Consider the following 42,725-nt stretch of genomic DNA (forward strand, 5'->3'; position numbering starts at 1 on the left):
TATTTAGGAAACAAGGCCGTTGAAATGCGTTGATTTTATAAAAGTTACATTTATTTAAGTTGGAAATTATTATTAGTTTAAGTTTTTGTTTTTGATTGTTGCGATTTATTTTTGTGGTTTTTATTAAATTAATCTTGAAAGCCCCTTTCTTTGTAAATGTTGTAATATTAATGTTTTAATTAAATGTGTTCTTTGTGGTTTTTATTGTTTTTTAGGTTTTTTTTTGTGCTAATTTAAGTTTGGAAATTAACCAATAAGGATAGAAGTATGAAATTGAAAATAAAAAAGAACAACCTAAAAGCACTTTCTAAAAATCAACAGTCACTTAATGCAAAGCAGACTAAAGAGATTAATGGTGGTGTGTTTGGTGTTGAAACTTGGAAATATGCGACACATGTGGATGTTTGTAAAACGAATTGGGCACGTTGTGAGCCATAAATGTTAATTTTGGATAATAATTAAATAATTAAGGAAAGAACAATGAAATTGAAAATAAAAAAGAACAACTTAAAAGCACTTTCTAAATCTCAAAAGTCACTTAATGCAAAACAGACCAAAGAGATTAATGGTGGTTTCGTCGTAGAAACATGGAAGATTATGACGCACCCTGAAGTTTGTAAAACTGCTTGGCAATTCTGCGAGCCATAAATACAGGCTTATAGATTAAAGGGGGCGCGCCCCCTTTAATAAGTGTTGGGTGTTATTTTAGAGCTTTTTGTTTTTTAAGAGTGGCTTTAATCGTTGTGCTTGGCTTTCAAAGTTTTATAGTTAATTTTATAATAATATTTTAAATTTATTGTTTAATATTTTTGTGTTTTTATAATGATTAATAAGGGGGTTGAAATTAAAATAATAAATGAAAAAGCTGTGTAATAACAATATGAAGCTTAATGGAAAGGCTACAAAAGATGTGAATGGCGGATGGGGAGGAAGCTCATGGAGTTGTCTAGTCATATCTCGGTGAATTCTGTCTTACAAACTCAGCTCAGTGTGCGCCATAAATATTAATATATAGAAAAGGGGCTGCCCGATCCTAATTTTCAGCTATTTAATACGCTATAGAGCTATATATTTCCTATGTAATAAATCCTCCTTAAAATCGTCATACATAAAAATAAAAACCTTCATTTAATCAACAATTTTTTGAAATCAGATAGACATTTTCAAAGCTTAACCTCTTTGTACCGAAATTTATTACGACGCATTGCGTCTTGTAAGTGCGCTAATACGCGAGTTTCTCAGAGAAACACGCAAAAATAATGAAGTACTGGAGAAAAAATGAAGGTTAAACTAACCCTATTTTGCGTTTTGATATTGTTGAGCACACAGAGTATGGCTCAATCGCTTAAAGTGATGGCATACAATATTATGCAGTTAAACGTTCAAGATTGGGACCAAAGTAACAGAGCTGAGCGACTGCCGGCGGTGATTAAATCACTGAGTGACAGTCCAGATGTTATTCTTGTCAATGAGGTATTTAATGGTGACGCAGAGCAAGCATTATCTGCCTTGTCAGATATTTATCCTTATCAAACGCCTAATGTGGGACAAGATTGCAGCGGTAGCGGATGGGATAGCTTAACAGGGAACTGTTCAAATAGCCCATTTGTTATTCGTGGTGGTGTTGTGATTATTTCTAAGTACCCAATCGTTTCACAAAAAGCACATGTTTTTAAAAATAGCTTAAGCGGAAGCTGGGATTATTTAGCGAACAAAGGTTTCGCTTACGTTGAAATCGAAAAAAATGGTCAACGCTACCATTTAGTTGGCACGCATTTGCAAGCAACACATGATGGTAATACAGAGCAAGAGCATCGCGTTCGAATGGGGCAGTTAGGCGAAATTCAAACATTTATCAAAGCCGAAAAAATTCCTGCCAGTGAGCCTGTGATTATCGGTGGTGATATGAATGTTGAGTGGAGTAAGCAACATGAAATTGCAGATATGCTGACGACTTCTCGTAGTAAGTTAAACTTTGAAACACCTGAAGTAGGCTCTTTTTCAGCAAAACATAATTGGTTTACCAAAGCCAATGCATACTATTTTGATTACAGCCTAGAGTACAACGATACTTTAGATTATGTATTTTGGCATAAAGATTATAAACAACCTAAAAACAATCCGAGCATGTCAGTTCGTTACCCTAAAGCAGAGCGTAACTTTTATTGGAGCTATTTAAAGGGCAATTGGAACCTAAGTTCAGGGCGCTATTATCATAATGGATATTATAATGAACTATCTGATCATTACCCTGTGCAAGTAAACTTTGAATTCTGATATTTGAAAAAAAGGTGTGCGCCATGGAATTAAACCCCTGGCCACTACTTGAATTACCTCTAATTTTCCTATCGGTAAAAATGCCTACAACATATACACCTCACAACTTTGATAAGTCACTTAACTATTGCTTTTTATGAAATTAAAGCATCCAATAAAACACTCCATAAAACATGCCTGATATATATTTTTAATATTTATTTACATCAAAGGTATGATATGCAATATTTATTTGTGCAAATATTAACCGGTTTTTTGACCTGTATTAAGCATAGATGTTTAGCAGATGTTACGAGCATACTAATTCATATGATCTTGTCAGGTATGACTGAATTGTAATGTCGATAGTAAAAAGTGGTTTTTGTATCTAAGGTGAGTATCGAATTTAGTTTTAACAAATAAGGAAAATATAATGTTAAATAAACTCCTAATCGCTACTGTTATAGTGGTTGCTTCATCAACTCCCATCTCTGTAAATGCTTATGGCGGATTTATGGTATCTTGTTACAAAGAAGGGACTCTTGAATGGGTTGAGACCGTTGAGTCGCATTATGAAGCAAGGTTTTTGGAAAGGATATGTAGAAGAAACGGCGGCACACCATTTGTTGATTAATGTTATGTAACTGCTAGTTTTACCGAGTGAAATGGGGGGATTTACTTTCCTTTTCACTTAGTGAAAATTTAAATTTGAGCTTGTTAATTTAAATTTCAGTCTTAAAGAATAATTATTTTAGATAAATATTTTCACAGTTTCCGTTGATAAAAATTAAAAAGGTATTTATGGGTATTTCATTGCCTATTTTAATACATTTGTTTGCTGTAATTCCTGCTATTGGATTGGGGTTTCTTAATCTAGCGATGAAAAAAGGCACTTCACTACATAAGCTTTTTGGTCGAGTATGGGTAGCATTGATGATTATAGCGTCTTTAATTTCTTTTCTAATTCAGCCCACAGGTAGTCTAACTTGGCTACATCTTTTCGCAATTTTAGTGATAGTGTCGGTGAGCATTGGAACTTATGCTATTTATAAACAAAACCAAAAGCTTCATCTGCACTGTATGAGTGGAGCATATATTGGTACAGTCATCTCAGCCATTGTGGCAGCAAGTGTACCAGGGCGACTATTGCATCAACTGTTATTCTAATAGAGACTTGAGGCTGGAAATTAATCCAGCGAAGCTGTCAAAGAGCAGAGAAGTATTATGTACATAGGTGAAGTAGCGAAAAAAACAGGACTTTCTATAAAAGCGATACGCTTATACGAAGAGCGAGGGTTAATTACTTTACCACCTCGAAAGGGACGGTATCGATATTATAATGCTTCACACGTCGAAATTTTGAATCTGATAAAAGAGGCAAAATCTTTGGGCTCAACGCTATCTCAATTAGAGGCGGTGATAGTGTATGACAATGGAGAAGTCGATTGGCCAAAAATTGAGAGTTTTTTGATAAAACTGAAGTGTCAATTAACCCAGCAAACAGAGATATTGAAAGAGCGAATAGGAAAAGTGGATGCCTGTCTATCGGCAATAAACTCTTGCCCAACAATGCTTGACTCTGCCCCTAAGGGGAGAGAGTAGAATCGTTATCGACCTCTTAAAATTGGAAATGAGTAAGATGACGAAGAAAATACTAATTCTTAATGGAAACCCAAAATCCACGAGTTTTTGCCAACAATTAGCCAATATATACACTGTTGAGGCCAGAGAGTACTATGAAGTAAAGCACTTCAATTTATCTGAAATGGCTTTTAACCCGATCTTAGACTCGGGTTACGATGCAGATCAAGATTTGGAGCCAGATTTACAAGACTTTCAAAAGTGGATCTTACGGGCTGAGCATATTGTGATCTTCTCACCAATTTGGTGGGGCGGGTTACCGGCAAAGTTAAAAGGGCTTTTTGATAGGTCTTTTTTACCTCATTTCGCTTTTAAGTATGAGCAGGATAATCCACAACCAACACCACTATTAATTGGTAAAACAGCCCGCATTGTACTCACGATGGATATGCCCGAGCCTTTTCTTGAAGAGCAGGCTAGGCCTGTTTTGGAGCAGTTAGACAAGTATACCTTGCAGTTTAGTGGGATTGAAAAAGCGGCAACGAATTTATTTGGATCTATGGTATCTGCAACGCAAGAAGAAAAGCAGAATTGGGAAAAGCTGGTTAAGTCCCTTGGTAGCCAAGGGATCTAATTTAATTGCGCTTTTAGCAGTAAATTACTTGATAAGATACGCCGTTTACTGCTTTAAGAATATATCTGAGTCTGTGTAAAACTGCCCATTAAATGTATCAATTGCGGTATAAACAACAGAATATTGGCCTTGAGGGAACCAAGGTTTAACTTCAACGCCAAAGCCTTGGCTTATTTTTTGTTGCTGAGGTTGAATTTTATAAAGTTGCGGTGTGTCTAAGGTACGTATTTGACCATTTGGGAATACTAAATGTACAAACATTTCATAGGTTGCCGCTGTCCCCCCCAGGTTTTGTAGTGACTTATCGAAGTTTACCAAGCCTCCTTCTGAAGGAATCGCAATATCTGGTGTAAGGTTGTCTATATTAATTAAGGCATTACGTGCAGGAGAGGCTACCTCAAATGATACGATGATCTTGTCTCCGGCAGAAAAGCCCCCTGAGATGTCTATATATATATTATCTTGGTCAAACGTCACATGTGTAGTCTGGATATCACTTCTAATCAGGTTTGCCTGAGTAACTGGAAAGCTAAACCCTCTAAAAATATAGCCGTCAAATGTACGTCCATCTGCTCCGCCAAACCCGCTTGAATTTTTGTAATCGATCGTAATGGTACCACTATTAATGTTGATTAAAGCATGAGATTGAACCATTACAGCATCAGACGAGTCATCTGTAACAACAGTGGAGACTGGAGATACAAAATTCGTGTAAATATCTGGGTATGCCCTGTGTATGGTCGCAGTGTCGCCAATAACAGAAGCCAGAGAGTTGAATGTCATTAAAGACATCGTTAATAGGAATAAACTAACTATTTTTTTCATTACCAATCCTTTTTAGAAAAATAAAAGCATACACACTGTATGCTTGGTGACCAGGAAATATCAAATCACAGTGGGCTTTTAAAAATCAATCAAACATGATTTTTTGCTCGTTTTTTATAAGTTTCATTGACCTAAAACATGCGTTTACGGGTTTTCTAACAAGTGTTTAAGTTGAGTAAGCCCTACCTCTGCTCTAGGCGCAAGGTTTTCGCGCAATCTCGTGATAATTGGCGATTGCTCGTTAAGCGCAGGCTCTCTACTGTGATAGCTTAATTCAAGCTGGCAGCCAAGTTCATTTTCCCAGAAGCAGACAGTCATTTGCGGTAAAATGCCAACTAAATCCCCTTGGGTGACAAAAGTGGTATTTTTTACACATTCTACAACCTTTATGGTGAGCGTCTGATCGCAGCCTGCAATAGCTAAGGTTTCAATATAGGTTTTTCCAACGCTTGCATGTGGTCGAGTGTCATTGGCTTGTATTGCAATGACATCGGGAAACCAAAACTTGTAGTTTTCCATGTTGATAACATGCTCAAATACGCGCTCTATTGGGGCTAATATCGTTATTGTTTTTTTAGTCAGTTCAATCATATAAATCCCTTAAATTTTATTCAGTCCAATGACTATAAGAGAAAATAGACTTGACTTAAATTGAAGATAAATAGAGCCTAGATTAACTAAATGGAAACCATGTTTTTCAAGGAACAGCGAATGTCAAAGTTAAGTCAGTATCAAGCCTTTGTGACTGTGGTGGAACAAGGCAGTATTACGCAAGCATCTGCGAGTTTGAACTTATCCGTGCCTGCCGTCAGTAAGCAGCTGTCCATGCTAGAAAGTCGCTTAGAGGCGCAGTTGTTTTTTCGCACTCATAAAAAATTAGAGGTGACTGAGGCTGGCCTGAGATTTTATGCTAGATGCAAAGACATATTGCGTTCGATAGAGCAAGCTGAAGAAGTACTGAAATCCGAGCAAGGTGCGCTTGCAGGTAAGCTAACAGTTTCAATGTCGAAATCCTTGTGTCGCTCAGTTGTGATGGAGGCATTGAGTGAATTTGCTAAAGCACACCCAAAGATACGCCTAGATATTCAATTGAGTGATGTCGTTGTAGACCTTTATACAGAGGATATTGATTTTGCGTTTCGCTTAGGTAATGTAAGCGACAGTCCACAGATGATAACCTCCTCATTGCTCAACACGCAGTTAATTGCATGTGCAGCGCCTGAATATGCCAAAAGATTACAAGCAATAAAAAGCCTTACCGACTTGAAAGAATACAAGTTTATCCTGCCTTCCAGCCTTAACCCTCATGGCATGCTAAAGGCGTTTTTGAGTGAACATAGCTTCGACTTCAATAACGGCGTTGCACATACCACCAATGATATAGAAGCCGTATATCAATTAACCAGAGCGGGGCTGGGAATTGGTTTAATGCTTGATGTGTCAATTCGTGATGAACTTAAAAAAGGCATATTAGTGCCCGTTATCGCTGAGCTCAAGTGGCCAACAAAGCCTTTGTATTTGCTCTCAAAAAAGAAAGAGTGGGAGACTAAAAAGCATCAGGCTTTTCGATTTTTTATAGAGGCTTACTGCAATAACAGCCAGTTTAAAATAGAGTACTCAAATTAAACTGGCCGTGACAATCAAACTTAAAAAGCTTTAAGTTTTTCTTTAATACTTGTTGCTTGAAACTGTTTGTTTATGCGCATTGGCATGCCATTGTGGTTAGAGAGTGTGGATCTGGCATTGATGTTTTGTGGGTCTATTTGCTCATCTAAAAACTCTATTCTTGTCTGCTTTAAATACGTGACTAGAACACTCAGCATTTCCTGCATCGCAAAATGTTGTCCTATACAGTTTCTGTGGCCCGCACCGAAGGGGATATAACTGCCTTTTTTATGTCGGGTTCATTTTCCCAGCGGCTAGGGTTAAAGTGTTCGGCTTTATTAAAATTACTTTTTAATCTGTGTACAACAAATGGAGAGATAAATACTTTATCTCCTTTATTTATTTTAAATCCATCGATGTCCGTATTCTCGGTTGCGCGTCTCGCGCCAATTAACCAGACCGGTGGGAATAGTCTTAAAACCTCTTTTATAAATGCCAGAGTTGCTGGAAATTTATCAAAGGATAACGGCTCCCCATTTTTATGATGGATAACTTCTTTATATACTTTATTGGCCTCAGCATCATATTTTGCCAAACAATACCAGCACCACATTAAGCTATTCGAGGTTGTCTCATGGCCGACGATAAAGTAAGACACCAAATGGTCCTTTATATTTTTATTGGTGAGTGAATTGCCTGTTTCATCCGTGGCTTCAAGTAAGGATGACAATAAGTCACCATGGTCTTGAAACGGCTCGTTCCTTCTTTTGAGAAGAATTTCATCAATAATTTGATCTATAATTTTACGTGCTCTTTTTACTCTGACATTAAGCAGCGAGGTGAACCAAGCAGGAAAGTTGACTACAGCTTCAAAGTTTTTACTGAGCAAATGATGTAATTCATTCATCGCTTCTGATACTGCACTGGCTTTTTTCAATTCGGATTTACACAAACCAAACAGCGTTTTGCACGTAATTTGTAGCGATAATCTTTCCATCTCTACCGCCATATCGACAGTGTTGCCATGGTTTAGATCAGAAACTGATTCTAAAGCATATTGCTCAAATACACCTTGGTAGCTTTGCAGGCGACGATGCATGAAGGCGGGCTGGGCGATTTTACGCAGTGGTTTATGTGTTTGCTGATCTGCGGTGACAATACCTTGGCCGATGGCTTTGCTGAGAATGTTCGTATCTCGGGTCGATTTAGGAAATTGCTTCACTTTCCCAATCAGCACTTCTTGGATCATGCTGGGGTTAGAGATCAAAGTGACTTTAAATGGTCCAAGTTTAAATTGCAGTACATCTCCAAATTTATCTGCAAGTGTCATCAGAAATCCAGCAGGGTCATCCATAAATTTGATGCCCAATGCGCTGATCTCCTTGTTAGTTACTTTTGGTATTTGCTTCATTTTTTGTCAGTTACTAGCGATGTTTTTAATGGCGTCAAAGAGAGACCGGATATGTTTAACCACTTGTTCCTCATTTAGGTTATGTGGGTTGTATTCGATTAAAAAGTCTACCTGTTCTACGCCATGGAAGTTAATCACATTCAGCTGTAGCGGTAAGCTGTGATGCTGATGCGACTCATAGCTGAATGATCTCGGCATACCCGGTGTATCGCTGAGCTTTTCCAGTTCCATATAGCCAAACCTGAACTCACTGAGTGGTATATGTGGCGGCAATTTAAGCTCTTCGTACAACAGTTCTGGAGGGAGCTTTTTATGTCTGTAGGTATGTTTTAATTGTGTGGAGACTTGCTGGGCTTGTGCTGCCAAATCGAGTTCATCAGATAATGAAAATTCATGAACCAACATATTCGCCATAAATGCAAATAAATTACTTTCACTTTTTTTACGACCATGGACAGGTAAACCAATACGTAATTTATCCGAGTTAGATAGGGGGAAATCTTGGTTTAATTGACGTATCCAAAGGGTCAGCATCAATGTGGATAAACTCAGTGCATGTTGATTTGCAAACTCAACGATTGGTGTGAGTTGCGACCGAGGTAAAGAAAGGTGTATCGCTTTACTTTTTAATGGGTTTGTTGGTGAGAAGAGCCTAAATTCAATCGGCGCGGCTAAGTGATTTAGCCAAAATGCTTTGTCCTTTTGATACTGATTTGATGTCAGGTACTGTGCTTGTCGGTTGGCAAGCTGTACTGGTTCAAATTGAGTATTTGTCGGGGTATGTCCTTTATCATAATAGTCTACAACTTGCTTTAAGTAAGCAAATGCACTGTATCCATCACAGATTAAATGATTGGCTAAAAAGGCTAGCCAAACTTGATTGTTCGGCAGTATGAAAATTTCATTTCTGTGTAGCGGGTACTCAAATGCAGAAATAGGAGTCGTAAAAAGTGTTTCTATTTTGTCTCGGGCTACTTGCTCTGCATGTTCAAAAGGCAGCGCGGATAAATCGGTAATTGGATAAGAGTGCTCGCAACGTGCATGTTGACGTTGCTCAATGCCATTGGGCGTTTGCTGAAAATAAAAATCAAAACTCGCGTGACAGGCCATCACGGCTTGTTGTGCCTCGACGAGTTTATCGGCATCAACATGGTCAAATTTGATGACGCCCCCAGCATTGGCAATGGGCAAATGAGGGGCAGAGCTGCAAAAGGCCAGCATCATATTTTGTAATAATGTAATTGGGAGTGTATTCATAGTGCTGTTATCTAGTTTAATGAAAGGCCGCCATCAACCTTAATGACACTGCCAGTTGTCCACGGCTGAAATAATAAGGTGGTAATGATTTGCGCTACCTCGTGTGCTTTACCGAGTCCGAGTGGGTGCAGATCAGCAAGTGCTTTTAATCGTGTTTGCTGTTCTAAGTTATCGTCTCTATGTTGGCTTAACATGGGCGTATCGACACAGCCAAGTGCTACAGCATTGACGCTGATCTGCTTGGCTGCCCCAGCGATTGCCGACGCCTTCATTACTTGTTCGAGTCCTGCTTTTGAGGCGCTATACATCGCACTGGTAGCAATGGGCTTTTCAGCCAGTGTTGAGCTCAGCAATATGATGGTGCTTTGTTTTGGCATATGTGCAATGGCTTGCTCACAAAGCAAAAAAGCAGAAATAAGGTTAACGTTAAGCTGTTCAGTGATGGAGTTAATTTTAGTTTGGCCAAACTGCTCGTGGTAACAAACGCCCGCTGCGTATATTAAGGCATCAATTGGGCCGATGTTATCAATCAAAGACTGAAACAAGTCGCCAGCTTGAGTTATATCCGATAAGTCGCATTGCCACGGGATAAATTGCTCAAATTCATTAAGCGGGTGGCTTTTATCTATGGTCCTGCTTAAACCGATCACACGCCCGCCCTTAGTGAGTAGATCTTTACATATTTGGTAGCCTATGCCTGAACTGGCACCTGTGACTAAAACTGTTTTGCTCATGTTACTGAGATACCTTGATAGTAATTGATGTTGGCAGGTGCCACTGATTCTAAAGGGTTAGTATGGTTGACAATAATTTCGTCCTCTGGAATAAACTTAGGACGGTCTATGCACAAGATGGTAGCAGGTAATGCACTTAGGTTGTCATAACCATGTACCATGCCTTTTGGCCAATCGAAGCTACTGCCGGGCTCTATATTTTCTCCGTTAAACATTAAGCCTTCATCTAAAACGAGCTCGTGTTCTTCCATCTGCAGGTGCATGTGTGTGGGGATTGACTCACCAGCTTTGATGTTAAGCAAGTAAATACCAAACTTTTCGTTCTCAAATAAAATATCGACAGTACCAAATGGCTGCGTCTCGTATTCAATAATACTTCTTTGACAGATAATGTTGTGGTTATATTCAAGCAAGAGAGGTTTCACAGTAATATCAATACTATCAAGCCACTTGAAACGGCAAAAAAGTAAATTAGGAATAATTCTTAAAAATTCTGTTGCGCTGATTTCACATATTCTGTCATACAAAAATTGCACTTGTGCTTGTATTTTTTGTAACTGAGTTGAGTTTAATTTATTTGTTAAGCTGAGCTTGAGTTCAATTTGCAGATCTGAGGCTAGATTGATCTCGAGATATTGCTCATACAGTGGCATGGCGTACCTCCTCCCAGTGCGGTTGGTTCAGTGTGATTGCCGGTTTGCAAAACATATGTTCTTTTAGCAGCTTAAATGCACTGGCTCTGGGGTGAAGCGCATTTCGTTTATCAGGGGGGAGTGATGCAAGTGTTGAGTTGTGCCCATCAGGGATAAATATTGGTTCAAAGCCAATACGGTTTCGCCCTGATGCGCGCCAGCTAATCGTACCCTGTAATTCGCCAACAAAAGAGCAAATATCACCATTAGGGTAAGCAAGGCTTAATGCACACACCATTTTGGCTTGTCTTTTTTGTGTTAAGGCCATACGGGTCAACACATGGTCAATAGCACCATCAAATCCGCCCGCCTGTTTGGCCCATCTTGCAGTGTACAGCCCTGGTAAACCATTTAGTGCATCTATGCACAATCCGCTATCGTCAGCAATTGCTACTTGGCCACTTTGCTTGGCAATATTGAGTGCTTTTAATTGCGCATTTTGACAAAAGCTAGTGCCAGTCTCTTCTATTTCATCTAATCCCAATGCGTGAGCGGAACGAATTTTGTGGCAATAGGGTGTTATTAACGCGCTGATCTCACGCGTTTTACCAAGGTTGTGGCTCGCTATGACAATTTCATCAAATGTAGCATGCTCAATCATACAATTCTTCAGGTGGCTTGGATGTATCCCATGCAGCCAGCTTAATTCGCAAATGTGGATGAAATGTGTAATTTTTTTGTTAATTCAGAATAGATATGTCTGACAAGACAATTATTTGTTTCCGTTATTTATAAATTAGCTTCTAAATTATAAATAGCTCTATCAAAGTATCTATTGGTTTTGTTTTAATTTGAAGTAAAGTTTTGTAAATTTATTATTTACACTGGTTTTTTGTTTATATATATTTTCAATTAGAAATTAAACAAGGAGTTTTATAAATGAAAATTAAATCAATGTTGTTTGGCTGTATTACTGCAGGCACTTTAGCTTTAAGTAACCAAGTTTCTGCATCAATAGGCAGTAATACTATGGTTATTACCTGCGTAGATCGTTCTGAATTCATAGAGTTATGGTCTGTTACTGCCTATACCCCTAGAGAGCAAAACTATTTTCTTTCACGTTGCTTTAACGAAGGTGGTTTTCCAGATATAAAGCTTATTTAGTTTAAGTTCTCAAGTACGCCTGCCTAGTAGGCGTACTTTTTGATATTACTGGAATATAGCTTTTTTACTTTCTTATCTCTTTTTTTTGTCATATTAATATCATGTTTATTCTTGATGAGTCATGAATTTTATAAACCTTCAACCGCACTAAGGTAAAGTTTTGTAAAGTTAACTTTCTGTATTTACACCTTTTTAAATTATTTATATATTTTCTCCGATTTTTAAATAGTGATTAAACAAGGGAGTTAATAAAAATGAAATTAAAATCAATGTTATTTGGTGGTGTAGCAGCTGTGGCGATGACACTCGGTGTACAATCAACGGCTCATGCATACATGACTATTTTGGTAACTTGTATAGATAAAAATAACTATAATTATTTATGGTCATCCAAGTCTATCTTCAGGGCTCAGTTTCAAGCTGACTTAGATCGTTGTCGTCGTGATGGCGGTTTAGCAGAGGTGGACTATCTATAGGTCTTGAATGGAATATGCACTTTTTATAAGTGCATATTTTTAACTTAGATAAGGCATTTTTTATATTTTAATCCCGACCAATACGCAGTATTAGTCAATTAATGAACTCTGCAAAATATAGTTTGGCCCAGCTGGACTACCTAAATACTTCTTGCCAGTGTCTGTAAATCCAGCTTTTTTATAACATTCATAAGCTAACGAATTGCGGCAGTTGACAGTTAAGCAAATTTGATTAAATTGTGGGTAAAATGCTTTTACATAAGAGAAGAGTGCGGCAACAGCCTGCTTGCCATAACCTTTTCCTTGTTGGCCTTTATCGATGACAAATGCGCGGATCCCAACGCCATCTTCTGGGCAAAAATCGTACTTTTTCGCATAGGCGAGATCAAGCTTAAAATAACCAATCACCTCTTCTTGATGTTTTATGACATGCAAATGCGTGGTGTCGCATATTTCTTCTAAAAACTCTGACGCAGTGCCTGCAAATTCAATTTGATCCTGCTCGATTTGGACGCGTTTTACCTGCTCAAGGTACCTATCACAGAGCTTTGTTATCGTTATCATAGGATGCTCTTAATTGTTATAAAGTAACAAAATCATAAATGATAACGGCGAAAATTACCATAACGGGAACAGCTTGGTTTTACAGTGACATCAATTCAGCTCTGGCTTGCTTATCTAGTTTCTCAAGTGCGTATCGAAATGCCACACGTGGCATCTCTTTGTGATGTGTTTTGAGATAGTCAATGACTTCATTAGGTGAGGTTTTAGAGAGCACTTTGAGTAACCAGCCATAGCCTTTTTGCACTAAATCATGCTCATCATTGAACAAGAGAGCGGCAGCGTTTAAAGGCGCGCTTTGGAGGTATTTCCCTTTATTTAACGGGTAGATTAAGATCACGGCAACGGCTCTTCTAACAGCAAAGTTGTCATGTCTAGCCCATGCATGGGTTTTATCTATTAACTGTGGGTACTGCACGATTAACTCACCAAAAGCATGCGTGCAAAAATCGTCACAGTCATACCAGTCGGTTACGTATTCGAGTAGCCATCGCTCAAACACCTCAAATGTGTTTGGGGTATATTGTTTTTTAACTCTAAATGCCCAGTCAAAGGCGATTAAACTGAGCATCCACTCTCTTGACTCAAGTAGCTGTTCACAGAGTTCAAATACTGAATCGATATGATGATCAGGCAATGCGCGATACAAGGTTGCTGATATTTGTCGAGCTTGTGCCGTTTTGATTTTTTGTTCAGGGTAGCCAAGCTCTGCAAGCGCTTGGTGTGCGGCGTCTTTGATATGCATAGCGTATTTCAGTAAGTAGTTTTAAAACACGGTAGCTGAATTATAGGAAAAGCTCAAAGCCGCACAAATAAGCTGGCGACTTTGAGCTTTTATGTTAATGAGAGGGGAGTTCAGCCTCTTGCCAAATAACTTGATAGTGCGAGTCTTCTCGCCACTGTTTAAAGTAGGTGTTAAACAGCGCCTCCCAGTCATCTAATCCAACTTGGTATTGATCTACCAGCGCTAAATAATTGTCTTTATCGTACGGTGCCATGGGCATTAGGTACGCTTCAAACAAATATTCATCATATCCTGGGCGCTGCGTGAGTAAGCCATCCATAATGACTTGGGTATTACCCTCCGTTGCGTGTTCGGTATAGTGTTTGCATGATTCAATAAACGCATGCTTTTCACCTTGCTCAAAGCGCAAGCCTTGGCTTTTTGCCATGTCGTAAAACTGCGTGACAGGCAATGGTGTTTTGTTTGCCACATGAAAGACCGTATTGCGTTTTTGCTCATCATTCATGCCAAGTACGATGGCGGCAGCGGCTTTATCCACCGGAATAATATCCAGTAAATACGGAACCTCTGCGGGCTGTACAGGCGTTCGCATCATCATTTTTAAAATTCGATGGAAAATATCATCGGTGTTGCCAATGCCAGTTTGTGACGACCCTGAAATTTGCGCAAAGCGATAAATGGTGTAGGGCACACCGCATTCTGAAGCTTGGCGGATATTCTCCTCTTGCACCCATTTAGATTGACCGTAGCCACTGCAAATGAGCTCAGCATCAGTGACGTCGATAAAGTCTTCGACGGGGTTCACTGAAAAGTGCGAATTTTTGACTTGTGTACTGGCGGTCGTGCTCGAGACAAAGTGCATCATTTTGAGCGATTTTGTCGTGGCTATTTGTAACAGCTGATTGGTACCCGCCACTGACTTTTTAAATGCAAAGTAAGGTTGAATATGATTCACGTAAGAAGCCGTGTGAACTATGTGCTGCACATGTTCGCACAAGCTTTGCCAATCTTTATCGGACAAACCAAGCTGTGGCTTTTCCATATCTCCAAGCATGGGCTCGATGCGACTCATATTAGGTAAAAGCTGATAGTTTTTGGCTGAGTGCGCAATACGTTGCTTGGCCTCAATTAATGAACTTGCTCTGACAATGCAGTAGATAGTTGCATCTGTCTCATCTAATAATTGCTGAAGAATATGGCTGCCTAAAAAGCCCGTTGCGCCAGTGAGTAGCACTGATTTCACGTCGCCTTCATACGCCTTTGATAACTCAGAGGTTTGACTGATAGGGGTGAAGCCCGCATCTAAAATAAAGTCAGGCTTTTGCTGGCTCACTTCACTTTGGCTATCTGCTTGCTGTGCACAATAGAGCTTTTCAATGTCTTCGATGAATGCCGCTATGGTATTCATGTTTTTAAACGCATCTGCCTGTAGCTCTATATTAAGCTGCTCTTTTAATTGCTGAAAGGTTTTCAGTAAAGAAATTGAGTCAAAGCCATATTCGTATAGGTCGCAATCTAGATCTAATTCATCTGCTGAAATGCCAATCACATTACTGACGATTTGGATCACAGCACCTCGTATATCAGCGCTGTTCACAACTTCAATCTGTGTATCTGATAAGTGTGAGACAGTATCTGCGGGCGCAACCTCGCGGCTCAATATGCGCGCGGTATTTTGATAGATTTTATCAGGCGATGTGCTCAGTAAAGCGCCCATATTAGTGACTTCGCTGTTCAACAAGTGTTGCATTAAGCTAAACGCCTCAGGCATGGTGATAAGCTGATAGCCTTTTTTCTCTGCAAAGCCATTTTCAATGCTTTTTACAGGGTCGTCCGAATGCCAGTATCCCCAATTAATGGCCAATGTTTTACCATGCCTTTCACCTGCCAGTACTTGTTGTTGACGGGCGTGGGCAAATGCGTTTTGAAAGCCATTGCCGTATGAGTAGGATAGGTGATTTAAACTGCCAAATACCGCCATCGATGAGAACATCACAAACAAATCAAGGTTGGTATGTGCAAACACCTTGTCCAGATTGATTGAGCCTTGCACTTTGACTTGCATTGCTTGTTCAAAGTCAGTCCAGTTGTTTTCATCTTCTTTAAAGGCGGTACCTAAATGCAGTATGCCATTTAGCTGCAAGTTGTATTCATCCATGTACTTGTGAACCTCTCGAAGGCTTTGCTCGCAAGCGACATCTGCACTCAAGTAATGGACTTGACCTTGTTGAGATATTTTTAGTTGATTGAGTGAGTCAATACATTGCGCCTCTTTGCGTCTACCAAGTAAGATAAGTGTGGCGTTAAATTGCGTTAATAACTGCTCGCACAGTGCCATGCCTAACTCGCCCAGAGCGCCAGCAATCAAATACACCCCGTGTTGTTTAAAGTTGTTTGCACAGAGCGCAGAATTATTTGCAGGTAAAGCCGCTTTGTTCAGTGCTAAGCCAAAGCGAGATTGGTTTTGATACTTCACTTGGTTAGGTTGAGTGGCATCGCTGTTTAAGCTTGGGCAAACCAGCTCTTGCAGTAATTTGTCAGCCCACTCTGAACCGTTATCAGCAAACTCAACCAGACTCCAAACATGGGCAGGATTGCGCATGGTGTAGCTTCTGAGAAGCGCACTGATATCTTCATAACTGCTGGACATGTGGCTATTTGGCAAAGCGTAAAACAACTGCATTGTGTGTTTATCAAACTTGGAAATCGCCTGTATAAATTCGTACAGAGGCTTTATATCTGCAGGGGTCGTTTCTGCTTGCTCGGCAATGAAGTAAACAAAGCTTGGTAACGTATCTTGGTTAAATACCAAGGTGTCGAGCTCTGAAAAATGTACAATATCCACGTCACAGCCGTTGAGCTTAGCACGCAGTGGCTCAGCGCTTTGCTTATCCTTTGCAACGATAAGCCCTTTTTTGTTGGCAAGTAAAGGGTGTAGCTGTGCTTGCCAATCTAGCGGGCAACTCAGTGGCATCGTTTGCCATTGATTTTCCAGCAGTAGCCAAGGCGCAGCAGGGGACTCAGTAATTAAAAACGGTGTACTTGGTAAGCTGACTTTTTGCACCGGTGTTTTATACAGCACAGACCAATTGATTGGGTGTCCTTCAAGCCAAAAGCGCAGCAGAGCCGCTGGATTGTGGGCAAGCTTTAATACATCGTTATCAGTAATCGCCTCAGCTTTTGTGCTTGGCACCTTTTTAATCATCAAAGTATTGCTTTCAAGCTCAGCGCCGAGTTTTTGTTTTAAATCCGCAATAGAAGAAACAGTCCAGCCAGTGCGGTATTTATGCGCCGTTCTACCTATTTGCAGTGTATAAACGAGGGACTCGAAAGACACGGTCGGTTGCTGCTCAACAAAGGCATTGAGCGCCTTAACTTTTGCTTCTAGCGCTGATTGGCTGGTAGCCGAAAGCACAATGGCAGATTCAGTATCCGCTGCTGTGGCCTCGGCGACAGGCTGTTTACTGTATTCCTCAAGTACGATATGGGCGTTTACGCCACTGATACCAAATGAGCTTACCCCGGCACGGCGAGGTTGCTCACTTTGCCAAGGAGTCATCTCTGTTTGTACTTTAAATGGTGATTTCTCAAGGCCTAAGTATGGGTTGAGCTCATCCACATGGAGCGATGGCACTAAAGTTTGGTGTTTAAGTTGCAGTAATACTTTGATCACTCCAGCAATACCTGCGGCAATTTCAAGATGGCCGATATTACTTTTCACTGAGCCCAGCGCACAGGTTTGCGCGTTACCTGTCGCCGCGCTGATTTTTTTATAGGCGGCCTTGAGTGCATCGAGCTCAACAGGGTCGCCAAGTGAGGTGCCGGTACCATGGCACTCAATGTAGCTGAGCGTGCTTGGGTCAACGCCCGCATCTTGCCAAGCTTTGTCGAGCAGGCGAGTTTGCGCTTTTGCATTGGGGACAGTAAAGCCTTGAGACTTACCGCCGTGATTAATGGCGGAGCCTAAAATCGTCCCATAGATGTGATCTTTATCTCGCTCCGATTCATTTAGCTTTTTAATAAAGATCATGCCCACACCTTCGCCGCGCACAATGCCGTCGGCATCTGCCGAGAAAGTGCGACAACGCCCTGTGGGTGAGAGCGCGCCAATGTCATGCATTGCAAGCGATGCACTTGGAGAGTCAATGACATTCACCCCACCCACGATGGCCTGATCACATTCACCATTTTGAATGGCTTGTACGGCTTTGTGGATGGCAACGAGAGAAGACGAGCAGGTGGTGTCCACGCCTTCACTAGGACCGTGTAGATCCAAGAAGTAGCTCATGCGATTTGGCGCATAGGCGGAGGAGGTGATCAAGCCCTCGTGATATCCAGCCTGACAGCCAATGAATAAACCAGTGTTGGTGCCAGCTAAGGATTTTGGATCATAGCCTGCATCTTCAATACATTGCCAAACATGTGACATTAACAAGCTTTCTTGAAGTTTAATACGATCACTTTCAGCAGGGGCAATATTAAAAAACAGCGGATCAAAGTGTTGGTTGCGCTCAAGGCGACCAAGCCAATTAATATCTTTTGGTAGCGGTTGTTGTGAACGGGTATCAGTATTTTCACCTGCCCAGTCAAATTCAGTTACACAGTCTGTTTGATTGACGAGGTTTTGCCAAAATGCATCAATGTTATTTGCTTGTGGAAATTGTGCGCTGATCCCAATGATCGCGATGCGATCATCTGTTTCATTCGTCTGTTCAGTAACTTGGACCTTTTGAAGCTCAGTATGACCTGAGTTGTTCCCAACCAATTTATCGCTATGTTCGTCCAAAATATGGGCCAAAATACTGTTTAAAGTAGAGTGCATAAACAGCACGCTCGGCGACAATGTTAGTTGGTATTTGGCATTCACTTGGTTGATAAAGGTGATAAAAGCGATAGAGTCTGCGCCAAAGTCACCTAAGTCTGTATCGGGGTCGAGCTCGTTGGCATCCACCCCTAAAAGGTCAGCGGCAATGCCGCTTAAGCCCGTTTTTAGCTCAGCAGTGAGTGCCTCGATATTGTCAAACTGGTGTGCATTGGGCGTGCTGCTGGCATTGGCTGGCTGCGCCGTTTTCGTATATTCAACGAGCGTTTGAGGGTGTTGCAGCGAACTATAAAATGCGTCAATGCCTGTGCGTGTTGGCATAGGTGTAAAACCAGTTTTTGCCAGCATGTCTTTAAAATCAGGGTTGATCTTCATGCCGCCATCTTGCCAATACGGCCAGTCGATACTGGCGCTCATACCTTGGCGTTCACCGCGTTGTTGCAGTCCACTGCGATAGTGCATATAGCTATCTAAGAAGGCATTGGCTGTGGCATAGTCGACTTGCGTCAAAGCACCATTTACGCCACTTAGCCCCGCAAAACAGACAAAAAAGTCCAATGCCAAATCTTGAGTGGCTTCATCCAATGCAACCACGCCCGAAACTTTAGGGGCAAGTACTTGCGAAAAGCTGTGTTTATCTTTTTTGCTTAAAAGCGTGTCTTTAACAATGCCTGCCGCGTGAATAACACCGCTCAGCGAACCATGCTTGGCAAGGATGTCACGCACCATCAAAAGCACATTCATTTTGTGTGAAACATCCACGCTTTGGTACTGCAATTGTGTATTTGATGTGCTCAGTGCCACTAACTGCTTTTGCACTTCAGGATGGCTTTGCGGTTTACGCCCTGTCACGACAATGGTTTTATTAAATGGTTGTGCACTGATCGCCTTGATAAAGTGCTGACCTATGCCACCAAAACCACCTGTGATGAGGTAAACGCCATTTGCTTTAAACGGCATTTTTGGTTCAGCTGATGTAATTGCTTGATAGGTTAATACTTCACGTTCACCCTTAATGTAACGTACAAACTTTTCATCAAAGCCACTTTGTTCGGCACGGAGTATCCTAGCAACTTCACTTTCTATTACTTCTGTGTCTATTACCAACAATTGGGTTTGCAGTGTTTTGTGCTCAAGGCTGGCTGTTTTTAATAGCGCATGGAAGCCAGTATAGAGGTTCGCTTGAGTATCGGCGGATGCAGTGTCGCCAATGACCAGTTGCAGTTTTATCTGCTTTTTGGCCTTTGCTAAGTGTTTGATAAGCTCAACCAGTTGAAAGCCATAGTCTGCAATTTTTTGCTCAATCGCGAAGTGTTCAGAGTGCAATGTATGTATTTGCGTATCTGGCAGTTCACTGAATTGCGCGTGTGCAGTGTAGTCACATAAAACAAGATGATTCTCTGTATCAGTTGCTGTCGTATGAGCTTGGCCTGTTTGTGCGTTTTTGACCCAAACAGGGGCTTTCAGCGTCACTTTAGCCTGTTCATCATCACCGACTTTAGGTACTTGCACGGTTTGTGCATCGCCAAGGCCAATGGTTTTAAGTGCAAACGGGTAGGTAGGCAAACTGAGCTTTGGCAGCTTTTCACCTTGATAGATAAAGTCCCAGTTTGTGAAACCGGTTTTTACCCAATGGGCTAAGATCTCTTGATGATCTAAAAGTCTTATCGCACGCTCTAACTCAATCGAGTGTGCTGGCTTAATTGCAGCTGTTGGCACGTATTTAGCGAGTTTTGATTTCAGCTCAGCAATAGAGTTGACTACAACCCCTGTGCGAATAGGCATCACCGTACGGCCAGTCTGCAAGGTAAAAGCCAGTCTTCTTAGGTCTTGTTCAGTTAAGTTGTTAGCAGTCAAATAGTCATGTAATTGCGCGACTTGTTTGTCTAATACCGCTTGCGTGTGTGCAGAGAGCACAATAATGGCCGGTGAATATATCAGCTGGTTTTCAAGCTCGTGATACTCGATATTACAGGCTTCTTCCAACACGGCATGGGCATTGGTGCCACCAATACCAAAAGAGCTCACAGCTGCGCGCCTTGGTAGTAGTGGTGTGTGCCAATCTCGTGTGCTATCGACCATATAAAAGGGAGAGTTTGCTAAATCTATGTGCGGATTAACGTTATTGTAATGCAATGAGGCTGGCAGTTTTTTGTGATAAAGCGCCAACGATGTTTTAATTAAGCCAGTGAGGCCCGCCAACGTATCTGTATGACCTAGGTTAGATTTAACAGCACCTAAGCCGCAAAACTGTTTGTCGCCGCTATATTGCTGATAAACCTGCTGCAAAGATGAAAATTCAATGGGGTCACCAAGCGCAGTGCCAGTACCATGGGCTTCCACATAACTGATTGAAGCTGGCGAGACGTTTGCGGCTTTTAAAGTTTGCTCTATGACGTGCATTTGGCCTTTGGTGCCCGGAGCGAAAAAGCCCGCTTTGTCTTTGCCGTCGTTATTTACCTTGATACCACGAATGAGGCTGTAGATGTTATCAGCGTCATTGACTGCATCATCGGCGCGTTTTAATACAATCACAGAGACGCCGCTGCCACCAATCATACCGTCGGCTTTTTCATCAAACACCTTACAGCGTGCATCGCCTGCAAAGTTGAGTCCTTTTTCGTACTCATATCCGGTGTAACGTTGCGGGTAAAGGCAAGCTGCGCCGACAATGGCGTAATCAATCTCGCCAGCTTTTAGTGCGCTGCATGCCAACGAGATGGCAGACATAGACGATGAACAGTTTGAGTGCACAAACAAGCTTGGGCCAGTAAAGCCAAGATGATATGAAATGGTGGTTGGCAGTGTACCGGGTTGATTAATGGTCGAAGCCACATAGTCTTGTGCGTTTAAAATAAACTGGCCATCTTTAAACTTGTCTTGCAGGTTTAAATCTGGGTTATCTGCACCAGAGGATGACACATACACGCCCGTATTTGGCATGTTTTCAGCGCAGTAGCCTGCATCTTCAATGGCTTTCCATGCATGTAGTAGCAATTGACGTTGCGAGTAGCTCATTGTTTTGGCGTTCTTTTCAGAGATATTGAAAAACTCTGGGTCAAATTGGTCTTGGCCCTCAACCCAAGAGTCGAGCCAGGTAATGTCGCCTTGCTCGGTAGACTCACTGAGTCGTTTGAGTAAGTCTTTTTCGTTGACCAAATTATGCCAAAACTCGGTGTGGTTCTGCGAATCAGGGTACTGGCAAGATAGGCCGATCAGTGCGATATCTTGAGTGTGATTTTCTTGATTGTCAGAATTGCTATTAGCTGCATCGCTTGTTATCTCTTGGACAGGTGCTTGCGTATGCGCATTTTGTGCTTGGGCGATAAAGTCTGTCATCGCATCTATGGTGCTGGATTGAAAAATTTGCGTGAGCGGAAACTCAACATCTAACTGTGATTTAAACTTAGCAGTGAGCACATTGGCCAGCAGTGAATCACCGCCAGCTTCGAAAAATGGCACATTGGAGGCGATGTGCTCGACTTCTAAAACTTGCTGCCAAATTTGCGTCACCGCTGCTTTGAGCTCTGATTGCTCAGTCAGTTTAGGTGTTGCAGTGAGGGTGCTGGCGTTAGGTTTTGCGTCTAACATTGCTGTTTGTGATGGCACAAATGGTAACTGCTTCGACAATGCTTGCTTATCAATCTTACCGTTTGGAGTAATTGGGAAATGGGGCACCAATACGAAATAAGCAGGCACCATATATTCAGGTAACTTGAACAGTAGATCGGCACGAATTTGCGCTGTAGACGGCGCGTCTGGGGCAATGATATACGCCACCAAAACTTGTCCACGTTGCTTTTGTGCGCTAGTCACATAGGCGTCTGTGATGTAGCTCAGTGATTGTAGTGCATGTTGGGCTTCGCCAAGTTCAATGCGGTGACCACGGATCTGAACTTGGTCGTCGGCTCGGCCCATGTATTCCAGTAAACCAGACTCATTGAAACGGGCTAAATCACCTGAGCGGTAAAGGCGTTTGCCGGTGCTGTGAGTAATAAAGCGTGCATCGGTCAGCGCGGGCTGATTGTGATAGCCTCGAGTCACGCCACAACCTGCGACAAAAATTTCACCAACTTGCCCTGCTTGAACTGGGTTGAATTGTTCATCTAACAACAATACTTCGTAGCCGGGTAGGGCACGGCCTATGGTACTGCGCGCTTGTGCGCCATATACCATGCTCGCATCTATGGTGACTTCGGTCACATGCACAGTGGTTTCGGTGATGCCATACATGTTGACAAGCTCGGCGTGTGGCTGTGCTTGCTCAAACCAAGGTGCTAGCTTGCTCACATCGAGTGCTTCACCACCAAATATCACTTTACGCAGTGCATTGTGTGGGCTTGCCAGCAAGTTATCCATCAGTGGGTAAAATGCCGATGGCGTTTGGTTCAAAATAGTCACTTGGTTATCGATGACAAATTTGGCAAAACTCACGGATTCTTTGCGAGTAAGCTCATCGGGGATCAAAAGTTTGCCGCCGTGTAGTAGCGCACCCCAAATTTCCCAGACCGAAAAATCAAAGGCATAAGAGTGGAACAAGCACCAAGTATCTTGCTCATTAAAACCAAATAACGATTGGGTGTTGTTAAATAAGCTGCACACATTGTGATGCTCAACCAAAACGCCTTTTGGCTTGCCCGTTGAGCCCGATGTATAAATAACGTACGCCAAGTTGGATGCAGATGCGCGATTGATATTGGCAACCTGAACAGTAGTTGCAAGGGCCGCTTGCAAGTTAATCACCTGATGATGCTGGTAGGCCCCTGCATGCTGCATCTCTGTGCCAAGTACTAACATACTTGGCTTGGCGTCTTCTAAAATATGTTGAATGCGCGCCGCAGGTGAGTTGGGATCAAGGGGCACATAGGCTGCTCCTGATTTTAAAATCCCCAGGATCGCGACGATTAATTCAATAGAAGGTTTGGCACATAGCGCAATAAGGTTTTCAGTGTCTTGCTTAAATTCAGGGTGATTTAAGAGCGTGTTTGCAAATTGATTGGCTTTGTCGTTGAGCTGACGGTAATTGATTGACTGCATACCAAAGCAAACGGCGATGTGCTCTGGGTGCATAGCGGCTTGTGCTTCAAACAAATTGACTAGGGTCGGTTGAGCCGCAGGCAGGGTTTTTAAGTTAGCAAAGACTGGTAAGCTGCCAAGTGCTTGCTCGCCTGCAAACATCACGTCATCAATTAAAGCCGTATAGTCTTTAGCCAATGCATCAATAATTGTTGAAGGGTAGACGGCTTCATCAAATTTAAACGCAACCTTAAAGCTGTGTGATAAAGGCGTGACTTCCAAGCTTAAATCTAGTTCAGGTTCTTGCACACAGTCAGGCCAAATGGCGTTCACCAAGTCTTGATTAGACTCAATCCAATCTGGTTTTAAGAAATTATGGTAGGCAAACCCGATTTGGAAAATCGGATGGCTGTGCATCGCGCGTTTAGCACCCGTTGCGCGGACGATTTCAGCAAATGGATAGCCACTGTGCTTTATAAGCTCGCCAAGCTGGTGTTGGTTTTGTAGTGCCAATTGCGAGAATGAGAGTGTTTGGTTTACAGAAGCGCTAAGTGGCAGTTGGTTTACAAACAAGCCTAATGAATTGGCCATGTCACTGGTTGGGCGGTGCAGCACTGGCACGCCCAAAGTGATGTCATCACGCTGCGTTTTGGCACTCAATAGAGTTTGAAACGCAGATAAGAAAAACGCGGCAGGGTTTAGTTTATTGCTACTACAAAACTGCTGAATACGCTGCACTTGGTTGCTATTTATCGCCAGCTCAAGTCGCTTTGCTTGCTTGTTCGCACTTTGCTTTTCTTGCTTGCCAGCTAATGTCAGCTCAGACTCAACACCTTGCAACTGTGTTTGCCAATAGTGTGTTAGCTGTGTGCTTTGCTCGCTGCTGAGCATCTTCTTTTCCCACTCAAGGTAGGTGAAAAAGCCAGTATCTGGTTGAGCTTGCTCTAGCGGTTCATTGGCGACGAGAGCGTGGTAAGTTTGCCATAATTGTTCAAGTAATAGGGTCGCAGAGACACCGTCAATGATAAGGTGATGGAATACTAAAACCACCACATCGAGCTGGCCGTTGACTTGCCAATGTGTTGCGCGCCACAGCAGCGGGCTGTGTGCTGAGTGTGATTGTGCCAGCGCGAATGGCAGCTTGATGTCTGCTTGGATCAAATCAATCAAGGCTGATTTTGATGCCACTGGCGTGTGATTTTGCTCCAGTACAGGTGTAAGCCCTGTGATTTGTTGCTGAGGTAAGCCTTCCACTTCAGCTAGCTGCACCGACAAAATGGGGTGTTTTTCGCTGAGCCAGTTAAGCGCAGCCTGCATACAGTCCACATTCAAGTCGTTGACTTCAAAAACCATTGGTACATGGTAAGTGCTTAGCTGCGGGTTTTGCTTGTGCAGTAACCACAGACCTTGCTGAGCTTTTGACAGTGGCATAGGCCCATGTAAATTTGCACTGGCTGGCGTGCTTTGAGCCAAGGGCTCATCCACTTGCGTTGGCAGTTGGTGCGCAGCCAAATAGTCGCATAACTCATTGATGGTGCTTATCTCAAAAAGCAGTGCGGGTGGCAAAGTTTCAATGTTCAAAAACGTATCAGACTCAAGCCTTTGCACCACTGACATCAACATGATGGAGTCAAAACCCATGTCTTTAAAATCAACCTCATCGTCTAAGTCTTGCACGTCGATTTTAGTGATGTCGGTAATAATTGACTTAACGTGGTCGCGGATCTGAGCGTGGCTTTTTCCACCCTCTACAGAGCCGGTGTTGATGCGCTGAGTTGTGGTACTAGGCTTGAGCCAAAGCTGTGTTAATTTGCTGGCATCGCCATATAAAAAACAGTGCTGAGTAGGGATGTTGTGCAAGGTGAAAATACGATAAAACGCGTCGATACCGACTTCATTCGGCATCACTTTAATGCCTTGAGATTGCAAAATAGACGTGGTTAATGAGTCAACCTGCATGCCGCCTTCTGACCACAATGGCCAGTTAATTGACAGGCTCAAACCGCTGCGCATGCCTTGTGATACTTGCGTTTGACGAGCTGCCATAAAGCGGTCCATAAAGGCGTTAGCACAGGCATAATCTGCCTGTCCCATATTGCCAAATACACCTGCAATGGAAGAGAAGCAGACAAAAAAGTCTAAATCACATGTTTTACTCGCTTCATCTAAAGCCATTAAGCCAGCCACTTTTGGCGCAAACACCTGTTCGACTTCTTGCGGCGTTTTATTGCTTATCAGTTGATCTTTGATCACCCCGGCACTGTGAATTATGCCTGTGATACCACCATGCTTGACTTTGAGGTTTGCAAACAGTGCGTTGACGTCATCATGATTGGCAATATCCAATGATACATAGCGCAATCTTGACGGCTCGCCTCCAAGTGCATCAAGGTGTGTTTGAATCTCATTGTTATGTGCACGGCGGCCAACAAACACAATATGTGCTTGTTTAGTATGTTGGATGATTTCTTTGGCAAAGGTTTGACCAAGTTGGCCAAGGCCGCCTGTTATGACATACACACCATCTTCTTTCCAAGGCAAGGTGGAGGTATCAACTTGCTGATAGGCTTGCAAGTCAAAGGTTAAAACCTGTCGCTGTCCTTGTTGGTAGCGTATACAGGCGTCTTGTTTTTTCGCTTCATTCTCAACAAGGTGTTCAAAATTATTTGTATCATCAACGGCAATTAGCTGAGTCTCAATGTTGCTGTATTCGATGGCGGCTGTTTTCAGCACACCATTGAGTGCAGTTAAAAGCGTGGTTTGGTCTTTTACCACAACTTGAACAAGTAAGTTGCTCGGTGTCTTTTTGGTGATGGTGCCTTGCTGTCGTTCGAGCTGCTTAAAATAGTCGATAAGACCATTTGTATAGGCTTCTAATTGCGTTTGAACTTCAGTGGCTGTGCAGTTTAGACGCGTGCTTGATACCGAGTATATTTCCGGTAAGTTATCACCAAGCAGTACAACTTGACGATGATATGTCGCAGGCTCAGTAGAAGTTAACGGTTTATCCGCCCAGTTTACGGTGTAATGGAGCAGTGCCGATGGTGTATTAGGTGCCTGTTTGATTGGTAGCTGTGGTACAGGCTCAAACGCTTGCGTGTTTTGCACGTTTGCGCTTGGACCATTAAAGTCGAGCGCAGCACTTGGCTCGCATTTTTCAGCGGGTTTATGTGTACTTTTTTCTGGCAGCCAAAATGACGTTTTAGCGAACGGATAAGTGGGTAAACGCAATAGCGCTGGCGTTTGCTGTGCGTACAATAAAGGCCAATCGATGTCAGCACCAACAACCCAAAGTGCCAGCAATTTATTCAAGTCGCCTTGCTCTATCCAACGCATAAAGTCACTGTTATCCAGTGCGCTTAAAATCTCTTTACCTTGTTTGACTTCCCCTTGCTTGTAGTGACCACGCGCCTTGTTTATAAATTGCGTCAGGCCATCTTGCACATCTGCAATGGTGCTTGCGGTAAATGCCATGCGATAGTCCATCTCTTCACGGGCACTTTGTAGCGTGAAGGCAAGGCTAGTCAGGGCGCTGTCTTGTACGTTTTTGCGTGTCAGCCATGACTTCAAGGCGTGCGCTTTGTCATTGAGTGACTCTTTGCTTTTGGCGCTAAGCGTGATGATCACCGGTTGCGTAGCCGTGCTTTGCTGCTGGACAGGTTGAGGCAAATATTCTTCTAGTACAACATGGGCGTTGGTGCCACTAAAGCCAAAGGAGCTCACCGCTGCACGGCGTTTTTGCCCGTTGTCGCTTTGCCATGCGATGGCTTCTTGGTTGACAAAAAATGGCGTGTTATGCCAATTGATATGACTGTTGCCTTGCTCATAGTGAAGCGAGGCAGGAATAGTGCGGTGCTTCATGGCAAGTAGTGCTTTGATCACCCCAGCAACGCCCGCTGCGGTTAGGCAGTGGCCGATATTGGTTTTGACCGAGCCCAGCGCACAAAACTCGTTGCTGTCGGTGTGGGCTCTAAATGCCCGAGTCAGCGCCTGAAACTCGATGGGGTCGCCCAGTTTTGTGCCTGTACCATGGGCTTCGATCATTTGAATTGAGTCGGGCGCAATATCAAAGCGCGCGTAGATATCGCGGTGTAATTGCTCTTGTGATAAAGAACTCGGCGCGGTGATCCCGCTGGTGGTGCCATCTTGATTGGTGGCTGAGCCTAGGATCACACCGTAAATGTGGTCGCCATCGCGCTCGGCGTCTTCAAGCTTTTTCAGTACGAGCACACCTGCGCCTTCACCAGGCACAAAGCCATTGGCGCGATCGTCAAAGGTATAGCAGGTGCCATCTGGGCTGAGCATGCCCGCTTTACCCGCATGAATGGAAAATTTAGGGGTGCATAAAGTAGCAACACCGCCGACAAGGGCGCTGCTGATCTCATTGTTGTTTAAAGCTTGGCACGCACTATGAAGGGCAACCAAAGAGGACGAACACGCCGTGTCTATGGCAAGGGCTGGGCCTTTTAAATTTAAAAAGTAAGAAACACGAGCTGGGATAACCGATCCTGCATTGCCCCAAAACACTTGTGCGGGCGCATCTTCTTCTGCCAATCCTGCATAATCACTTTGCGCACAGCCCAAGTACACACCGACATTTTGACCAGCAACTTTGGTGATCATATTGGCATCTTCTAATGCTTTATACGCTTGTTGCAAAAAGAGCCTTTGCTGTGGGTCCATGTACATGGCTTCTTGCGGTGTAATCGAGAAAAATGGCGCATCGAAGAGGCTGATGTCATTCAGCAAGCTAGCGTATTTGCTCCAGCTTTGCTGATTGGCAGTAAGGCGTGATACATCCCATCGTGTTTGTGCTTTGACCGAGGTGCGCTTTTCCGCCAGCATGCACCAAAATTCTTCGAGATTGTCTGCATCACCAAATTGACCGCTCATGCCCACAATGGCGATTTTACCACTGTGAACAGGTGCTTGTGTTGTTAAGTTTTCTTGCTCTGCTTGCACCACTTTGCTTTGTGAGCTGTGCTTGCGCAAGTTGTGCGTGCTATCAGAGTTTGTATTTGTTTTAACAGCGTGTTCAGACGCGTTGCTGTCGCTTTGTGCTGGCATTACCGCTAAAACCTGCTCTTTATGCTCTGCGATGATATAAGCACTCAATGTGTCAATTGATGGGTAATCAAACAGCAAGGTTGCTGGCAAGTTTACGTTAAACTTGGCATTGATCTCATCCAGCATTTGAATGGCTAAAATAGAGTCTACCCCATAGTCTGCAAATGACTCTTCTGCGTCTAGTTCGTTAGGAGCCATGTCTAGGGCGGTACTTGCAATGTCAAATAGCGCATTGTGGACAAATTCAGTCAGCGCAGAGGGATCTAGATTGTGTTGTGGCTGTTGTATTGATGTACTGCTCATACTCTGTGTTGCTTTGTGGTTATCTTTTTTGTCTTTGTTCTTGGTGTGTGTTGGCGTTTTTGCTTGTAAAGAAACCCCATCACTCTGGGCGCAAAAAACTTGCTGAGGCGCGCTGGTATCACCAGCGGCAAAAGCGTTTACAAATCCAGTTTCATAAAGAGCTTGTTGCCAGTTTTCGATAGACAACATTGGCGAGCCTGTTAAGCGTAAGTGGGCATCTTGGCTTAGCCACCATCCCTCTAACAAGCCGAATGTTAGGTGTGTAAATAAGGAGGTTTGTACCACTTCATTGATAAGTAAAACACCACCTTGCTTTAAGCAAGCTTTGGCATTTTGCAGGGTGTTTTTAATGTCCGCAGTAGCGTGCAGAACGTTAGTGGCAATCACCACATCATAGCTGCCGATATCAATATTTTGCCCTGCAAGAGGCTTGCTGATATCTAGGTATTTGGTGTCAACAAATGGGTAATCAGTTTGATACTGCGCCTTGGCATGGTTAAAGAATGCTTTGGATAAGTCGGTATAAGCGTATTCTTCAACTTGCCACGGTTTAAGCGCTGGTAAAACCGAGCGAGTCGTGCCGCCAGTACCTGCGCCAATTTCAAGCACGCGTATTGATTCCAAGTTGGCTGTCGCCAAGTAGGATTGCAACTGCTCAATCAACACCGCATTTGCATAATCCGCAACCGGATTATTTTGATAAACCGCTTCGACTAAGGCCATGGATGCATTGGGAAAGAGCGCATCTGTGGCTTTGATCTCGCCATTTAAAATGGCAGGCAAATTCGCCAAGCAATTATCTAGTAGATCCTCCGATGGGGTTGAGTTATGGACAGCTTCAACAGTTTGAATAACGCCATTTTTCATTAGCTGGTGCGCCTCTAAATAGCGCTCGGTCTCTGTCCACCACTTACTGAAATACTCTGGCAAAATGGCAAGGGCTTGTTCACGCTGGGCTGGGTGTTGCCAGCCAGCTTGGTGGAGCGCCGCGCAAAGTTGGGTTAGGTCAACCTGTGCTTTGCTATCTTGCTTAGGCGCTTGATATTTAGAGCTTTGCTTTGCGATTGCATGCTGCGCGCCTTGTGCACTAAAGCTCTGTAACTTAAAGGTATCCGCTAATGCGGCTTGTGTGATTTTAAGCACGCCCGCTTGCGTTAAGTTTGAGTCCATCAAGGTCGCAAGAACTTGCATGCCTTGCTCTGCCTCGATAGAGCCAATGCCCATCGCCTGCATTTTCTTTTGGTAGTATTCGTCTTGGACTACGCCCACTGAGCCCCAGTATCCCCAATTGATGATTTTAACTGGGCACTTATGCTGGTAAGTGCGAGCAAGTGAATCTAGATATACGCACCCCGCGGCATAGTTACTTTGCCCCGCAGCAGGAGAAAACGACTGCATAGATGAAAAGAACAAGAAAAAGTCTAAGTCGGCTTGGCTGAATACTTCCAGCGCGACTTCTCCGGTTTGCTGTTTGGCGTGATAGCTGCGGTTAAATTGCGCGTCATCCATGTTTGCCAGCGTTTGGTCTTCTAGGTGTAAAATTGAATGCACCACACCATTTAAATCACCAAATTGACTGGTGATGCTTTTAGATGCACTTTCCATCGCATCTTTGTCACTGGCATCACATTGAATGTATACAGGGGCTTTACCAAGCTTTGCTAAGCGGTCAATATCGCTTTGAATATCCGCGTTTAATTCACGGCGGCCAAGCCAGATGATTTGCGCATCGTGGTGCTTTATCATCCATTCGCTCCATACTTGGCCAAGACCGCCAGCCCCGCCCAGTACGAGAAAGGTGCCTTGTTTTTGCAGATTCGCATTGTTAGTTGCTGCATCTAGATAAGTGTGCTGCGCCAGCTCAAAGCAAAAGTATTGCCCAGTTCGATGCGCATACAACCCTGCAGGCAATGCTGTAAATTCACTTGGGATAGAATCTAATTGCTCCGCATCTATGATACGCACCGTCCAGCTTGGGTATTCCTGTGCGACACTTTGCAGTAGGCCAATTAGGCCTGCACCTTCGCAGTTATTTTGTTCATTTTGGCCAAAAACGGCTTGTGTTTGTTTTGTCACTAAGGTGATTGACAGTGGTTTACTATCAAACCCGTCTGCCAACATGCGCTTGAGTTGTTGGAATAAAGCCAGCGGCTGTGCGTACTCATCTTGTGCCAACCAAACCAGCTGATTGGTGTCATTACTCTCGGTTAACCAATCTGGTTTTAATGCCTGTGGCCCAAAATAAGCTGCGTGCAGTTCAGGAGACGTTTCAAAGTCGGGTGTGACTGCTTGCCAGCAAGGCGTGAGCGTGAGCAGGTCTTGCGTACTTGGTTTGACGGCATCTAATGGGACTTTTCGAGTTGAAAAACCTTTAATGCCCATAAGTAAATTGCCATCTAAATCGCAGATATCTAAATCAAACTTTTGTGTGTTATCTGTGTCGTTATTTGTCTGCGTCGCTTTGACCCAGACTTCATTGTGCTGTGCTGTACTCAATTGCTGTGCGTTGTAAAAGCACACTTGCTCGGTGGCAAATGGCAGGGCTGCGTGTGACTGGTCGGCAAATATGATTAAGGATTGCAGCGCTGCGTCGACAAGGGCAGGTGATAAGCCAAAGCCTTGGCTGCACGATGAAGGTACGGCCACTTTGGCGGTTGCTGTTATACCTTGTTTACTTAACTGCTGTAGGCCTTGAAAGCGGGGGCCGTAGTTTATGTCTATGTTTTTAAACCTGGCGTAAGCGTCACTTGGTGTAAGCAGCTGATCAGACTCTGTGGTTAATTCAAATAAGGTGACGGGCGCGCTTTGCTGCGACACTTGCACCTCTCCTGAGGCACAGACTTGTTGTGCGCCTTCGTGCTTTTGCCACACTTCAAATTGCATTGCACTATCTGACTGCCAAAGGGATACATAAACAGTGTTTAGCTCAGTGGATGTCCCTTGCTCAATGCTGATAGGGCGTAGCCATTTGACGTTTTCAATTTGAATGGCATGGGACGCCTCTAAATTGTGGGATAACGCGATGGCTGCACGGACCATTTCTAACGTGCAAACCCCAGGCAATACGCACTCGCCATTGATTTGGTGGTCCGCTAAAAAGAATTCGTCGCCAGTAAAAGTCGAGCTAAACAGTAGTTCATCAAAAGCAGGTAACGCTTTATGTAGTAGTGGGTGTAAAACTTCGGCTTTAGGCGCGTCTTTTTTTGAGGTTATCCAATATGGCTTTGGATTAAACGGGTAGCCGGGCAGGGCAAGTCGCTGTGGTTTAGCATCAGGATAAAGTGCTGACCAATCAACAGTCGCACCTGATAGCCATTGGCTTAGTGCATCTGAGGCGTTTTGATTATCTGCTGTTATACAGGTACTCGCGTTGCCTTTATCTGCTTTACCTTGCTGCCAAGCGCCGTTTTTACCTTCAATAAACAAGTTAAGCTGTTTTGTTACTTCTGCCATTGAACTGGCACTAAAAGCCAAGCGCTGGCTCATGCTTTCGCGGCCAACTTGTAGGGTAAATGCCAAATCGGCCAAGCTATCATCAGTTAAGTTTTGCGCTTCAATAAAGGCTTTGAGTGCTTTGGCGCGCGTCATTAAGGCCTCAGGCTTTTTGGCGGAGAGCATAATCACAGCTGGTGCATCTAAACTAACGGTATTTGCTATTTGAGCTGGTGGTGATTGCAAAATCACATGGGCGTTTACGCCTGCAAAGCCAAATGATGAAATACCAGCAAGCACATGTTTTTGCTCTAAGGGTACACAGTCAGTTGCTAAGGCAAACGGTGATTTATCCAGCGTGATTTTTGGGTTCAATGTCTCAAAGTTTTGTAGCGGTGGTACTTGCTGGTGTTTAAAACTCAAAAGCACCTTGATGATACCCGCTATGCCTGCAGCGGACTCCAAGTGACCGATATTGGTTTTGACTGTACTGAGATAACAAGTAGAGTCTCCGTCTGACTTTTTAGATTTTGTGGCACGAAAAGCCCGCTTTAGACCTTGAATTTCGATTGGATCGCCAAGTCGAGTGCCTGTCCCATGTAGCTCAATGTAAGATAAATCATCACTATGGTTCCCCGCATTATCGATGGCCTCTTGAATGACACGAGATTGCGAAAATGGACTGGGTGAGGTGAGGGTATTGGTGTGACCTGAATGACCGACACTGCTGCCTTTGACCACACCGTACACAGTGAGGTTTTCTTTTAAAGCGCGCTCTAATGGCATCAGCAGTACCATGCCCACGCCTTCGCCACGCACATAGCCATCGGCGTTGGCATCTAGGGTTTTGCAGTGCCCATTTGGTGATAACACTCCGAGCTTACTGAATGACACATAGCGACTTTTGGTGATAAGCAGGTTAACACCGCCAACTAAGGCGGCGTTGATCTCTCCGGCATTAAAGTCGTTCATGGCTTTGTGCAATGCAACCAAAGACGATGAACACGCGGTATCGACGGTTTCGCTGGGGCCTTGGAAATTAAAATAATGGGAGATGCGATTAGCAAAAACCCCAGTCGACATGCCCGTTAAAAAATGTGGGTCGATGTTGCCCGTGGCAAGCTCTTGATAATCGGTATTACTGCAACCTAAGTACACACCTGTTTTGGTATTTTTGAAGGTACTTGGAGACAAACCCGCATCTTCAAAACATTGCCACGCCAGCTCCATGCTCAGGCGTTGTTGTGGGTCCATGCTTTGCGCTTCTTTGGGGGAAATGGCAAAAAATCCGGCATCAAAACCGTCAATATTGTCGATAAATCCGCCCCATTTACTCACGATTTTTTGTTCGTCTTTTTTCGGAGCTGGGTCAAAGTCATCTTGCCATCGAAAGCGCGCTGCTGGGATCTCACTGATACTACTTACTTTGTTTGCTAAGTTGTGCCAAAACTGTTCTTTGCTGCTGGCGCCGGGAAAGCGCAGCGATATACCAACAATGGCAATCTCTTGTTGAGCTGAGGTGTGTTTGTTAGCCGTAGTATCTTGCTTGTTTTTCATGGTTTGTCTCAGTAAAACGGGTGTAACTAATAATGTGCAAAGCAAAGGCCCTAAATCACCCTTGATTTAGGGCGCTTACTGTTAGCTCTTTTCGTAAATGGTGTTGTTAATCACCAACACGTCGATGCCTGACATCAGGAACACCGCGAGCATGTCTTCAACAGAATGCACAATGGGTTTACCCATAATGTTGAAGCTGGTGTTTAGTAGTACAGGCACACCTGTGATCTCTTTAAAGCTGTTGATTAAGTTGTAGTAAGGTTCGTTCCACTCTTTTTTTACTGACTGCAAACGACCTGTGTTGTCGACGTGCACAACCGCAGGCACCTTATCTCGCACTTCTTCTCTAAAGACCAAAGTACGCTCCATGTAAGGTGACTCTTGGTAGTTTTCAAAGTACTCATTGCCGTGCTCGTGCAAGATAGACGGTGCAAAGGGTCTGAACTCTTCACGGAACTTAACGCGGGCATTGATGGTGTCTTTCATATCTGGCAAACAAGGGTTTGCGAGGATTGAGCGATTACCTAAAGAGCGCGGACCAAATTCGGCGCGACCTTGTGCCCAACCGATGATTTTGCCTTGCGCTAAAAACTCTGCGGTCTTTTTGTAGACCTCATCGCCGTAATCTGTGGCTTTTAAGTGGCCATATTGCGCCAGCTTTTGCAGCGACTTTTCTTTGACTGTTGAGCCTGTATATGGCGATTGCACGGTTTTACTTGGCTGCCAACTTGGATTGTCTTGCTGGTAACTTAACAACGCAGCGCCAATGGCATTGCCATCATCAGCAGGGGCTGAAGGCACAAAGATGTTGTCAAATTTGGAGCGCTCAAGAGCGGTGCCCATAAATGAGGAGTTCAGTGAACAGCCACCTGAAATACATAGGTTTTTAGACGGTGCATACTCGTATGCGGCGTTGATTAAATCCATGAAGATTTCACCAAACACCAACTGACCTGTGTAAGCAAAGTCTTTATAGCGTTCAACCGACTCACCAGGCTCTCTTGCCATGCTTTTGATTTCTTTCATGATGGCATTAAGGTTTTTCGGAACAGCAAAGTTACCGTTTTTAACCTGCAAAGATGAGCGCAGTAAATCATAGACTCTTTGGTCTTTTTTACCGTAAGGAGCTAGGCCCATGACTTTCCACTCTTCGCCTTTGAGCGGGTCAAAGCCGAGGTTTTCACAGATGATGGTGTAGAACAAACCTAAGCTCTTAAATGAGCGTTTTACCTTGATTGGCGCAGGTTTAATCTTGCCATGTTTGTAGGTGTAATAGGCAATACTGCTTTTTTCGCCCATGCCATCTACCACGATACAGGTTGCGTCATCATACGGGCTGTTAAAACAGGCGTTGGCAGCGTGGGTTAAATGGTGGTCGTGATAGCGTACATCCGTAGGTTTTTTAGTTCTGTAGTTACCGACGATAAAGTTGCGGCAACCAGCTTCAAAAAAGCGTGATAGGGTTCTGCCAGCCGCCGCTTGAGAAGCGCGAGCAAAGTAGAACTGATCTTTAATATCACGGGTGTTGACGTCAATATTAAATGAGAAAGTCTCTAAAATACTTAAAACCACATTTTCTAAAATATTGGTGCTTTTTTCGCGGCCTTTACTCCATGTTTTGGCAATCACAAGCTCAGTGCAATCGGCGCAGTGCGTTTTCAGTACTTCTTCAATGTAGTAAGGGTTGTCTGGCAAGCAGTATAGGCCACGTTTGTAGCCTAAAAAGCGCTCTGCGTCTTCGGCAAAAATGAGTTCGCCTTTTGCGTTAACGATTGCAATTGCAGGGTCGTGAAATGAGGTGGCTAAGCCAATGTAATATTTCATCGCTGTGGTCCAATATTGTGGTTAAGTTTTATTCTGTTGATGGCCTTGCTTGGGCCAGTGATTGTATTCATGTGGATTTAAGCCGTTGCGGGTATGCGCGCGTGCTGCTGGGCAGGGCGTAAATCAGTTAAATGGAAGTATCCGCCGAAACCGTGCAAATAAAGTGTAGGGCGGTGGCCAAACTGCAAAGTGGCTTGAGTGCGGGTTTTGTAGGGCGTTGTTTGGCCTTTAATAAGCACCTCGGTACCCACTGGATACGTGTTATTCCAGTGTGCAATCTGCTGCTGCGGCGTAACGCCTACTTGATTATTGGATGGTGTTTTTACGGTGCTTTGTTGCAATGGCTTCACAAACTGTTTTTCAATGGTTTGCACTAATTTAGTGAGCACCTTTTTTGGCCCAAGCTCTACAAAGTCCATATCACCTTGTGAGAGCAAATATTCAACGCTTTTAGTCCACTGCACAGGTTGGGTAATTTGCGCTATTAAGTGCTGAGCGATATCTGCATGGTGATAAGGCTGTGCTGTGACGTTAGCAATCACAGGTGTTTGCAAAGTGTTAAACTCAAAGCCTTGAATAAATTCAGCAAACTCAGTTTGCGCAGGGGTCATATAGCGAGAATGAAAGGCACCACTGGTATTGAGTTTGATAAAGCGACCACCTAGCTGCTCAATACAAGCTTGGCTTCGGTTAATGCCTTCTGCAAGCCCTGAGATCACGATTTGGTCTGGCGCATTCAAATTGGCAATATCAATGGTGTTTAAGTTGTTCTCTGTCAGTGCCTTATTTAAGTCAAATTCGCTGACATTCAGCACAGCGGCCATGGCGCCGGAGGCGGCTTTGCTCATGAGCTCACCGCGCTTTTGTACCAGCTTTAACCCAGTTTCAAAACTGATTGCACCTGCGGCAAATAATGCAGCGTATTCCCCCAAGCTGTGGCCTGCCAAATAGTCTGCAGCTCCCTGTTGTTTTTGCTGTTGTAAAAAAGCGAGGGCACTGACGACATAAAGCGCAGGCTGAGTAAATTGAGTGTGATTAAGCTGCTTGTTGGGATCTGCCAAGCACAGCTCGCAGATTGAGTAACCAAGCAAGTCACTGGCTTGCTCAACATACGCAGGAAACTCAGCAAAAAGCGGTTTGCCCATACCGACGTATTGTGATCCTTGTCCCGGAAATATGTATGTTTTCATATCTACTCCGTTTTTTATTTGTAAGCGAGGTTAGCTGCCAGCAGTTGTTGCATCTTGGCATTCATTAATTCAGCGGTGCCTTGCATCAGTTTGTCGGCAATTTTATCAACGTGACGGTTCTGCCATGGTTCGAGCTCTGTGCCTTTGACCCATTGATTAAATGCACCAAGAGCAGGGCCAGTGTGCACTTGAAAGTTCACCCGCATTTGCTCATCGCCGCTAAATGCCAGCTTCATGCTGTGGGTAAAGTACCAGCGAAACACGCGGGCCATTTTATATTTACCGTCTTTTTCGGCGCGCTCTACGTCGTGTGGGCGCTTAGATGCAAGCAAGTAGTCTTTGGTTTGTTGCCAGATATCGTCAAAGCTCATGTTGAAGTACTTATCTTGTAGCTGTGCTTGTGTTCTTTGTGGTAGGGCGTCGAGCGAGTCATATTGCTGATAAAGCTGAAACAACTTGTTGGCACGCGCCGCAAAAAAGCTGCCTTTTTTCAGTACCTGCACCTTGGCACCGGATTCAAACATATCGCCAGCGGGCGCATACTCAGTGTCTTGCACATTGATGTGTTGCAGCATGTTTTTGACGGTATCGGATGTACCTGCTTCGACGGTGCATTGGTTGATAGAGCCCGTGAGAATAAAGTCTGCGCCCATCATAAAAGCGGCTGCGGCAGCACTTGGCGTGCCAATGCCGCCACCAAGCCCTATTCGCGGTGAATGCAAAAAGCCAAACTCAGCGACTTTTTGGTCCCGTAAGCTCTGGATTGCGGGCAGTAAAACACAGGGAAGGCCTCTGTCTGTATGGCCGCCTGAGTCAGCCTCGACACAGATGTCGTCACACATAAAAATGGATTGGCTTAATTTGGCTTGCTCAGCCGTGACTTTGTGCTCATCAAGTAGTTGTTGGACGATTTGCTTAGGTGCTGGGCTTAAAAAGTTATTAGCAACTTCTGGGCGAGAGAGTTTGGCGATCAGTTTATTGTGGGAGCGCACATTACCTTGCTCATCTTGGTATAAACCCTGTAAGCGATACAGTACCAGAGCGGGTGTAATACGAATAAACGCGGCGGCTTCAATACACTTTATACCATATTGGAGGTAGAGCTCTACGGTGGCAAGCTCGGTATCTGGCGAGTCTAAATTTGCCACTAGATTCATCCCATATGCTTGGCCATGTGTCAGCTTACTTTGAATATGAACGATGTCTTGCTCTATGTCTTTTAGTTGTCTACCACCTGTGCCTAAAAAGCCCATTACGCCTGCATTTGCAAGTGCAATAACTAATTCTTTAGAGGCAATACCACGATACATGCCGCCTGCCAAATAAGCATATTTGAGACCATAGTCCTTGCGAAAATTGGCACAGCCAAGGTTGTTTGGTGAAATCTTGGCTAAGTCGAAGCTGTTTGTGACTTTAGTACTTTGTTGGTTTTTGTTGTTATGTTTTTGTTCACAAACGACACCAGTTAACTGGACGTTTTCATGATCTATAGCGTGCTGCATACCATTTCCAAGCGGGATCATCTTAGTTATAACGCATGGTGGTACATAATTATGAAAGCAAAATGGAGGAATAAATTTTATTTTTATAATACTAGTTTATTAGTTTGTATTTTGATCAGCGCGTTATTCAGCACTTTTTAAGGAGTTTTAGTATTTAATCTACTTTTAAAGGTTGGTTAGTTACTAAGTTATGTTTTTTCGTGCATTTTATGCAACTAAATTATTCTGTTTTTGATGTGGACTGATTAGCAAAAGTTTTAAGGATTGCAGTGTGAGGTTTCTAAAGTATTTACTCTTTGTTGTGACTTTCATCATTCTAATTGGTTTGTCACTGCCCGAGAAATTGCACATACCGGTTCGTGGTGCAAGTGTTCATGATTGGCATCAAGAGACTTTTTGGTACGAACCGTGGGGGAGTTCGGGCGTGCACAAAGGCATAGATATTTTTGGGAAAAAAGGTACTGATGTGTTGTCGGCATCCGGCGGCGTTGTTTTATTTTCAGGACAGTTCAATAAAGGCGGCAAAGTGGTGATTGTGCTCGGCCCTAAATGGCGCATTCATTATTATGCGCACCTAGAGAGTGTTATAACCCATGCTGGTCAGTGGCTAAGTTCAGGTCAACCCATTGGGACTTTGGGCGATACAGGCAACGCCAAAGGCAAACCTGCTCACGTACATTATTCTATTTTGTCACTTATCCCGCTACCTTGGCTTGTAACACTTGAAACCCAAGGGTGGAAAAAAATGTTTTATTTAGATCCAAGTAAAGTTTTGGTGGAGTGAGTTATTTTACTTTGCTAAAGGGCGTTATTTGATCTGTGGCAATTTTACTCAATGGGCTTGTTACTCCTTGCGCGCCTTGTTGGATAACATGAGTATATATTTGTGTTGTTCTAACATCTGTATGCCCAAGTTGAGCTTGCACAGTTCGGATATCTGCACCATTTTGAAGTAGGTGAGTGGCAAAAGAATGCCTAAGAGTGTGTGGAGTGACAGGTTTTGTGATCTTGCCCCTTGTTGCTGACGTTTTTACCGCTCTTTGAATTTGCCGTGGGTCCAAATGGTGACGGCGAAGTTGTTGTGTTTCAGGGTCGATACTCAATTTATGAGAGGGTAGTAAATAATGCCAACCAAGTTGTTTGTTTGCGCTTTTATATTTATCTCTGAGTTTGTGTGGCAACCAGACTCCAGCATATTGCTTGTTTTGAATATCTCTTTGTAAATATGCACTGACGACTTTGATTTGTTGATGAAGTGGCTCTATGAGGTGAGCGGCAAGTGTAACCACTCGGTTTTTTCCTCCTTTACTCTGCCATATGCGAATACAATGGTAATCAAAATCAATATCTTGTACTCGTAACCTTAGCACTTCCATCAGCCTTAAACCACTGCCATAAAGCAAAGATACTGCCAGTAAATGTTGATGAGGGCAGTGTGTTAGCAGTGCTACGATTTCCCGTTCAGTCAATACAATGGGTAGCTTTTGTTGGCGGTGGCTTTTATTAAACTTAAGCGATAGGCTCAATGGTTGTTTGATGATCTCTTTATACATATACACAAGTGCATTGAGCGCCTGAGCTTGTGTATTTGCAGCCACGTTTTGTTGGTTGGCTAGGTGACTTAAAAACTGTTCTACCGCCTCCTCATCAAGTGTTTTTGGGTGCAATAAATTATGAAATCGAATAAAGGCAGTTATCCAATAGAGATAACATGAAATAGTACTTTTGGCATATCTTTGCGTATACATATGTTCCTGAATCATGGATAAAAATGGTGATTTCATATGCAGTTCCATTTTAAATTATTTATATGTATATATATACAGTGCTCAGTATTTGTCAAATATCACTGTTATACGACAAGTGACATATTTTAACCATTTCTAATCTGGTGACATTTGCCTAACTTATTGTTATGGTTAAGGGTATTAAAGTGCGTATTTGAAAAGCTGTTGTTATGCGGCAGACATTACGCTGTTGTTATGCGACATTTGTCGTAGATAAAAATGTTATGTTTACAAGAAGGTGTCACTGATGGTTATAAAATTAAATGGAGTCACTTCCGTTGGCAATGGTGGTGATGGTATTCGCATTGAGGGAGATGTTGAGCTTGAAGGTAATAATATTCACACTGCAAATAATGGCGGGCAAGGAATAAATATTATTAAGCATGCTGACCTAATGAAACAATTTGGGTTACCGACCGATACAGATCCCAAAGAACTTGCAGAATTACTTATTGCAGTTCGTAACGCTCCAAATGAGGATAAGCAAAAGGTAATTGAAAATAATAGCCTTTGGGGAAAATTCTCTGTAGGTGCTTTAAATAGCACAACATTAATTTCAAATTTAATTAATATTGCAAGTAACCCTCAAACAATGCAGGTTGTTGCTTCTCTATTAAAGTAAACATAACAAGTTGCTTAAATGGAAAAATAACAGTTGGCCATCGCTTCGCGATTATAGCCAACCATTATTTTCCACTTAGCAAGGCGTTAGGTAACCATGAGAGTTTTGAGCAAAATTTTATTTTCCCTTCTTTTTGCCTACCTATCGGTATTGCTGTTAGTTGTAGGCTGGGAATATTACATGCTCGGAATTATAGAGCAGCCGAAAATGATTGAAGAATATAGGTTCGGATCTGAAGCAATGGTGTCAAATGGTGGAATGAAATATAAAACACACCAAGCATATGTTGCGCATAGCTTGAAGTTTGTTCTCATTGCACTAACCTCCATTTTAGCTGGTCTATCAGTTCTAAAGTTCGCAAAAAAGAACAGTGTTTGGAAAGCTAATGCAATATTTGTGTTATCTATCGTGGTTCTGTTTATGTCGGGGTAGTTGGTTACCTAACAAATTGTTTAAAATGGACGCCTTACTGCTTGGCTGGCGCTCATTCTTCGCTCATTTTAGCCAAGCGTAATCCGCCCATTAACAGGGCGTTAGTTGCTAGAGATAAACCGTAAATTTAATGATCATTAAACCATCAAAAATTCTTGTGAGCTTATTATCATTTATGCTTATATTTGCCGCTTGCACAATGGCTTATTTTGCTTGGTTCGCACTCATATCGGAACATAAGTTAGTAACGGTCTTTTGCTTTGTAGGTTCAATAGTACCGATATACATACTTCTATTACTAAAAAATAGCTTTTTCCAGCCCTTAGTTGCCTGTGAGAATGGATTGCGACATCCTGCTTTAAAGACGTTTAACTATCAAGGTTTCATACCATGGCAAGATATATCAGACATTGGGTATGGTAAGTTTTCTGCAAATTATATAGTTATAAAATTAAGGCGTGATAAAGCTAGTGAAAGAAATGTAAAGGAAAAGCTAGTTTCTGGGTTCTCAAACTCTCATTTGCAGCTAAATGTAAGTATTTTCGGTGAATCATCAAGTGACATTGCAAAAAAGCTTAACAATGCTAAATTTGGTCGTATTTAATTTAATAACGCAACTAACAATCTGATTAATCGGACAAATTTTACTGTACCGCTTTTTGCTTTTCTGCTTCGCAGGCAAAAAACAGCCCAGCAAAATTTGCCAATTATCAGGGCGTTATAACTACTTTGGAAACTATGAGTAAAGTTCAGGTTCAGGAAGAAAAGTTAGCTAAATCTTATCAGCGCTTGGATTCGGTAATTGCCCGAAAGTTTTCCGTTTCCTATATGAGTAATGCAAAGTGGGTTAAATTACTCAAGGCTGTTGCATCATTTGAACAGCGGAGTTATCGAATCACTTATAAGCTGGTTAGTTGTGACCAAGTGAAAACCTCGCATTCAGAGCAATTTGAAGAGCATGTTGATGATTATTGGTTTATTGAACCATCTATTTATAAAGAAATTGAGTGGTTAGAGTTTATGCTTGACGAACACAACAACGTACAAAGCTTAATTGAACACCTTTCTGCCATTGCTAAGTTTCCAATTACACAAACTCCTACAGGATATAAGGTTTTGGGGTATACGTAGTTATAACAAGCGCCTCAACAAAGGACGCAAAAAGCTTGGCTTGCGTCACTTCGTTCCTAAGTTTAGCCAAGCATTTTTCGCCTGTTAGGCGGGTGTTGGTATGACTCCCTCTGTCAAGTTATACACACTGATCCTTGCCTAACTTTAAGCCATAATTTC

Annotated in this window: 30 protein-coding genes; 15 read left to right on the top strand and 15 right to left on the bottom strand. The window is 43.0% G+C overall.

Features of this window, described 5'->3' with window-relative positions; genetic code table 11:
* Positions 1-267 precede the first annotated feature (267 nt).
* From N477_RS26070 to N477_RS14025, 7 genes are all read left to right on the top strand, one after another.
* Positions 268-438, top strand: coding sequence for a hypothetical protein (locus N477_RS26070; RefSeq protein WP_155731899.1), 171 nt, complete (start codon positions 268-270; stop codon positions 436-438).
* A 42-nt stretch (positions 439-480) separates the two neighbouring features.
* Complete coding sequence (locus N477_RS26075; protein ID WP_155731900.1) at positions 481-648, top strand: hypothetical protein; 168 nt, start codon at positions 481-483, stop codon at positions 646-648.
* A 630-nt stretch (positions 649-1,278) separates the two neighbouring features.
* The gene (locus N477_RS14005) at positions 1,279-2,277 is read left to right on the top strand and encodes a sphingomyelin phosphodiesterase (RefSeq protein ID WP_063362746.1); all 999 of its coding nucleotides are present in this window, start codon (positions 1,279-1,281) and stop codon (positions 2,275-2,277) included.
* Positions 2,278-2,689: 412 nt separating this feature from the next.
* Complete coding sequence (locus tag N477_RS14010; RefSeq protein WP_063362747.1) at positions 2,690-2,890, top strand: hypothetical protein; 201 nt, start codon at positions 2,690-2,692, stop codon at positions 2,888-2,890.
* Positions 2,891-3,057: 167 nt separating this feature from the next.
* The gene (locus N477_RS14015; protein WP_063362748.1) at positions 3,058-3,423 is read left to right on the top strand and encodes a DUF2306 domain-containing protein; all 366 of its coding nucleotides are present in this window, start codon (positions 3,058-3,060) and stop codon (positions 3,421-3,423) included.
* 57 nt (positions 3,424-3,480) lie between these two features.
* The gene (locus N477_RS14020; RefSeq protein ID WP_063362749.1) at positions 3,481-3,858 is read left to right on the top strand and encodes a MerR family transcriptional regulator; all 378 of its coding nucleotides are present in this window, start codon (positions 3,481-3,483) and stop codon (positions 3,856-3,858) included.
* A gap of 37 nt (positions 3,859-3,895) precedes the next feature.
* Entirely contained in the window at positions 3,896-4,471 is a 576-nt protein-coding gene (locus tag N477_RS14025; protein ID WP_063362750.1) for an NAD(P)H-dependent oxidoreductase, read from the top strand.
* A 45-nt stretch (positions 4,472-4,516) separates the two neighbouring features.
* Here the strand turns inward: N477_RS14025 and N477_RS14030 are convergent, their stop codons facing one another.
* The gene (locus tag N477_RS14030) at positions 4,517-5,296 is read right to left on the bottom strand and encodes a hypothetical protein (protein WP_063362751.1); all 780 of its coding nucleotides are present in this window, start codon (positions 5,294-5,296) and stop codon (positions 4,517-4,519) included.
* A gap of 144 nt (positions 5,297-5,440) precedes the next feature.
* On the bottom strand, positions 5,441-5,887 hold the full coding sequence (locus N477_RS14035; RefSeq protein ID WP_063362752.1) for an SRPBCC family protein: 447 nt from the start codon (positions 5,885-5,887) through the stop codon (positions 5,441-5,443).
* Positions 5,888-6,007: 120 nt separating this feature from the next.
* Here N477_RS14035 and N477_RS14040 point away from each other — a divergent pair, with 120 nt between their 5' ends.
* The gene (locus tag N477_RS14040) at positions 6,008-6,922 is read left to right on the top strand and encodes a LysR family transcriptional regulator (RefSeq protein ID WP_063362753.1); all 915 of its coding nucleotides are present in this window, start codon (positions 6,008-6,010) and stop codon (positions 6,920-6,922) included.
* A gap of 20 nt (positions 6,923-6,942) precedes the next feature.
* Here the strand turns inward: N477_RS14040 and N477_RS26595 are convergent, their stop codons facing one another.
* Genes N477_RS26595 through N477_RS14070 form a run of 6 tightly spaced genes read right to left on the bottom strand, consistent with a single transcriptional unit; the run spans position 6,943 to position 11,596 of the window.
* Positions 6,943-7,176: a cytochrome P450 gene (locus N477_RS26595; RefSeq protein ID WP_081216518.1), complete on the bottom strand. Its 234-nt coding sequence runs from the start codon at positions 7,174-7,176 to the stop codon at positions 6,943-6,945.
* Positions 7,143-8,312 (bottom strand): cytochrome P450, encoded by a 1,170-nt coding sequence (locus N477_RS14050; RefSeq protein ID WP_081216519.1) that lies wholly within the window; start codon positions 8,310-8,312, stop codon positions 7,143-7,145. The genes N477_RS26595 and N477_RS14050 overlap by 34 nt, the downstream gene beginning before the upstream one ends.
* Before the next feature lie 6 nt (positions 8,313-8,318).
* A complete protein-coding gene (locus N477_RS14055) occupies positions 8,319-9,569 on the bottom strand; it encodes a condensation domain-containing protein (RefSeq protein WP_063362756.1) in 1,251 nt (416 codons plus the stop codon).
* Positions 9,570-9,580: 11 nt separating this feature from the next.
* On the bottom strand, positions 9,581-10,303 hold the full coding sequence (locus N477_RS14060; RefSeq protein ID WP_063362757.1) for an SDR family NAD(P)-dependent oxidoreductase: 723 nt from the start codon (positions 10,301-10,303) through the stop codon (positions 9,581-9,583).
* A complete protein-coding gene (locus N477_RS14065) occupies positions 10,300-10,956 on the bottom strand; it encodes a cupin domain-containing protein (protein WP_063362758.1) in 657 nt (218 codons plus the stop codon). The genes N477_RS14060 and N477_RS14065 overlap by 4 nt, the downstream gene beginning before the upstream one ends.
* Positions 10,943-11,596: a non-canonical purine NTP pyrophosphatase gene (locus N477_RS14070; RefSeq protein ID WP_063362759.1), complete on the bottom strand. Its 654-nt coding sequence runs from the start codon at positions 11,594-11,596 to the stop codon at positions 10,943-10,945. Before N477_RS14070 ends, N477_RS14065 begins: the two co-directional genes overlap by 14 nt.
* A gap of 278 nt (positions 11,597-11,874) precedes the next feature.
* Here N477_RS14070 and N477_RS14075 point away from each other — a divergent pair, with 278 nt between their 5' ends.
* Together N477_RS14075 and N477_RS14080 are read left to right on the top strand one after the other, a co-directional pair.
* Positions 11,875-12,099: a hypothetical protein gene (locus N477_RS14075; protein WP_063362760.1), complete on the top strand. Its 225-nt coding sequence runs from the start codon at positions 11,875-11,877 to the stop codon at positions 12,097-12,099.
* A 254-nt stretch (positions 12,100-12,353) separates the two neighbouring features.
* Positions 12,354-12,575, top strand: coding sequence for a hypothetical protein (locus N477_RS14080; protein WP_039608023.1), 222 nt, complete (start codon positions 12,354-12,356; stop codon positions 12,573-12,575).
* 90 nt (positions 12,576-12,665) lie between these two features.
* On the opposite strand, the gene N477_RS14085 is transcribed toward N477_RS14080, so the two are convergent.
* From N477_RS14085 to N477_RS14110, 6 genes are all read right to left on the bottom strand, one after another.
* Positions 12,666-13,139, bottom strand: coding sequence for a GNAT family N-acetyltransferase (locus N477_RS14085; RefSeq protein WP_063362761.1), 474 nt, complete (start codon positions 13,137-13,139; stop codon positions 12,666-12,668).
* Positions 13,140-13,218: 79 nt separating this feature from the next.
* Complete coding sequence (locus N477_RS14090; RefSeq protein WP_063362762.1) at positions 13,219-13,881, bottom strand: DNA alkylation repair protein; 663 nt, start codon at positions 13,879-13,881, stop codon at positions 13,219-13,221.
* A 94-nt stretch (positions 13,882-13,975) separates the two neighbouring features.
* Entirely contained in the window at positions 13,976-34,078 is a 20,103-nt protein-coding gene (locus N477_RS26080; RefSeq protein ID WP_063362763.1) for a non-ribosomal peptide synthetase, read from the bottom strand.
* 81 nt (positions 34,079-34,159) lie between these two features.
* The gene (locus N477_RS14100; RefSeq protein ID WP_063362764.1) at positions 34,160-35,902 is read right to left on the bottom strand and encodes a carbamoyltransferase; all 1,743 of its coding nucleotides are present in this window, start codon (positions 35,900-35,902) and stop codon (positions 34,160-34,162) included.
* A 77-nt stretch (positions 35,903-35,979) separates the two neighbouring features.
* Positions 35,980-37,092, bottom strand: a complete 1,113-nt coding sequence (gene fabD, locus N477_RS14105; RefSeq protein WP_063362765.1) for an ACP S-malonyltransferase — start codon at positions 37,090-37,092, stop codon at positions 35,980-35,982.
* 14 nt (positions 37,093-37,106) lie between these two features.
* Complete coding sequence (locus tag N477_RS14110; protein ID WP_081216520.1) at positions 37,107-38,594, bottom strand: PfaD family polyunsaturated fatty acid/polyketide biosynthesis protein; 1,488 nt, start codon at positions 38,592-38,594, stop codon at positions 37,107-37,109.
* 271 nt (positions 38,595-38,865) lie between these two features.
* On the opposite strand from N477_RS14110, the gene N477_RS14115 reads away from it, so the two are divergent.
* Positions 38,866-39,378: a M23 family metallopeptidase gene (locus N477_RS14115; RefSeq protein WP_063362766.1), complete on the top strand. Its 513-nt coding sequence runs from the start codon at positions 38,866-38,868 to the stop codon at positions 39,376-39,378.
* A 1-nt stretch (position 39,379) separates the two neighbouring features.
* Here N477_RS14115 and N477_RS14120 read toward each other — a convergent pair whose 3' ends face one another.
* Positions 39,380-40,378 carry an integron integrase gene (locus N477_RS14120; protein WP_063362767.1) on the bottom strand — a complete coding sequence of 333 codons (999 nt, stop codon included), beginning with the start codon at positions 40,376-40,378 and terminating at the stop codon, positions 39,380-39,382.
* 250 nt (positions 40,379-40,628) lie between these two features.
* Here N477_RS14120 and N477_RS14125 point away from each other — a divergent pair, with 250 nt between their 5' ends.
* The 4 genes from N477_RS14125 (at position 40,629) to N477_RS14140 (ending at position 42,566) form a co-directional block, all read left to right on the top strand.
* Positions 40,629-41,003, top strand: a complete 375-nt coding sequence (locus N477_RS14125; RefSeq protein WP_063362768.1) for a hypothetical protein — start codon at positions 40,629-40,631, stop codon at positions 41,001-41,003.
* 96 nt (positions 41,004-41,099) lie between these two features.
* A complete protein-coding gene (locus N477_RS14130; protein WP_063362769.1) occupies positions 41,100-41,435 on the top strand; it encodes a hypothetical protein in 336 nt (111 codons plus the stop codon).
* A 130-nt stretch (positions 41,436-41,565) separates the two neighbouring features.
* Positions 41,566-42,039, top strand: a complete 474-nt coding sequence (locus N477_RS14135; protein WP_063362770.1) for a hypothetical protein — start codon at positions 41,566-41,568, stop codon at positions 42,037-42,039.
* Between the two features lie 134 nt (positions 42,040-42,173).
* Positions 42,174-42,566 carry a DUF6678 family protein gene (locus tag N477_RS14140; RefSeq protein ID WP_063362771.1) on the top strand — a complete coding sequence of 131 codons (393 nt, stop codon included), beginning with the start codon at positions 42,174-42,176 and terminating at the stop codon, positions 42,564-42,566.
* Positions 42,567-42,725 lie beyond the last annotated feature (159 nt).

This window comes from Pseudoalteromonas luteoviolacea H33-S, assembly GCF_001625695.1.
GTDB lineage: Bacteria > Pseudomonadota > Gammaproteobacteria > Enterobacterales > Alteromonadaceae > Pseudoalteromonas > Pseudoalteromonas luteoviolacea_B.

Excerpts from the sequence above, each read along its gene's own strand:
- N477_RS26070 (WP_155731899.1), top strand. The coding sequence starts at position 268 with ATGAAATTGAAAATAAAAAAGAACAACCTAAAAGCACTTTCTAAAAAT.
- N477_RS26075 (WP_155731900.1), top strand. The coding sequence starts at position 481 with ATGAAATTGAAAATAAAAAAGAACAACTTAAAAGCACTTTCTAAATCT.
- N477_RS14005 (WP_063362746.1), top strand. The coding sequence starts at position 1,279 with ATGAAGGTTAAACTAACCCTATTTTGCGTTTTGATATTGTTGAGCACA.
- N477_RS14010 (WP_063362747.1), top strand. The coding sequence starts at position 2,690 with ATGTTAAATAAACTCCTAATCGCTACTGTTATAGTGGTTGCTTCATCA.
- N477_RS14015 (WP_063362748.1), top strand. The coding sequence starts at position 3,058 with ATGGGTATTTCATTGCCTATTTTAATACATTTGTTTGCTGTAATTCCT.
- N477_RS14020 (WP_063362749.1), top strand. The coding sequence starts at position 3,481 with ATGTACATAGGTGAAGTAGCGAAAAAAACAGGACTTTCTATAAAAGCG.
- N477_RS14025 (WP_063362750.1), top strand. The coding sequence starts at position 3,896 with ATGACGAAGAAAATACTAATTCTTAATGGAAACCCAAAATCCACGAGT.
- N477_RS14030 (WP_063362751.1), bottom strand. The coding sequence starts at position 5,296 with ATGAAAAAAATAGTTAGTTTATTCCTATTAACGATGTCTTTAATGACA.
- N477_RS14035 (WP_063362752.1), bottom strand. The coding sequence starts at position 5,887 with ATGATTGAACTGACTAAAAAAACAATAACGATATTAGCCCCAATAGAG.
- N477_RS14040 (WP_063362753.1), top strand. The coding sequence starts at position 6,008 with ATGTCAAAGTTAAGTCAGTATCAAGCCTTTGTGACTGTGGTGGAACAA.
- N477_RS14050 (WP_081216519.1), bottom strand. The coding sequence starts at position 8,312 with ATGAAGCAAATACCAAAAGTAACTAACAAGGAGATCAGCGCATTGGGC.
- N477_RS14055 (WP_063362756.1), bottom strand. The coding sequence starts at position 9,569 with ATGAATACACTCCCAATTACATTATTACAAAATATGATGCTGGCCTTT.
- N477_RS14060 (WP_063362757.1), bottom strand. The coding sequence starts at position 10,303 with ATGAGCAAAACAGTTTTAGTCACAGGTGCCAGTTCAGGCATAGGCTAC.
- N477_RS14065 (WP_063362758.1), bottom strand. The coding sequence starts at position 10,956 with ATGCCACTGTATGAGCAATATCTCGAGATCAATCTAGCCTCAGATCTG.
- N477_RS14070 (WP_063362759.1), bottom strand. The coding sequence starts at position 11,596 with ATGATTGAGCATGCTACATTTGATGAAATTGTCATAGCGAGCCACAAC.
- N477_RS14075 (WP_063362760.1), top strand. The coding sequence starts at position 11,875 with ATGAAAATTAAATCAATGTTGTTTGGCTGTATTACTGCAGGCACTTTA.
- N477_RS14080 (WP_039608023.1), top strand. The coding sequence starts at position 12,354 with ATGAAATTAAAATCAATGTTATTTGGTGGTGTAGCAGCTGTGGCGATG.
- N477_RS14085 (WP_063362761.1), bottom strand. The coding sequence starts at position 13,139 with ATGATAACGATAACAAAGCTCTGTGATAGGTACCTTGAGCAGGTAAAA.
- N477_RS14090 (WP_063362762.1), bottom strand. The coding sequence starts at position 13,881 with ATGCATATCAAAGACGCCGCACACCAAGCGCTTGCAGAGCTTGGCTAC.
- N477_RS26080 (WP_063362763.1), bottom strand. The coding sequence starts at position 34,078 with ATGAAAAACAAGCAAGATACTACGGCTAACAAACACACCTCAGCTCAA.
- N477_RS14100 (WP_063362764.1), bottom strand. The coding sequence starts at position 35,902 with ATGAAATATTACATTGGCTTAGCCACCTCATTTCACGACCCTGCAATT.
- fabD (WP_063362765.1), bottom strand. The coding sequence starts at position 37,092 with ATGAAAACATACATATTTCCGGGACAAGGATCACAATACGTCGGTATG.
- N477_RS14110 (WP_081216520.1), bottom strand. The coding sequence starts at position 38,594 with ATGCAGCACGCTATAGATCATGAAAACGTCCAGTTAACTGGTGTCGTT.
- N477_RS14120 (WP_063362767.1), bottom strand. The coding sequence starts at position 40,378 with ATGAAATCACCATTTTTATCCATGATTCAGGAACATATGTATACGCAA.
- N477_RS14125 (WP_063362768.1), top strand. The coding sequence starts at position 40,629 with ATGGTTATAAAATTAAATGGAGTCACTTCCGTTGGCAATGGTGGTGAT.
- N477_RS14130 (WP_063362769.1), top strand. The coding sequence starts at position 41,100 with ATGAGAGTTTTGAGCAAAATTTTATTTTCCCTTCTTTTTGCCTACCTA.
- N477_RS14135 (WP_063362770.1), top strand. The coding sequence starts at position 41,566 with ATGATCATTAAACCATCAAAAATTCTTGTGAGCTTATTATCATTTATG.
- N477_RS14140 (WP_063362771.1), top strand. The coding sequence starts at position 42,174 with ATGAGTAAAGTTCAGGTTCAGGAAGAAAAGTTAGCTAAATCTTATCAG.